Annotated in this window: 54 protein-coding genes (2 of these 54 cut by a window edge); 14 read left to right on the top strand and 40 right to left on the bottom strand. The window is 54.4% G+C overall.

From position 1 onward, the window contains the following. The 3 genes in view from rluD to CC94_RS0103175 are tightly spaced (at most 4 nt apart) and all read left to right on the top strand, a layout consistent with a single transcriptional unit that may run on beyond the window. On the top strand, window positions 1-569 hold the 3' portion of the coding sequence (gene rluD, locus CC94_RS0103185; RefSeq protein ID WP_031429784.1) for a 23S rRNA pseudouridine(1911/1915/1917) synthase RluD. Its footprint begins 376 nt before the window's first position; the window shows 569 of its 945 coding nt (coding positions 377-945); its start codon lies off the left edge, out of view; its stop codon occupies window positions 567-569. Then, on the top strand, window positions 556-1293 hold the full coding sequence (gene pgeF, locus CC94_RS0103180; protein WP_005373873.1) for a peptidoglycan editing factor PgeF: 738 nt from the start codon (window positions 556-558) through the stop codon (window positions 1291-1293). The genes rluD and pgeF overlap by 14 nt, the downstream gene beginning before the upstream one ends. Before the next feature lie 4 nt (window positions 1294-1297). Further along, window positions 1298-2122: a ZIP family metal transporter gene (locus CC94_RS0103175; protein ID WP_005373871.1), complete on the top strand. Its 825-nt coding sequence runs from the start codon at window positions 1298-1300 to the stop codon at window positions 2120-2122. A 60-nt stretch (window positions 2123-2182) separates the two neighbouring features. On the opposite strand, the gene CC94_RS0103170 is transcribed toward CC94_RS0103175, so the two are convergent. Beyond that, on the bottom strand, window positions 2183-3817 hold the full coding sequence (locus CC94_RS0103170) for an alpha-D-glucose phosphate-specific phosphoglucomutase (RefSeq protein WP_031429783.1): 1635 nt from the start codon (window positions 3815-3817) through the stop codon (window positions 2183-2185). Between the two features lie 71 nt (window positions 3818-3888). Between CC94_RS0103170 and CC94_RS0103165 the strand changes: the two genes are divergently transcribed. Then, entirely contained in the window at window positions 3889-4431 is a 543-nt protein-coding gene (locus tag CC94_RS0103165; protein WP_005373867.1) for a L,D-transpeptidase family protein, read from the top strand. An 83-nt stretch (window positions 4432-4514) separates the two neighbouring features. Then, complete coding sequence (locus CC94_RS0103160) at window positions 4515-4793, top strand: Lpp/OprI family alanine-zipper lipoprotein (RefSeq protein ID WP_005373865.1); 279 nt, start codon at window positions 4515-4517, stop codon at window positions 4791-4793. 119 nt (window positions 4794-4912) lie between these two features. Here the strand turns inward: CC94_RS0103160 and rdgC are convergent, their stop codons facing one another. Then, window positions 4913-5821 (bottom strand): recombination-associated protein RdgC, encoded by a 909-nt coding sequence (rdgC, locus tag CC94_RS0103155; protein ID WP_005373863.1) that lies wholly within the window; start codon window positions 5819-5821, stop codon window positions 4913-4915. A gap of 89 nt (window positions 5822-5910) precedes the next feature. Between rdgC and CC94_RS0103150 the strand changes: the two genes are divergently transcribed. Together CC94_RS0103150 and yjgA are read left to right on the top strand one after the other, a co-directional pair. After that, a complete protein-coding gene (locus CC94_RS0103150; protein ID WP_005373861.1) occupies window positions 5911-6441 on the top strand; it encodes a DNA-deoxyinosine glycosylase in 531 nt (176 codons plus the stop codon). A 41-nt stretch (window positions 6442-6482) separates the two neighbouring features. Beyond that, a complete protein-coding gene (yjgA, locus tag CC94_RS0103145; protein ID WP_005373860.1) occupies window positions 6483-7088 on the top strand; it encodes a ribosome biogenesis factor YjgA in 606 nt (201 codons plus the stop codon). A 76-nt stretch (window positions 7089-7164) separates the two neighbouring features. Here yjgA and CC94_RS0103140 read toward each other — a convergent pair whose 3' ends face one another. The 7 genes from CC94_RS0103140 to lptM form a co-directional block, all read right to left on the bottom strand. After that, on the bottom strand, window positions 7165-7464 hold the full coding sequence (locus CC94_RS0103140) for a DUF4389 domain-containing protein (RefSeq protein ID WP_031429781.1): 300 nt from the start codon (window positions 7462-7464) through the stop codon (window positions 7165-7167). 7 nt (window positions 7465-7471) lie between these two features. Continuing rightward, window positions 7472-8503 carry a DUF2333 family protein gene (locus CC94_RS0103135; RefSeq protein WP_005373857.1) on the bottom strand — a complete coding sequence of 344 codons (1032 nt, stop codon included), beginning with the start codon at window positions 8501-8503 and terminating at the stop codon, window positions 7472-7474. Between the two features lie 102 nt (window positions 8504-8605). Next, window positions 8606-9517, bottom strand: coding sequence for a tyrosine recombinase XerC (gene xerC, locus CC94_RS0103130; RefSeq protein WP_005373855.1), 912 nt, complete (start codon window positions 9515-9517; stop codon window positions 8606-8608). Next, a complete protein-coding gene (locus CC94_RS0103125) occupies window positions 9510-10229 on the bottom strand; it encodes a DUF484 family protein (RefSeq protein WP_005373853.1) in 720 nt (239 codons plus the stop codon). The genes xerC and CC94_RS0103125 overlap by 8 nt, the downstream gene beginning before the upstream one ends. After that, window positions 10226-11053, bottom strand: a complete 828-nt coding sequence (dapF, locus tag CC94_RS0103120) for a diaminopimelate epimerase (protein ID WP_005373852.1) — start codon at window positions 11051-11053, stop codon at window positions 10226-10228. The genes CC94_RS0103125 and dapF overlap by 4 nt, the downstream gene beginning before the upstream one ends. Before the next feature lie 53 nt (window positions 11054-11106). Beyond that, window positions 11107-12354 carry a diaminopimelate decarboxylase gene (gene lysA / locus CC94_RS0103115; protein ID WP_005373850.1) on the bottom strand — a complete coding sequence of 416 codons (1248 nt, stop codon included), beginning with the start codon at window positions 12352-12354 and terminating at the stop codon, window positions 11107-11109. A 2-nt stretch (window positions 12355-12356) separates the two neighbouring features. Beyond that, window positions 12357-12611 (bottom strand): LPS translocon maturation chaperone LptM, encoded by a 255-nt coding sequence (lptM, locus tag CC94_RS25430; protein ID WP_005373849.1) that lies wholly within the window; start codon window positions 12609-12611, stop codon window positions 12357-12359. Between the two features lie 161 nt (window positions 12612-12772). Here lptM and CC94_RS0103105 point away from each other — a divergent pair, with 161 nt between their 5' ends. Further along, complete coding sequence (locus tag CC94_RS0103105) at window positions 12773-13582, top strand: sulfite exporter TauE/SafE family protein (RefSeq protein WP_031429780.1); 810 nt, start codon at window positions 12773-12775, stop codon at window positions 13580-13582. 113 nt (window positions 13583-13695) lie between these two features. Here the strand turns inward: CC94_RS0103105 and CC94_RS0103100 are convergent, their stop codons facing one another. After that, window positions 13696-16527: a calcium-translocating P-type ATPase, PMCA-type gene (locus tag CC94_RS0103100; protein WP_005373845.1), complete on the bottom strand. Its 2832-nt coding sequence runs from the start codon at window positions 16525-16527 to the stop codon at window positions 13696-13698. Between the two features lie 206 nt (window positions 16528-16733). Here CC94_RS0103100 and CC94_RS21175 point away from each other — a divergent pair, with 206 nt between their 5' ends. Beyond that, on the top strand, window positions 16734-19319 hold the full coding sequence (locus tag CC94_RS21175; protein WP_005373844.1) for an ATP-binding protein: 2586 nt from the start codon (window positions 16734-16736) through the stop codon (window positions 19317-19319). Between the two features lie 130 nt (window positions 19320-19449). On the opposite strand, the gene CC94_RS0103090 is transcribed toward CC94_RS21175, so the two are convergent. From CC94_RS0103090 to CC94_RS0103060, 7 genes are all read right to left on the bottom strand, one after another. After that, window positions 19450-22185: a phospholipase D-like domain-containing anti-phage protein gene (locus CC94_RS0103090; protein ID WP_005373843.1), complete on the bottom strand. Its 2736-nt coding sequence runs from the start codon at window positions 22183-22185 to the stop codon at window positions 19450-19452. Window positions 22186-22188: 3 nt separating this feature from the next. Continuing rightward, a complete protein-coding gene (locus CC94_RS0103085) occupies window positions 22189-22482 on the bottom strand; it encodes a type II toxin-antitoxin system RelE/ParE family toxin (RefSeq protein WP_005373842.1) in 294 nt (97 codons plus the stop codon). After that, entirely contained in the window at window positions 22479-22691 is a 213-nt protein-coding gene (locus CC94_RS0103080; RefSeq protein WP_005373841.1) for an addiction module protein, read from the bottom strand. Before CC94_RS0103080 ends, CC94_RS0103085 begins: the two co-directional genes overlap by 4 nt. 37 nt (window positions 22692-22728) lie before the next feature. After that, a complete protein-coding gene (locus CC94_RS0103075; RefSeq protein WP_005373840.1) occupies window positions 22729-22947 on the bottom strand; it encodes a hypothetical protein in 219 nt (72 codons plus the stop codon). 87 nt (window positions 22948-23034) lie between these two features. After that, window positions 23035-23574 (bottom strand): REP-associated tyrosine transposase, encoded by a 540-nt coding sequence (locus tag CC94_RS0103070; protein WP_005373838.1) that lies wholly within the window; start codon window positions 23572-23574, stop codon window positions 23035-23037. 193 nt (window positions 23575-23767) lie between these two features. Next, entirely contained in the window at window positions 23768-26260 is a 2493-nt protein-coding gene (locus CC94_RS0103065) for a DEAD/DEAH box helicase (protein ID WP_005373836.1), read from the bottom strand. A gap of 31 nt (window positions 26261-26291) precedes the next feature. Then, the gene (locus CC94_RS0103060) at window positions 26292-27020 is read right to left on the bottom strand and encodes a hypothetical protein (protein ID WP_031429775.1); all 729 of its coding nucleotides are present in this window, start codon (window positions 27018-27020) and stop codon (window positions 26292-26294) included. Window positions 27021-27113: 93 nt separating this feature from the next. On the opposite strand from CC94_RS0103060, the gene CC94_RS0103055 reads away from it, so the two are divergent. Further along, entirely contained in the window at window positions 27114-28070 is a 957-nt protein-coding gene (locus tag CC94_RS0103055) for an IS5 family transposase (RefSeq protein WP_005369238.1), read from the top strand. A 123-nt stretch (window positions 28071-28193) separates the two neighbouring features. Here the strand turns inward: CC94_RS0103055 and CC94_RS0103050 are convergent, their stop codons facing one another. The 14 genes from CC94_RS0103050 to CC94_RS0102985 form a co-directional block, all read right to left on the bottom strand. Further along, window positions 28194-30473, bottom strand: coding sequence for an anti-phage-associated DUF1156 domain-containing protein (locus tag CC94_RS0103050; protein WP_084675285.1), 2280 nt, complete (start codon window positions 30471-30473; stop codon window positions 28194-28196). Window positions 30474-30654: 181 nt separating this feature from the next. Next, the gene (locus CC94_RS0103045; RefSeq protein ID WP_005373830.1) at window positions 30655-30987 is read right to left on the bottom strand and encodes a GIY-YIG nuclease family protein; all 333 of its coding nucleotides are present in this window, start codon (window positions 30985-30987) and stop codon (window positions 30655-30657) included. Continuing rightward, on the bottom strand, window positions 30980-31468 hold the full coding sequence (locus CC94_RS0103040) for a PIN domain-containing protein (protein ID WP_005373829.1): 489 nt from the start codon (window positions 31466-31468) through the stop codon (window positions 30980-30982). Before CC94_RS0103040 ends, CC94_RS0103045 begins: the two co-directional genes overlap by 8 nt. Before the next feature lie 7 nt (window positions 31469-31475). Next, window positions 31476-31820: a UPF0175 family protein gene (locus tag CC94_RS0103035; RefSeq protein WP_005373827.1), complete on the bottom strand. Its 345-nt coding sequence runs from the start codon at window positions 31818-31820 to the stop codon at window positions 31476-31478. 61 nt (window positions 31821-31881) lie between these two features. Continuing rightward, a complete protein-coding gene (locus CC94_RS0103030) occupies window positions 31882-32163 on the bottom strand; it encodes a type II toxin-antitoxin system RelE/ParE family toxin (RefSeq protein WP_005373825.1) in 282 nt (93 codons plus the stop codon). Continuing rightward, window positions 32160-32408: a hypothetical protein gene (locus CC94_RS0103025; RefSeq protein WP_005373823.1), complete on the bottom strand. Its 249-nt coding sequence runs from the start codon at window positions 32406-32408 to the stop codon at window positions 32160-32162. Before CC94_RS0103025 ends, CC94_RS0103030 begins: the two co-directional genes overlap by 4 nt. Window positions 32409-32472: 64 nt before the next feature. Continuing rightward, entirely contained in the window at window positions 32473-33108 is a 636-nt protein-coding gene (locus CC94_RS0103020) for an anti-phage-associated DUF3780 domain-containing protein (RefSeq protein WP_005373821.1), read from the bottom strand. Beyond that, a complete protein-coding gene (locus tag CC94_RS0103015) occupies window positions 33109-36228 on the bottom strand; it encodes an anti-phage-associated DUF499 domain-containing protein (protein ID WP_005373819.1) in 3120 nt (1039 codons plus the stop codon). 151 nt (window positions 36229-36379) lie between these two features. Then, complete coding sequence (locus CC94_RS0103010) at window positions 36380-36565, bottom strand: hypothetical protein (RefSeq protein WP_031429772.1); 186 nt, start codon at window positions 36563-36565, stop codon at window positions 36380-36382. A gap of 304 nt (window positions 36566-36869) precedes the next feature. Then, window positions 36870-37193 (bottom strand): HesB/IscA family protein, encoded by a 324-nt coding sequence (locus tag CC94_RS0103005; RefSeq protein WP_005373818.1) that lies wholly within the window; start codon window positions 37191-37193, stop codon window positions 36870-36872. 6 nt (window positions 37194-37199) lie between these two features. Beyond that, a complete protein-coding gene (locus CC94_RS0103000; RefSeq protein ID WP_031429770.1) occupies window positions 37200-38315 on the bottom strand; it encodes a cysteine desulfurase family protein in 1116 nt (371 codons plus the stop codon). Next, window positions 38312-38803: a Fe-S cluster assembly transcriptional regulator IscR gene (gene iscR / locus CC94_RS0102995; protein ID WP_031429769.1), complete on the bottom strand. Its 492-nt coding sequence runs from the start codon at window positions 38801-38803 to the stop codon at window positions 38312-38314. Before iscR ends, CC94_RS0103000 begins: the two co-directional genes overlap by 4 nt. Before the next feature lie 89 nt (window positions 38804-38892). After that, window positions 38893-39678, bottom strand: a complete 786-nt coding sequence (cysE, locus tag CC94_RS0102990; RefSeq protein WP_031429767.1) for a serine O-acetyltransferase — start codon at window positions 39676-39678, stop codon at window positions 38893-38895. 13 nt (window positions 39679-39691) lie between these two features. Then, window positions 39692-40426 carry an RNA methyltransferase gene (locus CC94_RS0102985; RefSeq protein ID WP_031429766.1) on the bottom strand — a complete coding sequence of 245 codons (735 nt, stop codon included), beginning with the start codon at window positions 40424-40426 and terminating at the stop codon, window positions 39692-39694. A gap of 89 nt (window positions 40427-40515) precedes the next feature. Here CC94_RS0102985 and CC94_RS0102980 point away from each other — a divergent pair, with 89 nt between their 5' ends. Then, window positions 40516-41310 carry an inositol monophosphatase family protein gene (locus CC94_RS0102980; protein WP_031429765.1) on the top strand — a complete coding sequence of 265 codons (795 nt, stop codon included), beginning with the start codon at window positions 40516-40518 and terminating at the stop codon, window positions 41308-41310. A 78-nt stretch (window positions 41311-41388) separates the two neighbouring features. Here CC94_RS0102980 and CC94_RS0102975 read toward each other — a convergent pair whose 3' ends face one another. Next, window positions 41389-41928 carry a hypothetical protein gene (locus CC94_RS0102975; protein WP_005373809.1) on the bottom strand — a complete coding sequence of 180 codons (540 nt, stop codon included), beginning with the start codon at window positions 41926-41928 and terminating at the stop codon, window positions 41389-41391. A gap of 982 nt (window positions 41929-42910) precedes the next feature. Between CC94_RS0102975 and corA the strand changes: the two genes are divergently transcribed. Both corA and CC94_RS0102965 read left to right on the top strand, forming a co-directional pair. After that, window positions 42911-43606, top strand: coding sequence for a copper(I)-binding protein CorA (corA, locus tag CC94_RS0102970; RefSeq protein ID WP_157203360.1), 696 nt, complete (start codon window positions 42911-42913; stop codon window positions 43604-43606). Window positions 43607-43800: 194 nt separating this feature from the next. Then, window positions 43801-45834: a cytochrome-c peroxidase gene (locus CC94_RS0102965; protein WP_342666500.1), complete on the top strand. Its 2034-nt coding sequence runs from the start codon at window positions 43801-43803 to the stop codon at window positions 45832-45834. Between the two features lie 280 nt (window positions 45835-46114). Here CC94_RS0102965 and metG read toward each other — a convergent pair whose 3' ends face one another. Continuing rightward, window positions 46115-48136, bottom strand: a complete 2022-nt coding sequence (gene metG / locus CC94_RS0102960) for a methionine--tRNA ligase (protein WP_031429760.1) — start codon at window positions 48134-48136, stop codon at window positions 46115-46117. 201 nt (window positions 48137-48337) lie between these two features. Beyond that, window positions 48338-49393, bottom strand: coding sequence for a transposase (locus CC94_RS0102955; protein ID WP_005368514.1), 1056 nt, complete (start codon window positions 49391-49393; stop codon window positions 48338-48340). A 167-nt stretch (window positions 49394-49560) separates the two neighbouring features. Here CC94_RS0102955 and apbC point away from each other — a divergent pair, with 167 nt between their 5' ends. Then, on the top strand, window positions 49561-50652 hold the full coding sequence (gene apbC, locus CC94_RS0102950; RefSeq protein WP_031429758.1) for an iron-sulfur cluster carrier protein ApbC: 1092 nt from the start codon (window positions 49561-49563) through the stop codon (window positions 50650-50652). A gap of 454 nt (window positions 50653-51106) precedes the next feature. On the opposite strand, the gene pgi is transcribed toward apbC, so the two are convergent. The 6 genes from pgi to CC94_RS0102920 form a co-directional block, all read right to left on the bottom strand. Beyond that, complete coding sequence (pgi, locus tag CC94_RS0102945) at window positions 51107-52741, bottom strand: glucose-6-phosphate isomerase (RefSeq protein WP_005373804.1); 1635 nt, start codon at window positions 52739-52741, stop codon at window positions 51107-51109. A 543-nt stretch (window positions 52742-53284) separates the two neighbouring features. Then, the gene (gene zwf / locus CC94_RS0102940; RefSeq protein ID WP_005373802.1) at window positions 53285-54769 is read right to left on the bottom strand and encodes a glucose-6-phosphate dehydrogenase; all 1485 of its coding nucleotides are present in this window, start codon (window positions 54767-54769) and stop codon (window positions 53285-53287) included. A 53-nt stretch (window positions 54770-54822) separates the two neighbouring features. Next, entirely contained in the window at window positions 54823-56271 is a 1449-nt protein-coding gene (gene gnd, locus CC94_RS0102935; protein WP_031429756.1) for a decarboxylating NADP(+)-dependent phosphogluconate dehydrogenase, read from the bottom strand. Between the two features lie 177 nt (window positions 56272-56448). Beyond that, window positions 56449-57300, bottom strand: a complete 852-nt coding sequence (fghA, locus tag CC94_RS0102930) for an S-formylglutathione hydrolase (RefSeq protein WP_005373800.1) — start codon at window positions 57298-57300, stop codon at window positions 56449-56451. Then, the gene (locus CC94_RS0102925; protein WP_031429754.1) at window positions 57297-57488 is read right to left on the bottom strand and encodes a hypothetical protein; all 192 of its coding nucleotides are present in this window, start codon (window positions 57486-57488) and stop codon (window positions 57297-57299) included. The genes fghA and CC94_RS0102925 overlap by 4 nt, the downstream gene beginning before the upstream one ends. Window positions 57489-57530: 42 nt before the next feature. After that, window positions 57531-57671: the 3' portion of a VOC family protein gene (locus CC94_RS0102920; RefSeq protein WP_005373799.1), read on the bottom strand. It continues 240 nt past the right edge of the window; the window shows 141 of its 381 coding nt (coding positions 241-381); its start codon lies beyond the right edge, outside the window — the gene reads right to left on this strand; it ends in the stop codon at window positions 57531-57533.

The raw sequence follows: 57671 nt of genomic DNA, 5'->3' as shown, positions 1-57671 counted from the left end.
CGCGCGCGGGCATCGTGCACCGGATCGACAAGGAAACCAGCGGCCTGTTGATGATCGCGAAAACGCTGCAGGCGCATAATAGCCTGACCCAGCAGTTGCAGGAGCGCGAAATTACCCGCGAGTATCTCGCCATCACGCGCGGCCGGATGACCGCCGGCGGCACGGTCGACGAGCCGATCGGCCGCCATCCGACCGACCGCAAGCGCTACGCGGTCAGGGAAGCCGGCAAACATGCGGTGACGCATTATCGGGTGCTGAATCGGTTTGCGCATCATACCTTTATTCAGGTGATGCTCGAAACCGGGCGGACCCACCAGATCCGGGTGCACATGGCGCATATTCGATACCCTTTGCTCGGCGATCCGGTTTACGGCGGCCGTTTTCAGATGCCGCCGGACTGTGGAGAACGGCTCGAAGCGGAACTGCGCAATTTCAAGCGCCAGGCGCTGCATGCGGCCAAACTGGGTTTGTTGCATCCGGTGACCGATGAATACCTGGAGTGGGAGCATCCGTTGCCGGAAGACATGGCGCATTTGCTGGAGGCGCTGGAAGCGAATGAACGTCGCTGAACATTTTTTGTTTCCCGAATGGCCTGCGCCTGCCGGCGTGCATGCCGCGACGACGCTCAGGACCGGCGGACTCAGCATCGGGCCTTATGCGAGCCTGAATCCCGCGCTGCATGTCGGCGACGACCGGGAGGCGGTCCTGCAGAATCGCCGGCTGATCCGCGAAAGGCTGGCGCTGCCGTCCGAGCCGGTCTGGCTGGAGCAGGTCCACGGCAATAAGATTGTGAGGGCAGGGGCCGTGGCAGGCGTGCCGCAGGCCGATGCCGGATATACCGACGAGCCTGGCGTGGTGTGCGCGGTGATGACCGCCGATTGCCTGCCGCTGTTGCTCTGTTCGGCTGACGGCGAGCGTGTCGCCGCGGTGCATGCGGGCTGGCGCGGGCTGGCCGACGGCATTATCGGCAATGCGGTGGCGGCGCTGGGCCGGAAAGACCTACTGATCTGGCTGGGGCCGGCGATCGGTCCCGAACGTTTCGAAGTGGGCGAAGAGGTGCGCGCGGTGTTCGTGCAAAAATCGCCGGCTTTTGCCGAAGCGTTCAAGCCGCATCGACCGGAAGGCAAATGGCTGGCCGATATTTATCGGCTCGCCCGCATCGAGCTGAATGCCCTCGGGGTAACAAGCATTTATGGCGGCCGGTTTTGCACGGTCGCCGAACCGGACCGTTTTTTTTCCTACCGCCGGGATGCGGTCACCGGACGCATGGCGACATTGATCTGGAGAGATTGAACGCGTGAATTTATTGTTGTTGATCATCGTTTTTACGGCCCTCGGCGGTGTATTGAGCGTGCTGGCGGCCGCGTTGTTTCTCTTGCTGCCGGACCGGCTGCGGAACCATGTGCTGCCGCACGGCATCAGCTTCGCGATCGGTGCGTTGCTGGCCGTCTCTTTCTGGGGCCTGATTCCGCATGCTTTCGAAGAGGTCGCGCCGGAGCAGTTCCGCGGATTGTCCGCTACGATTCTGGCCGGGATCCTGATCTTCTTCGTGCTTGAAAAGCTCTTGATCTGGCGCCATTGCCATTTCAATGCGTGCGAGGCGCATGGCGAGGAAACGCAAGATCACGATCACGGCAGTCTCCTGCATAGCCACGGGCACCGGCATTCGGCCGGCGCACTGATCATCGTCGGCGACAGTATCCATAACTTCGTCGACGGAATCCTGATCGCGGCGGCCTTTCTGACCGATCCCAAACTCGGCATGGTGACCAGTCTGGCGGTCGCGGCGCACGAAATTCCGCAGGAAGTCGGGGATTTCGCGATCTTACTGCATAACGGTTATACCAAGCGCAAAGCGCTGGCCTATAACATCCTGTCCAGCCTGGCGACGGTGTTGGGAGGGATGCTGGCTTATTTCAGCCTCGAAGACCTGGATCATATCCTGCCTTATATCCTGGCGTTGGCGGCGTCGAGCTTCATCTATGTCGCGGTGGCGGATCTGATACCGACCCTGCACAGGAAAACCGAACTCAAAGATTCGTTGGAACAGATCGCGCTGATCGCGGCAGGCGTGCTGCTGATTTGCGCGATGCACGGCATTGCGCACAGTTTCGAGGGCTAAAACAAAAGCAAGGCAAGGGGTTTTCGGTTTTGCCCTTTACCTTGCTGCTTTGGCCTGCCTTTAAGTAATCACGTTCGGCGCCGTTCTGCCTGTGCGTTTTTTGACCTCGCAAAACTGTTCCGCCAGTTTGATCAGTTCGGCCAATGCTTCCTGCGCGTCCTGATCGTGTTTGGCGGGATCCGCTTCGAATTTTTCCAGATAGATCCGGAGCGTCGCCCCGACCGTGCCGGTGCCGGACAGACGGAATACGATCCGCGAGCCGTCCGTGAAGCCCACCCGGATGCCCTGGTTCTTGCTGACGCTGTCGTCGACCGGATCGGCATAGCTGAATTCGTCGGCGAACTTGACCGTAAACTCGCCGAAGGTCTGGCCGGGCAGGGTAGGCAATTGATTGCGCAGGTGCTCGACAATCCCGTTTGCGATTTCGGTTTCGACCGCCTCGTAATCGTGCCGGCTGTAAATGTCGCGGCCGAATTTTTGCCAGTGCTCGTGTACGATGTCCGCAACCGGCTGGCGTTTTCTCGCGATCAGGTTCAGCCAGAACAGCACGGCCCAGAGCCCGTCTTTTTCCCTGACATGATCCGAGCCGGTCCCGAAGCTTTCCTCGCCGCACAGCGTGATCTTGCCCGCGTCGAGCAGGTTGCCGAAAAATTTCCAGCCGGTAGGGGTTTCGAAACACGGCAGCTTGTAGGCGGCCGCGACCCGGTCCACCGCCTGACTGGTCGGCATCGACCGCGCGACGCCGCTCAAGCCTTTCGCATAGGCCGGAATCAGCCGTGCATTCGCCGCCATAATGGCCAGGCTATCGCTCGGCGTGACAAAAATCTGACTGCCGGTGATCATGTTGCGGTCGCCGTCGCCGTCCGACGCGGCGCCGAAGATCGGCGCATGCGGGCCGAACATCAGTTCGGCCAGTTCGTGCGCATGCGCGAGGTTCGGGTCGGGATGATGACCGCCGAAATCTTCCAGAGGCGTCGCGTTGATCACCGACTCTTCCGGCGCGCCGAGCATATCGACCAGAATCCGTTTCGCGTAGGGGCCGGTAATCGCATGCATGGCATCGAAGCGCAGGGTGATATAGCCGGAGCCGATGCTTTGCTTGAGCAGATTGAAGTCGAAGATCGACTGCATCAATTCCGCGTAATCGCTGACCGGATCGATAATCGTGATCTTGAGACGGTCGATTTGCGTACTGCCGATCGTGTCGAGATCGACGTCGCCCATTTCGGCGATCCGGTAGCTGTCGATCGTCAGGCTGCGTTGATAAAATGCGTTCGTGTATTTTTCGGGAGCCGGTCCGCCGTTGCCGACATTGTATTTGATTCCGAAATCGTCGTCGGGGCCGCCCGGATTGTGGCTGGCCGATAGGATCAGTCCGCCGTAGGCTTCGCACTTGCGTATGATGTGCGAAGCGGCGGGAGTGGACAACAGGCCGCCTTGCCCTATAATGAGCTCGGAGAAGCCGTTGGCCGCCGCCATCTTGATGATGGTCTGGATCGCTTGCCGGTTAAAATAACGGCCATCGCCGCCAAGCACCAGGGTTTTGCCGGCGGTTTCATCCAGCGAATCGAAAATTGACTGGACGAAATTTTCGAGGTAACCTTTCTCTTGAAAGACTCTAACTTTCTTTCTAAGTCCGGATGTTCCTGGATTTTGATCGGAATAGGGTTGAGTGGTTATTGTATTTATCTGCATGATGAATCCCAAATGCGGCGAGTGACCTGAAGGGTTAAAATACACCAAAATTCCTGTTGAGTGTAGAGAGTATGTTGCGAATTTGTTTATGGCTGCTTAACGTTTTTTTTGCAGGCGCGGCGGTAGCCGGCGAGGATTTTTGGCTGCTGGTCGATACCGAGGCGTTGAAGATCGAAGTCAAGAAAGGTGAGCAGACCGTGGATACGATCGACAATATCGCAATCGGGCGAGGCGGCGCGGGCTATAAAACCCATCGTGGCGACGATATTACCCCTTTTGGCGATTATCGAATCGGCTGGGTCGGGGAGCGAAGCAATTTTCGCCGGTTCTTCGGGTTGACCTATCCGAACATTCAAGATGCTAGAACGGCCTTGATCAAGGGCATCGTCAACAAGGAGACCTATGCGCGGATCGTGGAGGCCAACGAAAGCAGGCGGATTCCGCCGCAGAATACGCCTTTAGGCGGACAAATCGGGATACATGGACTCGGAGCGGCGGATGAGAAAATCCATCGCAGCATGAATTGGACGCATGGCTGCATTGCCATGACCAATACGCAGATCGATCATTTGAGTCGGTACGTGGAACCGGGGATGGTGGTGAAGATAAAATAGATTAACATTAGACTGATTTCATGATACGATGTTCCCGGTTAATTTGTTTTTGTAGTCGTAACTTTTTTTAAAAGGAAAAGAAAATGAAAAAGCTTGTTAAATTATCAATGATCGCATTGGCTGCCAGCTTGGTTGTAGGCTGCGCCACCAACGGAGACATCGAAAATCTGCAAGGCCAAATCGATGGTTTGAAAACAGACGTTGCAAAAGCTTCTTCTGACGCTTCTAGCGCACTGGCTGCGGCTAACGACGCATCTTCACGCGCTGCCGCTGCTGAAGCCGCTGCTAACCGCGCTGCCGACGCTGCTCAAGCAACCAACGACAAGCTGGACAGACTGTTCCATAAAACCATGATGAAATAAGCTCCGGCTTAGATCATATGAAAGCCCGGCCAGCGAAAGCTGCCGGGCTTTTTCATGTCCGCCGTTTTTTGAAGGAAGCCCATCCTGCCCGATCTTGAAGATCGGGCAGGCGATTTGTTTCAGGCCCGGTTTTCGCCGCCGAACCAGGCAATCAGCCTCGGCAGCAGTTCTGCCAGCTCCCCCGTCATGATCGTGAAATCCGCGTCGAAGCGTTCGGCAGCGCTGCCGGTATCGATGTCGGCCGCCTGCTCCTGCACCATGTCCAGAAACCGCAGCCGTTTCAAAGCCAGGTGTTCGTCCAGCACGAAGGCGATCCGTCCGGCCCAGTTTACCGCCAGTTTGATTGCCTGCTTGCCCGTATCCAGGTGGTTTTTGATTTCCGGCGCGCTGAGGTCGTGCTTTTTGCAGCGGATGATGCCGCCTTCTTCTTCCAGCGCGCGTAGCTCGCATTCGTCTTCGACCGTCAGGTCCTCAGGCGCCTCTTGCGTCAGCAGCCACTGCGTCATGTTGACGCTCGGCTTATCTATCGTGTTTAGCGGGATCGCCGGCAACGAGCCCAGACATTTGCGCAGGCTGCTGAGCAAGTCTTCGGCGCTTTTGGCGGAGGCGGAGTCGATCAGTAGCCAGCCGCCTTTGGGATCGATATAGGCATAGGTCTTGCGGGAAAAACGGAAGGCTTTCGGGAGCAGTTCGAAGATCAGTTCGTCTTTCAAGGTGGTGCGTTCTTTTTTGGAGAGTTTGCGTGCTTCGCGGTCTTCGATCTCGCCAATTTTTTCCTGCAGCATCTCGTTGACTACCGCCGTCGGCAGGACTTTTTCTTCTTTTTTGCCGCACAACATCATGAAGCCGTTGGCGGCATGCACCAGTTGATCGGAGGATTTGCCGACCGGTTGCGTCCAGCCGAAACTGAATTCCTCATGCGGTCCGCAAGAGCGGAATTGCAGCGTTTGGAGTTTTTGCTCCAGCTCGCCGGGAGTCAAGGTAAAGGTTTCGGTCAGGCGAAAAATAGTCAGATTCTTGAACCACATGATTTGAAGGGTATCCTATAATGACGATGAGCCGGCTATTATCGCAAATTTGGCCGGCCTGCTTGACAGTAATTTATTGAGGAAATGAAATGCATGAGATAAGCGGATTTGATCCGATAGCCGCGCCCGATGCGCGGGTGTTGATTTTAGGGGCGATGCCCAGCAAGGTCTCGAAAGCAAAAGAGCAATACTACGGTCATGCGAAAAATGCGTTCTGGACCATCATGGGGCGATTGTTCGGCGCCGACCCGGATTTATGTTACGGGCTGCGCAAGGGAATTCTAATAACGCACCGGGTAGCGGTGTGGGATGTCTTGAAAACCTGTCAAAGAGCCAGCAGTCTGGATGGGGATATCGAAATGGACTCGATCGTCGTGAACGATTTTAATGTGTTTTTCAGCCAGCACGGGCAGATCCGGCATGTGTTTTTCAATGGAATGACTCCGGAGAAGATCTACCGGAAATTTATCTTACCCACGTTGCCGGAAAGATTTGCTTATCTGGTGTATCATAGGCTGCCCTCGACCAGTCCCGCCCATGCGGCTCTCGGCCTGAAACAAAAACTGGATGCCTGGCAGGAAATCAAACAGTGCATGACGGCCGAACTTGCGGAAGGCTGACGAGAACTTGAATAACCGCTGGAAAAAACGCTTTAACACGAATGATGATTGAAGAAGATTACGATGAATACGGTGAGGAGGTCGAATATTACGCGGTCCGGCCGAATAAAACCCGAATAAAAAAGGAAATTGCCGCGTTATTCAAATTGGGCGAGGAAATGGCCGGTTTGTCGCCCGATCAGTTGGAGAGGCTGATGTTGCCGGAGAGGATTCTGCAAGCGGTTCGCGAAGTTTCCGGCATGCCTCATACAGGCGCACGCAAGCGCCTGTTGAAATATATTGCGGGTCAACTGCACCAGATCGATGTCGAGCCGTATGCCGAAAAATTGGCGCGCCTCAAGAACAAAAGCGCGCATGCAGTCCGGGAGCATCATCTCGCCGAACAATGGCGCGACCGCTTGATTGCCGAGGGGAATGAAGCCGTGACAGCGTTGCTGGACGATTATCCCGAAGCCGACAGTCAGCAATTGCGGCAGCTGATCCGCAATGCGCAGAAGGAAATCACCGCTGCGAAGCCGCCCAAATCGTCACGGCTGTTATACCGCTACATCAAAGATCTGTTGCAAGACGACGGGCTTCCGGCTGCAGCAGATGAATCGGCGGCCGATGAAGACGAGGCGTTCGGAGAGGATCGGGAAGAGATTTGATCGTGTTTTTCTCGGCGGAGGAAGCGGAGGGATGATGAAAGAAGCCGATCATTCCATCCCGAGCAACGCGTAGAAATTATTTTTCCGGCATCTTCAATTCGGCCGTCTGGTTCCAGTCCGAAAAGGGAAAAGGCAGGGCTTCGGTATTGAAAGTCATGAACAGCAGGATGTGATAAGTATATACCGACAGGCTGCGCCCGAGATTCAGAATATTTTTGTTCGCCTTGCCGGTCAGCAGGGTCGAGGCAACCTGCAGTAGAATGACCGCCCACAGCAGCATCCTGACCAAGCCGCCGATCGCGGCAAAAATCAGCATGAAGAAAATTCTTTTCCAGGTGTCGATATTGGTCAGGTTGTAGTTGATTTGCTCATCCATTCGTTTTTTAACCTCGGTTCATAATGTCGCGCAAGTCCAGGGCGGATGCGTTTGCGCGGGCGATGTAGGTCGCCATCGTTAAAGAGTAGTTCGCGAACAGGCCGTAGCCGCTGCCGTTCAGAATCATCGGGCTCAGGATCGGCGCCATCGCGTTTTCGAGCGATTTGATCATGATGTCGACCGTGTTCATCGCGCGCTTGTCGAGCAGGATGTCGTGAAAATCGTACTTGACCGCTTTTAAAATGTGCAGCAGCGCCCAGCTGGCGCCGCGCGCTTCATAAAACACGTCGTCGATTTGCAGCCACGGAGTCTGCGGCAGGGCCGTGGCTTTCGCGTTGCGGATATTGACGTCGACGTCGGGATCGACCACTGCCAGCGCCGGATTGATTTCGGCGCCGCCAGTACTGGCGCTGAGTCTTGTCGAAAGGTTGCCCAGGCGTTTGATTACCAGCTCGGTATATTGCCACAGGTTGTCTGCACGCGAATAAAATTGCGCGCGTTTGACCTTGCCGCCCCACTTTTGAAGGCGTGACATGTAATTGTGCAAGGCGTCCACGCCTTTTTGGTATTCGGCTTCGGTCGACGGCAAGGCCCAGGAATCGTTCTCGTAATAGAAATACGGTTCGGCGATTTTCAGATCAGGGTCTTCGTCGGATTGCGACTGATCGCGAGCGAAGTGATTCCGGAGCGCGGACGTCGCGTCGCGCAGCATCACCAGCGCGCCGTATTCGAAATTCGAGATGTTGTCCAGAAACAAACCGGGCGGCGCCACGTCGTTGGTGATGTAACCGCCGGATTTATGCAGCAGGACTTCGGCAATGTGGGCCAGCGTGTTGGTGTAGGTATAGCCCAGCGGAATATCGGTCGTATTGGTGATTTTGGCGCGCTCCATCGCTTCTTCCTGGACGTTGAACTGGTCCGGCTCGCTGCCCCACCAGGCACCTAAAATCAAAATGATGACGAGTGTCGCCAGTAGCAGAACGCCAAAGCCCCAGAGCACTCCTCTCGATTTAGTGTCTTCAAATTCGTTTGCCGCCATTACTGGAATCCCGTATCAACTGTGTCTGCTTCAGGTAACTGATTGCTTTGGTTTTAAAATAACCTGCATGGTAGCAGATTTTGGATTTTTTTTCGCCTGCAATTAGGGGCCGCGCATTTTTTTTGCCCGCGGATGGGCCTGGTCGTAAACGTCGGCGAGATGTTGAAAATCCAGATGTGTGTAGATTTGGGTCGTACCGATATTGCTATGGCCGAGCAGCTCCTGCACCGCGCGTAAGTCGCGGCTCGATTCGAGCAGATGGCTCGCGAAGGAGTGCCGGAGCATGTGCGGATGGATGTGTTCGGCGATTCCTTTGGCGAGGCACCAGCGTTCGAGGCGCAGTTGCACACTGCGGACGCCGAGCCGGAATCCTTTCGATGAAGTGAATAACGCCTTTTCCTTCACGTCGGCGGTGCCGTTCCGGAGCGGCAGCCATTTTCGGATCGCCTCGACCGCCTTGCTGCCGATCGGCAGGATTCTGGCTTTGCCGCCCTTGCCCGATTCGATGGTCAGCATTCCATCTTCCAGATTGATATCGCTCAGGTTCAGCGCGGCCAGTTCGCTAAGGCGCAGGCCGCTCGAATAGAACAGTTCGAACATTGCCTGATCGCGGATTTCCAGATCCGAGTGCGCGCCGGCCTCCAGTAACCCCGTTACTTGATCGACGTCGAGCGTTTTCGGGAGTTTACGCGGCTGCTTGGGCGCCTGCACATGTTCGGCCGGATTGATTTCGACGCGTCTTTTTTTCAGCAGAAACTGGTAAAAGCTGCGCATTGCCGACAATTCGCGCTGCAGGCTTTTGCTGCCGATTCCCTGGCGGTGGCGCGCGGCGATATGCGCGCGAATATGCGGTTGGCTAACGCCGGAAAAATGTGGAATCGATTTTTCCTTGCAAAAGTCAGCCAATCGTTCGAGATCGCGGCGATAACTGCTCACCGTGTGCTTCGAGGCGCGCCGTTCGACTTCCAGTTCGCGGAGAAACTCGTCCAGCCATTGTCGTGCCTCGCTATGCATAATTTTTCTGCAAGAGCAGAGGCAGGAGGCGCGCGCCGATGATTTCGCTCATGTGGGTCAAAAAGAAACTGCCCATGCTGTAATGGAAGCGGTCGTTGCTGCGGCTGCCGATCGCGAGTATTCCGCTTGGGTCAGCATCTATCCCGCCCGGGCAGTCATCTCCAAACTTCATTGGAATGATCGCAGCGGACTGGACTTCGAGCGCTGCCGGGCCGAACAGCACTTTGGCCTGGGCCAGGGTAGGGCGGCCGAATTTAAGCTGTCCCGCAGAGAGTATCGGCAGGAAATGTTCCGATTCGGCGCTGCCGGGCGCGAGAAAAAGCTGCGGCAGCGCCGCGTTCGGGGTGTCGGTAATGATCCGGAGCGCGACGAAATCGGTTACGAAATAGCCGGACAGGACTTCTTCCAGGCTTGCGACCGCTTCTTCCAGCGTCGAGGTTTCGAGCAGCGCCAGCGTCAGTTTGTGCATCCGGCTGAACGAGGTATCGTTGTTTTTGGCGATTTCGATCAGGGAAGCCAGTTGGGCTTCCATTTCCTGATTCCGGTTGCGGAGTATTTCGAGCTGCTTCGAAATCAGCGAGATCGCATTGCCGCTGGGATGCGGTATCAGGAGGTCTTCCAGCAGATCCAGATGGTCGTTGAAAAATGCCGGATTGGCGCGCAAATAATCCGCAACCTGTTCCGAAGTCAAAGCGTTTCGCCGTCCGCTCATGGCTCAATCGTCCCCTCGAAAACGGAAATGGCGGGTCCGGTCATCAGCACCGGTTCGCCGCGGCCGGCCCAGCTGATTTTTAACGCTCCGCCCGGCAATTGCACCTGGACGTGACGGTCGACCAGACCGTGCTCGATCGCGATCACCGCCGCCGCGCAGGCGCCGCTGCCGCAAGCCAGCGTTTCGGCAGCGCCGCGTTCGTACACCCGCAATTTGATATGTTCGCGGTCCATGATCTGCATGAAGCCGATATTCGCGCGCGCCGGAAAGAACGGGTGCGATTCCAGCAGGCGCCCGACCGCAGCGACCGGTGCCGCCTCGACATTGTCCACCTGCAGCACCGCATGCGGATTGCCCATCGAGACTGCGCCGAATGCGTAGGTTTCACCGTTGGCGGACGCCTGATAGCTGCTCGCTTCCTGGTCCGCCAGCAGCGGAACTTCGGCAGGATGGTGACGGGGAATGCCCATATTCACGGTAATCTGGCCGTCGGAATCGAATTTCAGCAGCAACTGGCCTGCGTCGGTATCGACGCACACTTCGTCCTTATCGGTCAAACCCTGGTCGCGCACGAAGCGGGCGAAGCAGCGTGCGCCGTTGCCGCATTGACTGACTTCGCTGCCGTCCGCATTGAATATCCGGTACTTGAAATCGGCGTTCGGACTGACCGGTTTTTCGACCAGCAGCAATTGGTCGAAACCGATCCCGAAATGCCGGTCGGCCAGGCGCCTGATCGTTTCGGGTTCCAGGCGCGGTGTTTGGCGGATCGCGTCGATCACGACAAAGTCGTTGCCGAGGCCGTGCATCTTGGTGAAATGAATCATTGAATCAGTAGGTGAGTACGAAAGGTAATCGGATCGACTTTAGCAGCGATTGTTTAAGGAATCAACCGTTCTCCGGTCCATAATTGTTCGATCGATTCCCGTTCCCGAATCAGATGCGCCGCATCGTTGTCGACCAGCACTTCCGCCGCGCGCGGGCGCGAGTTGTAATTCGAGCTCATGGTGAAACCATAGGCGCCCGACGAGCGTATCGCCAGCAAATCGTTTTCGCACAAGCGAAGCGGCCGGCCCTTGCCCAAAAAGTCGCCGGTTTCGCAGACCGGGCCGACGACGTCCCAGGTCCGTTCATCGGCCCGGCTGTTCGTCTGCACCGGGATGATATTCTGCCAGGCGCTGTACAGCGACGGGCGGATCAAATCGTTCATCGCCGCATCGACGATCGCGAAGTTTTTGTGTTCGGTCGTTTTCAGGTACTCGATGCGCGTGACCAGGATACCCGCGTTGCCAACGATCGCGCGGCCCGGTTCGAGTAGGATCTCGAGGTCGGAATTGCCGAGGCGCTGCAGGATGGCATGAATGTAGTCGGCCGGTTCCGGCGGTTGTTCGTCCTTGTAGCGGATGCCGAGACCGCCGCCGAGGTCCAGATGATGCAGTTCGATCCCTTCCGCCTGCAGCGCGGTAACCAGTTCGAGGAGACGGTCCAATGCATCCAGGAACGGCCGGTTGTCGGTCAACTGGGAGCCGATATGGCAATCGATCCCGATGATCCGGATGTTCGGCATCTGTGCCGCGCGGCGGTACTCGCTGAGTGCCTGTTCGAAAGCGATCCCGAATTTGTTTTCTTTCAGGCCGGTCGAGATATAGGGATGCGTGTTCGCATCGACGTTCGGATTGACCCGGAACGATACTGGCGCGATCACACCGAGCTGGCCGGCCAGCCGGTCGATCCGGTCGAGCTCGCCGGCAACCTCGATGTTGAAACAGCGGATGCCGGCCTTCAGCCCGGCAATGATTTCATCCTCGCGCTTGCCGACGCCGGAAAACACGATCTTCTCCGGCGCGCCGCCGGCGGCGATCGCGCGCTGCATTTCGCCGAGCGAGACGATGTCGAAACCGGAGCCGAGGCGCGCCAAGAGATTCAACAGGGCGATGTTCGAATTGGCTTTTACCGCATAGCAGATCAGATGCGGATGATCGCCGAAAGCACCGTCGAACGCGCGCCAGCGCCTTTCGAGCGCGGCACGCGAATAGACATAACAGGGCGTGCCGTACTGTTTGGCGATCTGGGTGACAGGTACCTCTTCGGCGAAGAGTTCATCGTTCCGGTAATTGAAATAATCCATCTTTATTCTGAGTGGTTCTTTGTTGGGGAATCGGTTTCTTTGGATTCTGGCTTGGCCGGTTTCGGCGGCGCGGCGTCGACCGGCGCGGGCGTCTCGTCGATGTCGCGCTCCGGAATCGGCGAGCGCGGCTCTTCATCCTCGGGCGACACCTTGAGTCCGGGTGGCGGATGGCCCGGCAGATACAGCGGCCCGGGCTGGCCGCAGCCGGCAAGTCCGAGTACCGCCGGCAGTAAAAGGCAAGGGAGGCTGATCTTCATAACCGTCTGTAAAAGTGGGCGGCCGAGGCCGGGTAAAACGCACATGATAAGCCGAAACCGGTCCGCTTAGAAAGCCGTTGCCGAGTTCGATCTGTTAAATAAGCAATCATAAACTGGTATAGTGCGCACTTTTTGTAGAATTTTTTAAGGAGCGGGCTTTGTTGAGCACGGCATATATCGTTTCCGGTTTCTCGGTGGGGTTACTGGTCGGAGTGACAGGCGTCGGAGGCGGTTCGCTGATGACGCCCTTACTGGTTTTCCTGTTCGGTTTCAAGCCGGCGGTCGCTGTCGGTACCGACCTCTTGTTCGCGTCCATCACCAAGATCGGCGGCGTGTGGGTGCATCACGGCAAGCATAATTCGGTCGAATGGAAAGTTGTGGGTTTGCTGGCGCTAGGCAGTCTGCCCTGCGCGCTCGGAACGCTCTATGTGCTGCGGCAGTTGCACGTGACCGGCAAGGAGATCGGTCATGTGATCACCTATTCGCTGGGTATTGCGCTGATTCTGACCGCTTGCGCCCTGCTGGTGCGCAGCATCCTGATGAATAAAGCGCAAAAGGTTGCTCAGCTCGACGACGATCACAGCACCGAGTCCAATGCGGCCCGCTTTCGGCGTTTTCACGTTCCGGCCACGGTACTGACCGGCGCGGTGCTCGGCGTGCTGGTCACGCTCTCGTCGGTCGGCGCCGGCGCTTTGGGCACGGTGGCGCTGCTGTTTCTGTATCCGAAGATGACGACGCTGAAAGTGGTCGGCACCGACCTCGCGCATGCGATTCCGTTGACCGCGGTCGCCGGAATCGGGCACTGGAGCATCGGCAATGTCGATTTGGTATTGCTGGGCAGTCTGCTGGTCGGGTCGCTGCCGGGCATCTGGGTCGGCAGCCATTTGAGCGCGAAGATTCCGGAACGGTTCCTGCGTCCAGTGCTGGCGACCTTGCTGTTGCTGATCGGCTTCAAATTCGTTTTTCAATAAAGAAATGCGGGAGCATGTAAAACCCGCCTAAACAGCGAATCCGGACGAAGGGCGCGATTAGGGCGAAGATCGTGCATTCTACGCTCGACCATGATCCGTACAGGACAATACCCTCATTCGGGCGAATCGTCTTTTTCGCAGTTCGGCCTTCCGTTTCGGAGCCATCGGAGGACCACGGTCAACAGTTTGCGCAATTCCTCGAGGATCAGCACCGAGGAGGCAACGGCCGCCGCGATGAGCCAGTCGCCGGCGGACAGCGGCGCGGTATGGAATATCCGCTGCGCCGGCAACCAGTGGATTGACAGAACCTGCAGCAAGAATACGCCGAACAGCGACACCCAGAGCATCTTGTTCGCGAAAAAATGCCTGTGGAAGGCGGTGCCTTTCTCGGAACGGGCATTGAATACGTTGAAAACCTGAAACAGCACGAAAGTCGTGAAAGCCAGGGCCTTCGCATGTTCGGCATCGTTGCCGGGCTGCGCATGGAATAGAACGCCCAGGGTGCCGGCCGCCATGGTCAGGCCGTAGGTGAGCAGGTTGCCGAAGCGGCGCAGCGAGAGAATCCGCGCCGTGGCCAAGCGAGGCGCCTCGGACATGGTATCCGGGCGGCCGGGGTCGACGCTGAGCGACATGGCCGGCGGACCGTCCATGATGATATTGATCCACAACAGCTGTACCGCACTGAAAGGGGAGGGCAGGCCGAGCAGCTGGGCGCCGGTGACGGTCAGGATCGCGCCGATGTTGGTCGACAGTTGGAAACGGATGAATTTGACCATGTTCTCGTAAATGCGGCGGCCCTCCTTGACCGCCTTGACGATCGTCGCGAAATTGTCGTCGGTCAGAATCATCGTCGCGGCTTCTTGCGCGACATGGGTTCCGGTCACTCCCATCGCGATGCCGATGTCGGCGATTTTCAGCGCCGGCGCGTCGTTGACGCCGTCGCCGGTCATCGCCACGACATGGCCTTGCGCCTTCAAGGCCTGAATGATCCGGACTTTCTGCTCCGGGGCGGTGCGGGCGAAAACGCCGATGCCCGCAATATGTTCCGCAAGCCGGCGTTCATCCATAGCGGCCAGTTCCCGCCCCTCCAGCACTTGGCCTTCCAGCCCCAGTTCGCGGGCGATCGCCTCCGCGGTGACCTTCTGGTCGCCGGTGATCATTTTGACCCGGATGCCGGCTTTCCGACACTGCCCGATGGCGGCGCGGGCTTCGGCGCGGGGCGGATCCATCAGGCCGACCAGGCCGATGAACGTCAGTTCATTCAGGTAACCGAACAGATCCCGGTCCGTAGCGAATTCGGCGGCGGGCAGCGTTCCGGACGCCACGCCCAGCACCCGGAGCCCGGCTTCGGCCATGTCGTCGTTCCGCCGCATTACCCGATGGCGCTCAAGCGGCACGGTATCGCCGTTGCCGTCTACCGCGTCGCGGCAACGGTCGAGTAAAACTTCCGGCGCGCCTTTGACGTACAGATGGATCTCATCGTCCTGGCGATGAAAAGTCGCCATGAATTTATGGCCGGCATCGAACGGGATTTCCGCAATGCGCGGCTGCCGGCGCAGGGCCTGGAGCTGATCGATTCCGCCTTTGGCGGCAAGCACCAGCAAGGCGCCTTCCATCGGATCGCCGACCACCCGCCGCTCCCGTAAATGGCTGTTATTGCACAAGGCCACCGGCAGCAGCAGGCGTGTCATATTGACGGGTAGCGCGGCGCCTGAAACCGGAAAAATGCCGCCCTCGATCGCGTAGCCGTTGCCGGTGACGCGGAACAGTTGATCTTTGAAAAACAGCGAGCGGACGGTCATCTGGTTGACGGTCAGCGTGCCGGTCTTATCGCTGCAGATGACGGTGGTGCAGCCCAGGGTTTCGACCGCGGCCAGGCGTTTGACGATGGCATGATTGCGGGCCATCCGGCGCAGCCCGAGCGCCAGGGTGACGGTCACCACAGTCGGCAGGCCTTCCGGAATCGATGCGACCGCCAGCGCGATCGCGGTGAAGACGGTTTGAATTAGCGGTTCGCCGCGCAGCAGGGCGCTGCCGAACAATACGGTGATGATCGTCACCGCGATCAACGCCAGACTCTTGCCCAGGCTGTTCAACTGGGATTGCAGCGGTGTCTCGCCATCTTGCCGTTCCGTGAGCAGGTCTGCCAGACGGCCGATCTCGGTCGCCATGCCGGTGGCAGTCACGACCATTTCGGCATGTCCCCGTGTGACGGTCGTGTTCATGAACAGCAGATTGCTCCGTTCGGCGACCGGCAATTCGGCTTGGGGCAACGCTTCGACTTGTTTGGCCACCGGCGTCGATTCGCCCGTCAAAGGGGATTCATCGACTTCCAGCAGGTTCGCGCTGATCAGCCGGCCGTCGGCAGGGATTTTGTCGCCGGTATGCAGGATCACGATATCGCCCGGTACGATTTCGGTCGACGGTATTTCGAAACTGTAACCTTCGCGGCGGATTTTGGCCTGCAGGGCGAGCATCTTTTTCAGCGCGGCCAGCGATTTTTCGGCCTGAAATTCCTGCGAAAACCCGAGCACCGCATTGATTAGCACGACGATCAGGATCACGATCCCGTCGATCACGTCGCCGATCGCGGCCGCCAGTAGGGCGGCGGCAAACAGTACGATGATCAGCAGGCTCTTAAATTGGGCCAGAAACTTGATCCAGACGGGGCGAGCCGGCGCTTCGGCCAGCCGGTTCGCCCCGAGCTTTTCGATACGGCGCGCCGCTTCCTCCCGGCTCAGGCCGGGGGCCTGCATTACGCCAAGCTTTTCCAGTGCCTGGGCCGGGCTTAAGATATGCCAGGCAACCTCGGGCTCGGCCGGTTTGGAAGGCGGGGAAGATTGAGCAGGGCGGCGGCGAAGGCTTACGGTCAACTGCAGGCACAGCAGGATGCCCGTGACCAGGAAGGTAATGAACAATAGGATCAGCGCTAAATCGGGCCGCATGCAATATTGGAAGATTAAAATGATGAACCTTAAGACAGCTCGGGCACGAAGGCTGCCCGTTTTTACCTGCCGTTGCGAACCGGCCGGTCGCCGGGACGGGTGAAGTTCCGGTCGGCAATAAAAGGGGCGCGGGTTGAAATCGATCGCGTGCAACGATGATAGAATGATACCCGGATTTACGATCTTTTGGGACCGCCCTGTCGATAATGAACGATTTATTCCCGATGCGCGTGTTGAACTATCTTTTTATCGTGATCGTTCTGGCGCTCGTCTATTTCGGCTTCGGCGTCCTGGGCCAGCTGCTGAATGTGGCGTCGAGCCATGCCGGTATGCTGGGGCCTTCGGCCGGCATCGCGCTGGCGGCATTGCTGCTGCTCGGCAAGCGCAAATGGCCGAGCGTGTTTCTCGGCAATTTTGCGGTCAGCGCCTTTGTTTATGACTTCGGCTTCGACGAGCCGCTGCTCACAGTCTGTGCGGCGAATGCCGTCGGCGCCTCGCTCAGCGCGCTGCTGGGCTGTATCCTCATCGAGAAGTTCGTCGGTTTTCCGAATCCTTTGATCGAGGACCGCTGCGTGATGCTGTTCATGCTGCTCGGCGGTCCGGTCGCTTGCATGATTACTCCCACCGTGGGAGTGACGGCGTTGTACCAGGCAGGGATGATCGAGGCCGCGCAGTTGTTCCCGCATTGGTTCTCCTGGTGGATCGGCGACATGATGGGCGTGCTGGTATTTACGCCGATCATCTTGATCGCCTATGGGGAGCCGCGGGCAGTCTGGCGGGAACGCCGCTATTCGGTCGGTCTGCCGTTGATTGCGACTTTCGCGCTGGTGATCGTCCTGTACCTCTATGTCAGGCAGTTGGAGGCGGAGCGGCGGCGTCAGGAATTTCACGATCAAACCGTCACTTTATCCCAGGCGATTGTCAACCGTTTGCAGGGAGCCACCCATGCGGCCGATACGGTGCGCAATTTTTTTTACGGTTCCCGCCGTGTCGAACAAGCGGAATTCCTTTTATTCACTCGGCAAACGCTGGGGCCGTTTCCCGAAATCAAATCGACGAGTTGGGTTAAACTTGTCGGCGGCGGAAGAATCCATCTGGAATTCACGTCGTTGCTGAATCAATACACCGATAATACGGAAGCTGCCCAGCCTCCGTTGCCGCCCGCTCTCAAAAACTTTTTCAAGAACAACCGCCAGATAAAGCAGAAAGACCTCTATCTTACTGCGGAAAACGGGCAGATTACCGTACTTGCCCCGGTTCTTACCCGTGAACCGGCCAATGATAACGGAAGCTTTTTGGGGCTCGTTTCGACCACCTTGTCGATGGCCGATGCCGTGTATTTTTCGACCCGCGTCCTGAAAAAAACGTGCTGTTTTCTTTCGATCGGGGTGGAGGATCGGGAAACCGGAACCTCCAACCTGATTTATTCGAATCTGCCGACCGCTTTCCCTCACGCGAAAGCGTCCGTGCAATTCTCGAAAGATGTTGCGGGGTATCAGTGGCTGCTGTCTTTTTATGACGCCAGAACCGACTATCAGCCCCATTGGCCGATCTGGATCGTGCTGATCAGCGGCCTGCTGTTCACCAGCCTGTTGGGCGCCTGTCTGTTGATGCTGACCGGGCGCTTCTTCCGGACCGAGTCTCTGATCAAGGAGCGCACCGAAGAGCTGCTGAAGGCTAAAATTGCGGCGGAAGCGGCAAACGAATCGAAAAGCCGGTTTTTGGCGAACATCAGCCACGAGCTCCGGACCCCGTTGAATGCGATACTGGGCTTTTCGCAATTGCTGCTGAAGAAGCGCAGATTCCAGAAGGAAGATTACGAGCAGCTCAATACGATCAAGCAATGCAGCAATCATTTGCTGGAACTGATTACCGGGATTCTGGATCTCGCCTCGATCGAGTCGAACAAAATCCGAACCGACATCAAGGTCTTCGACAGCCATAAACTCTTGAAGAATATCGTCGAAATTTGCCGGTTGAGCGCCGAAGCCAAACAGCTCGAGCTCGACGTTAACGGCTTGCCGATTCCGCGCCTGCTGATGGGAGATCAAAAGCGCATTCGCCAGGTGATCGTGAATCTGCTCGATAATGCGATCAAATATACCGAAAAGGGGCGGGTGACCTTGACCTCGAATTATTTCGACGGGTGTTGGCGAATCACGATCGAGGACACCGGCTGCGGGATCGCCGAGCAGGATCTGGAAGCGATCTTTACGCCTTTCAAGCAACTGAACGAGGACGGATTCATGCGGCCCGGCCTCGGGCTGGGCTTGACGATTACCCGCGAATTGATCCACATCATGGGCGGTGCGATCGAGGTAACCAGCAAACCCGGCGTCGGCAGTATTTTTTCGGTGTCGCTGCCCCTGCCGAGCACGCGGGATGAACAATCGGCCGAGCGGATCAATCTGCCTGCCCGGCAGCCGTTTGACGGGCCGCTCCGGGTACTGATCGCGGATGACAGCCAGATCAACCTGATGCTGCTGGCCAATCTGCTGGAGCTCGAAGGCTGCAGCGTCGATGCGGTCGTGAACGGGCGGGAGGCGCTGGCGATGATCCAGCGGAACGACTACCGGCTGGCGCTGGTCGACTTGAACATGCCGGTGATGTCGGGGCTTGAGTTATTGGTGATCGTCAAAAGCCAGGGCAAGCCGCTCAAAATGGTGGCGGTCAGCGCCTATGCGGAAGAAAGCCGGATCAACGATGCGCTGGCGGCCGGCTTCGACGGCTATCTGACCAAGCCGATTCACGATGAAGAACTGACCGCCCTGTTGAATTCGGTGCGGGGGTGACGATTGTCGTTCGGCATTCGATTCACATTTTCAGTCCGTACTGTGGCGCTCCTTGATAAAAACCTGGGTCGGGAAGTCTTTAAATTTAAAAACCATAAAATAGATACAGGTTTGACACAAACGAAAATATTCATTTTTCCCAAGCCTGCCGCATCAAAGTCCCAAAATCCCGTTGCGATAACACGTCGGAGCAATCTCGCCAATCCTTTTCGGAAGGAGATATGTGTGCGTTATAGCGTAAATCAAAGCCGGTGGCCCGTTTTTGCGCATCGATGTACTGATCCATTTTTTCATCCAGAGTCTCGATATCTTCGATCCAATCGTCCTTGATCGTATCCGGTAGCGATCCAAATAAGTTGAATTTATCCCGCATCCGTTCCGATAAGCGCGCATAGACTTTTTCATCGACAGTTTGCTCGTTGACAAGATTCAGCATATCCACATTGTCCCTAACCTGTCCGAAACGTTTGATCCGTCCGATACGCTGTTCCAGCTTGGTTGGGTTCCAGGGTAAATCGACGTTAATCAACGTTCCCAATGTCTGCAAATTCAAACCTTCACAAGCAGCGTCAGTAGCAACCATTACCCGGATTTCATGCTCGGCCACTTTGATTTTTAAAATCTCGCGCGCTATGCCGACGCTATCCCCACCTTGATACAAGCGGCTACGCCCTGCCCCGGCATAGAGGCCTATGGCTTCGTCGGGAAAGCGCGCAGCTAACGAATCGGCTAACCAACGCGCAGTATCGTAATATTGGCTAAAAATAATGCAGCCGTGTGCTAGCCAGCCTTCATTGATCAGATAGTGTAAAACCGCCTCGAATTTGGCATCGGAATCAATCAATTGTAAGCGATGCAATAGCAATTCCAGCGCTGCACGCTCTTCATCGGTCTGTAACGCAACATCTTCCTCTATTTCATCCATTTCCTCATGCAGTGTTCGTCCTTCTAACAAGGCTTTGGCCGTATTGATCCCGGCTATCAAGCTGGAACAAATCCGTTGCTGCATTAGATTTTTCATAAACCCTGCACCTTTACCGCGCTTGCCCAACACTTTACCGAAACGCCTGGCTTCGTTGCATGCTTCCCGGAAATGCTCATCCGTTCGAACCGCCAAGCCTTCGAATAAAGCATTGAAGGCATGGATGTCTTTGACCCGGTTGGCGTCGGGGTGCACATCGACACCCACTCGTTTTAACAATCCTGCATCTTCCAAAGTAGTCCGCTTGCGCAGTACTACATGGCGAACAAATGGATTTTCACGCTGAAAGAAAGGCGCATTGGCCACGCGTCTCTCCAGTTCGAGTTCGAAATCTTCACGGGTTCCCAAATCCAAATCGGCAAGCCGTCCCGCCTCGAATTGCTTGACGGCCATGCCCAAATCCTGCCGAATCGCGCTGTACAACTGACGCACGCGGCTATCCGACGTGGAATTAACGGGCGGTAAAGGCGATCTCAACATTTCCCAAGCGGTTTCTAGTTCAGTGACCTCTTGTTCCCCGGATAAAATAGGCAGTACTTGATCAGGCTTGTGCCAACAAGCGTAATCATTGCCCAGAACAAAATTGCCTTTCCCCTGATGGAGTACACGTACTAAGTCCCATAAATCCTCAGGAGTGGTTTGTATCGGAGTTGCCGTGCCAAGCAAGACATGGTCGGCGCGAGCGGCAATTGCTGTAATAAATGCCAACAATTCGTTGGGTTCCCCTGCATTTTTACCAAACCCCTGACGAGTTCTGGCTTTATGTGCCTCATCCAAAATTGCCAAACCAAAATTTAAATCCAGCAAATGCTGCTTTTCAGTGGAATCACGCATCATCAAACCGGTGGAAACGATGCCGATCCGTAAAGGGCAGGCCGCTATGTGTTCCGGGCCTGCGGGAGAAATCGTGCGCTCGTCGGCATCCAGCCAAAGCTTTTTGGTCGTGTGCCAGCGCGCGGTGGGAATGCCCAACTTGTCCAACAACTCGGTTTGCCATTGTTCGCACAAGGTCGCCGGCGCAAAAATGAGGATGGGTTTACGACGACGCTTTTCTTTTTCCGTGAGCAGGCATAAAGCCAAAGCCGCCGTAGCCAGGGATAACGTTTTACCGAGTCCGACTTCATCGGCCAGCAACAGGCGCACGGCGCCATAATCGCGATAATGCTTGAGGCATTCGGCAACGAAACTCTGTTGCCAAGGCTGCAATGACAAGCCTTCTCGATACAGCGGCGACTCGATCAGTGCCGCTGGCGCAAGGTTGTCATCATCCGCCACGTCGTCCAGCAAAATTTCATGCCGATGGCTGCGACGGCGCACTTCCTTGCAAACGGCTTCCGGCAAGGGCTTCGCCGCATTCCACAGATATTCAAATTCCGCCTCGATCCAGGCTACGCCTTCGGGCGAATCGTCTTCCCAGAGAATTTCATAATGATGTTGCCAGCCGCTACGCGTCTCGTTCATCGAGCCGATAAAGCCGATCTTGCGGCCATCGGCACGTTGAATCACGCCAGCCTTGCCGTGCACAAAGCCGCAAATGTCATCGGGCGCGACTCTTATCGCAGCGCCATGCTGCTGCAGAAACGCATCCAGTCGGCGATAGCGATCGCGATTCAACAAAGCCTCGGCTTCGATGGCATTGGCGTTCCAGCGTCCGAGCATTTTCGTTTCGCGTAATTGCGCGACTTTCAGATCATCGGGGTGAATGTCGACATTACAAACAATTTTGACGTCGGGAATGTGTTCCAGCCATTCGTGCGCCACCTCGAACAGCGAACTGGTGAAATAGCCGGCAATGCGGCGATAACTTAAGGCGCCTTTTAATTGCTCGGCTAAAAAGCTTTGATCCAGACGGTAGGTTCGAGATGAAAATCGGCGTAGGGTCATGGTCTAATCTAATCGGTCCAGCCAGTAATTGGGCTTGCGATGGAGATGGGCGGCGGCGACGATAATAATGCGATCGGCATCGATGCCATACAAAATGCCATAGGGAAATCGCTTGACCAAACAACGTCGGATTTCGTTGCCGAGCAAGGCGTAAGATTTTGGAAAGGCAACGATCCTTCGTATTGCCGCGTCAAATTCCGTTAAAAATTGGACGCCCAAGTTGGGTTGCTGCGTTTCATACCATTGAAAAGCCTCGTCCAATTCCGCTTCAGCAGCCTCAAGAAATTCGACCCTCATTTATATTTCTGCATGACCGCATCATAACTCACCGTCTTTAGCTCGCCTGCCCGGTAAGCCTGCCATCTTCTTTGTGCTTCCTCACGCCAAACCGCGTCTATTTCCGGATTGGGCGTATCCAGATCGGCTAACAATAATTCGACCAATTGCAGTTTTTCCAAGGGGGGCAATGGGTTTGCTTGTTGATAAATCGCTTGATAATTTTTCATGATCTTGCTCCAAGAGGCCAAATATAGACAACAAACTTCATACCGACAGGCTGGCAATAAATGCCTGCTGTTCCTGCTCGCTTAAAAATTCGTTTTCATCCTTTGCTTCTTTACAGTCCAGATAAAAACTCAGGTCTGCCAGCTCCTGATGTTTTTTTTGTATTAACTCCCGTAGAAAAGCTTGTTGCACTTCATTCGGTAACGTTTCGTAAAGTGCATAAAGACTATGGGCGGTGTCGGTGGGTGCTGTGTTCATGAGTCTTTCTCCAAATAATAACTTTTTCGTTTTCTCGTTCCCACGTGCCGCGTGGAAATGCAGTATGAGACGCGCCAGCGTCACGTTTTAGTTAAACCAGTCAGTATCTATTTTTAACACCCCGTCTTCCCCTGCGTAGTTGCGAGCACTGGAATTACGCCAGTGCACAGGGTTATCGACATAGCCGCGTTTTACAGGGTTATGATGAATGTATTCAATTTTTTGCAGCATCATCTCATGATTTTGTATTTGTTGAGGATGCGAGCCTTCCTCCCAAACCTGATATTCACGGTCTTTTTTGTGCGCCTTTTTATAAAAAGTCAATTGCTTGAGTATGCGTTCGGCCTTTTGAGCTTTAAGTACGTTCAGTAAGCATTTGGCAGTCCAGGATTTAAAACTGCTTATTTCCGCTGCTAAAGCTGTCGATTGGGCAATTAAATGCAGGTGGTTTTCCAAAATGACATAGGCGTAAATTTTTAGATTGCGTTGCTCCTGACGATAAGCCAATGCGTCTAAAATAACTTGAACCGTCTCCGGACGGGTAAAAATCGAAATCCAGTTGTTTATCGTGCAGGTCAGAAAATGAGGCGCTTGCTGCTCGTATATTGTGTAGCGAGATCGACCCATAATGCGTTTCCGTTTTTTGGTGATTAAGTTCTGGTTTCTCGTTCCCACGCGCCAGCGTGGGAATGCAGTTTACGACGCGCCAGCGTCATAGTGCAGGACGCTGGCGCGTCCGCACTCGGTTCCCACGCAGCGCGTGGGAACCAGAACCGACGTATAGACATTTGGCTTTAAAGTTAACGCATCTAATATTTCATTATTTCTTTGAATGATTTTTTGTAAAATGTTGCAAAAAGTCAGATGGACGTAATTTGTTAACGATAAGTGATTCTCTTATTTTAGCTATGTCATGTAACTCATCGTTTACACAAATAGACTTAAAAAAATCGATAACAGATCTTTTTAGTTTTTCAAGCCCGTCTACATCAATAATTCTTATGCATGGATTTGGCGATGCTGCATATTCAAAAACCGTTGAGGGATGTATCATTATGGGAGTCCTTTTACATGTAGAATCATATTCACTTTCGAACCATTCAATTGAGCCATTAAGTTGATTGCAATCATATTTGTTTATTGTTTCTGTCGTGGCACCATTTTTGCACTCAATTACAAAGTAAGTTAAGCCGCCGGTTTCCCATAAAACATCCGGCCCTCTCCGAAATTCATCCTCAGGTCTTTGAGCATTAAAACCAAAATATTGAGCCAACATCTTCAGACTTTCTTCAAAAATATTAGATGTCTCCGGCTTGAATATTAAGTTTTCTAGCAGAGAATTTATTTCAATAATAATTTTATTTGGATTATTGTATTTTGTTTTTAAAAATTCACTACATGCTTTTGCCTGCTCCATTTCTAATGACTCTAGCTTATGATATGAAATTCCATCAAGAGGTTTGAGTATTCTAGTATTAAACGAGCTGGCAGATAATAAGGTTTTTTGCGCTTCTACTTTATCGTATAGATTTATATATTCAGATAAGCATTGCATTAAATAACCTTTTAATGGCTTATCAGTGGTTTCATTTATTAAGTCGCTTAATGTGCTAATCGCGTTTGTATAAATCTTTCTATCTGCATAGTCGTATGAATCGCGTAGTGTTAAAGATATTCGATTAAGATCAGTCTTATCATTGTAAGTCAGAGCCGCAACAGCCCCTTTACTGACAGAAACCCAATCTTTGTTTCGATCAAATAAATACGATAACGTTTCCAAAATTTCTTTAATTCCCTTTCCTTTAATCTGTTCCGATATCTTTTCACTAATATCTAACTGTGCTTTTGTAGCAGGGGAAAACTTATTAATCGCCCCTCTAGCATAAAGCTGACTAGTGAGATTTTTCCCCATTAATAAAACAGCACAATAGTCATCACTCGATCTAATACCTCTACCCATTCCTTGCTCAATGCGTTGGATTATTTGAGAAGATAATCGGCCACTACCCATCAGAATTCCTTGATTCACTTTATCAATTAGATGTCTTACATCTGGCAAGCCATCAATAACTAATAAGCGACAGGAATCTTTAGGCAAATCAATGCCATCATAACGATTAATTAATACTACAAGCCCAACCTTTTCATTTTTTAAACGTTCAACCCCGCTATAAATATTGTCCTTGTTAAGTATTAAATCAGCCTCATCTTGCCAAAACTTAGATCGATATTCTGAAGGAACAATGACTACGACATTGATATGTTGTGACGCACATTTACAAAGATCCTTGATTTGTTCATCAGATAATTCTGGATTAATAACTTGAGGTAGCAATATCATCCTATCGCCGACATCCCCAGCAGAATCAGGGATCACCGCACGGCTTATAGATTCTTCTTTTATTCCAAAATGCGTAGATAGTATTCCATCATCAGCAAGAGTGGCAGTCATAAATACCTTTCTTGCTGCATTGGCAATAGACGGTATCATTTGAATAGGTATGCAATGAGGCGATATTTCAATTTCTTTCACACTGACAATGCATCTGCACAAGTGAAGTGATTCTTTCAGTAAAGGCCAAGTAAACTTAATTTCATTTTCTGTATTTTTATGTTTAATTAAAATACTGCTGGTTTCTTTTATTTTATCTTGCCAAGTCCAAAAAGGTATTTGCATATATGCGCTTGGATCACCTAATTCTATTTCACTCGCTTTGGTCTCACATTGAGTATGCAATGATTCTCGGTAGATATTATAAAGATCGTTATAAGCTTTATTTTGACGACTTATAGTTATTATGAATTGATCTTCAATTGTATCCAAACATGCATGAGCATCATCAATCAACAAAGTCCCAATTTCAATTTTGATTCCTTCGTCGCCAACACCAAATACAGACAATCCATTAACGAGTTTATGGATGCTAACTACCAAAATAGCTTTACCAGATAAAAAAAGTGGCGAGCTCGTCTCTTTTGTTACCTCTATGCCAAGGTCATTTGCTTCTGATAAAACCTGCTCAAGTAAATAATTGTCTGGAACAACATAAACAGCAGGTCCTTTTTTTTCATTCAAGCTGCTTTTCAAAATTAGTAAAGCGACAACTGTTTTTCCGCTACCTGTATTCATTTTCAAAACTAGGTCAGATTCATCTCTTCGTTTAAACCAGTGGTCCCATACTTGAGTTTGAACATCTCTTGGATATTCAAATTTTCCTTCTTTTTTATTTGGTAATGCGACGAAAATTTCTCTAGGCTGTAAAGCAGAATCTACAGTTCCACCGCCAGTTAGTTTTCCAAAATCGATCATCATTACTTTATTCCTTTTATAATTTCATTTATTTTTAAGCTAATCGTTGATTACGCAGCCTTGCCGAAAGAATTTCCGCCACATCTTTAATTTTACCGATCTTGGTTTTGGCGGCGATAAAGCCGACCATGTCGATCAACAACGGCCGGGCTTCCAGGAAGTTGGTGACGTCGGTGTTCAGATAGTCTACGACGACTTGCGGTTCTTTGTCTTGCAGCAATTGTTGCAAGGCAATGATCAATTTTCCGAGATAAGTCGAGCCGATTTCGGTGCTGTCGCCGAGGTCGCGGGATGTGAATTCTTCGATGCTTTTCAAGCGGGCTTTGTTGGGGGCCAGGCTGGCCATCACTTTAGCGTAGTCCTCGACGTGGAACGCTTTGGCGAAGTTTTGATAGTTGTCCAGTTTGCTGCTGCCGGTGGTTTCCATGCCCAGCATGCGCAGGTAGAAGCGTTGGATGCCTTTGATCGCGTTCCAGGTATCGGCTTGCAGGCCTTCGGGAACCAAAAGGCTGTTAGCGGCTTCCGAGGCTTGCTGGACGATTTCGTCGACGACGGTGATTTGGCCTTTTTGGCGCGGGCGCAAGGCAAACGTGGTGACCTCTTCGTCGCCGATATGGGTATAGGCGGTCAGCACTTTCAGCGCGGCCGCGTAGCCCGCCATTTGCAGGTCGGAATCGTTGAAGACCGGTTCGCCGTGCTTGTCTTTCACCTCGTCGTTCAGATGCAGCATTTGCTTGATTTGCGCTTCGACTTCGCGGCGCACGGCAGGCAGGATGCGGTTTTTAAGGAAACTCTGAATAAGTCCTACGCCTGGGATAAAATATCCGCAGCTTGCCATTTTCGATAGGTGCCCGCCATGAAGCAACTCGGACTCAGTGCCCCACTGTTTGTGAAGAAACCGAAACAGACTCGGCGGCAGCAATTTCTCCAAGAGATGGAGCAGGTAGTGCCTTGGAGTTTGTGGACGAGCCGGATAGCGCCGCACTACCCGACAGCGGGCCGAGGCCGCCGCCCCTTTCCCTTGGCGACGATGTTGCGCATTCACCTGATGCAGCAGTGGTTCGGCTATTCCGATCCGGCGATGGAGGAAGTATTGCACGACATGCCGCTGCTGCGCGAGTTTGCCGGGCTCGATGCGGGCGAGGACGCCCTGCCGGATGAAACCACGATCCTCAAGTTCCGGCATCTGCTGGAACGCCATCAGTTGGCACAAACCCTATTTGATGAAACGGCGGCGCTGTTGGCCGAAAAAGGCCTGTTGCTACGGCAAGGCACGATCGTCGATGCGACATTAATCGCTGCCCCGCCGTCCACCAAGAACCGGGCGCGCAAACGGGATGCCGAGATGAGTTCGACCAAGAAAGGGAACAATTACCACTTTGGGATGAAGGCGCACATTGGGGTCGATGCCGAGTCGGGGTTAGTGCATACTGTGGAGATGACCACCGCCAAGGTGGCGGATGGGGTCATGACGGAGGCGTTGCTGCACGGCGAGGAACGGGTCGTGCTGGGCGATCGGGCCTATACCCGCAAGGACCGGAATCTGGCGGCGGATCGCCTGGAAGGTGAGCCGGTTTGGGCCTTTCCGTTCAAGCGGGGGAAGGGTGAGGAGTTGCCGGTAGAGCAAGCCCTTCACAACCACATGCTGGCGCCGTTACGCGCCATGGTCGAACATCCGTTCCGGATCGTCAAGCGCCAGTTCGGCTATACCAAAGTGCGTTACCGGGGGCTGTTCAAGAATGCCCAACAACTCTACTTGCTGTTTGCCCTGGGCAATCTTTATCACGTTCGGCAGGCGCTGCAGCCGACCTAGGGAGACCTTTGTCCTTCGCCCTGGAAAACCGAGAACACTGAGTGAAATCACCCCGATAGCGGGCGCTGCCGGGAAGGATTTGCCCATTTTCGGCGAGGTGCCACGGATGTCGCACGGTGTCGCTTATAAAAACCACTTATTCAGAGCTTCCTTAAAGTTACGGTTCTCGCCGGCAGGACGTTTGCGCAACATTAGAATCACCGTGCCTTGCACGTAACCGCCTTTTTTGAGTTCCGAGGTGGTTTCGGTGGCGATATACCAGGCACCGACGACCTGCAAACCCGCCGCCCAAAAAATGCCGATCATGTCGGACCAGACGGAGGTCGACTGATGGGTGAACATCACGCATTGCATGCCGTTGTTCGGCATGTGTTTCGCCATCGCCGAATAAGCCTCGACCATGCCTCGACGAAAATCGTCGCCGCTGCCTTTGATCGCCAAGGCGCGGCGGGAATCCCAGACCCATTCGTCGAAGGGGGCGGGTGGGTTTTTGCGCAGCCAGGCGATGAAGAATTCGGTGATTTCGTGGTAGTGGACTGCGTCAGCATACGGTGGATCAGTAATCCAAATATCGTTCTCAGATGAAACTTTTTCTACAGCACATGAAATAACATTATTACTACCAATCTTATATTGATATTCTGGGATCTCTATCAAATTACTAGCGTACAGCCAACCTCTTGCTGGATAATTCAAGAACGTATTAAGTGCTTGGCTTTGAAATACCGCTTCCGCGCTCTCTCTTGATGCATTCCAATGTGTGTTTCTTGAACTTCTATTAAATAACGCTGGTAGAAACACAGTACTTTCAGGAAACTTCTTGGATAGGTTGGCGACGATTACATTTAGGAGGATATGTCTTGCATTAAACAAATGATGCCAATAAGTCCAGCCTCGCGTCCGTATCAGTTCGTCCGTCTTGTCGCCCGGCTCGATCACCATATCCGGCACTAAACCCGCAGCCTGCCATTGCGCCAAATTTTCGGCAACGATTGCTTCGACTTGCCGCTCGCAGGCTAAATCTTCTTCAGTGACCGCCGCAAAAAACGTTTCTTTCTGTTTTTTATCCAGACTGTCGGGGGTGATCCATTGAATGCAATACAGGCGTTCTTGAAAAATATCGTCGGGGCGGGGTTTGAAATCGTGCTTTTCCCAGCGCCGAAGTCTATTTTGCGTATTTCCTTCAGAATCGCGGTAATCACCTCGCAGTGTTTTTATGGGTGATTTGTAAGTCTTACCATTCAATGAGTAAATCAGAAAACCGTCTTGAACTGTTCCCCGTTCAGCTAAATCCATTTCTACTTCGGACACACCTGATCTAATTTCAATGTTAAATCGTTTATTTTCATAGTCAGGAATTAAATATGCGCGACAGTCATACCGACGTTTTGAAATTGCGAGAGACGGTAACATTGGAATCATCCAACCTGTCTGAGGGCAACGAGTTTCCAAGCAATATAAATACGCATAAGCGCGATTACCTTTACTATCATGCTCGATGCCCAATTCGGTGATTTCGCTGTCGACCGCTTCGGCAACTTGGCGTTGGGCTTTTTCTATCTCAGCACGTTTTTCCGGCGCCGTGCCGATGATGTTCAACGCGCCCCAGGTCAACATGCAGGCAATCGGATTCAAGTCCGATGCGTAGACGTCGCAGCCGAGCCGCGCCGCCTCGAACGGAATCGAACCGCCCCCGCAGAAGGTATCGCCTACTTTGGGCCGGTGGCCGAAACGCAGCTTGCCGAGCTGTTCAACCAATTCTTGATGCGAATTTGCGTTAATGCCCCATTGCCGGTAATGGGCGTTGACTAAAGGCCAGATGTCGGCAAACAATTCGGTTTGATCGAGTTCTTCCGGGCGTTTACAGAGTACCGCTCGATCTTCATAACTGGATAACGTGCGCAGCATCGCAGTGTACAGTTTCAGTTTTCGCCCTTCAGCCAAATCGCTTTGCCAACGAACGGTAATGCCTTCCTCATCGGAGTCAAAGGGGGCTGTCCACAACTCGACTTGTTCTTCAGTCAGGATGGGCGATTTGATTTTATAGGCGAAATATTCCCATGGGTCGGTTAAATCCAGGGTTTTCAATATCTCCTTGGGCTTAAAGGCATTATTGGCTAAAGCCCGTTTGGCCAAGCCCTCTTCATCGAAAGCCAACAATTTTTCGTAGATTTCGAGGTCTTTTTCGGCATCATCGGTAGGTGGCAACAGACAGCCCAACACAATCGCACGCACCAGAATTAAGGGCTTGCGACCTTTCCAATACGATCCAAGCGCCGTCAATGTTTGTCCCGCACCGGCTTTGCGTTCCCGTTGCGCTTCAAAAGAAACCTTTTGTGCCGGGAATACCGATTCAATCAAAGCTGGGGTACTTTGCAGGGCGAAGGGGATAAGTTGAGTCATAAGTATTTCTGAATTATAAAGAGACTTTCATTTAGCCGTCATTCCGGCAGAGCCTGCCCCGGTCAGGGATTGCCGGAATCCAGTCTACAGGGATGTATTAAGGCTTGCCATCCCTGGCACTGGATGCCCGCTTCCCGGCGGGCATGACGGCGTAACTTGATGACATTGCCATGAATGTTCGTCATTCCGGCATGGACTGCCGGAATCCAGAAGCCAAGGACGGCGAGGCCAGCTCCAGCCACAAGTCGTGCCAAATTGGGTTACTTTGCTCAATCAAACGAATTTTTGCAATACGTGGCCATTTCTTAAGCTGTTTTTCTCTCAAAATGGCGCTTTCCATCTTTTCGTGCACTTCGTACCAAACCAGATCATGAATTCCATAGCGCTTGGTGAAACCCTCAGCCTGTTCATTACGGTGCTGATAAACCCGTCGAATCAGATCAGAAGTCACTCCAATATAAAGTGTGCCGTTACATTGGCTTGCAAGCATATAAACACAAGGCTGTTTATTCATTGACGCTAATCAATACCTGTTTGATGACAGCCGCCGAAACGCGAAAATCCGAATTATGCAGCACTTCAAACACTGCTCGCGCGGATGGAATCAGGCCTTGTTTTTTGGCCAAGCCGATGATGGCCGCCGTGCCGATAACACGCAGCCCTTTCTCCTTGGCCACGGCACGGCCCGCGCGTTCATCCATGACCAATAAAATCTGATCGGGATCACTCAAACCGATATTGATGCAATCGGTTTCACCGGTATCCAGGTCGATGTCCAATTGCGGAGAGATGGGATGCGGCCATACGATTATCCAGCCCTCGGCCATCGCGTGAGCGATCGCTTGTTCTCCCGGTGCGGATTTATCAGGTAGGACTTCCTGTTTAACCGATTCAGGCAATAAAACCTGGCCAAACAGGGTTGGCAGCCAGGCTAAGCCGTCGACTAACGCCAGTCCAATCAAGGGACTGGCGTCTATGATAGCTTTATGCGCCACGAGCTTATTAGACTTGTTTGAGCCATTGCTCAAGGGTGTCTAAATCTTCTTGCACTTCTTCAGCAGTTTGATCGATGACGGGGATGCCTAAACGCGAGAGATGGGCGATAAAGCTGGCCAATGGCATATCTGCCAATTTCGCTGAACGGGCCAGCGATAAATTGCCGTCTTTAAATAAAGCGGTTGCCAGGGCTTTGCGTACTCCCGGCATTCCGATGATTTTGGCAGATTTGAGCCCCACCATGATTGCATCGGGTTCGTTTCTGTTCATGACCAACACCAACTCCTCGTGCGCCATGCGTAACGCTTCGCTGGGGTTATTTTTTAAACCGCTGACATTGACGGTTTTCATAGGTAAGTCTCATAGGAAGATAAGATGGGATCATTATAAGCCTAATTGCCATCTATGGACATCATGTCTGATAAACTTCGTCATGACTGCCGACATTAATCAAAACAATCTCTTTTTCGGTGATGATCATTTCCAGGGTGATCCGATAGCTCAGATTGATCGATACCGAATGCAAGGCGGCCAATTTGCCTTTGAGGGGATGCAAGCGCAGCGACGGATGGAAAGGATTTTGTGACAGCAAACGCAGGGTTTTTCTGTACTGTTCTTTTAACTCCGGGTGTTGCCTGGCAAAGCGCCGAGCGCGCTTTTTGTAGCTATCGGTAAAAATGAGGCTGTAGCTCATTCCGCGAATAGATCGTCTACATGCCGATCGATGTCGTCTTTTGTAAACCGGCCTGACGAAAGATCCTGTTGCGCTTCGTAAAATGCGGCTTCCAGTTCCATTTCGCGCAAATAGTGATAGTGCTCGATTTTCATCACGACAAACGATTCTTTGCCGCGAACGGTAATGACGGCTTCAGGCTGATGAGCAAGGCTTTCTTCCAAACAGGCGATGCCTTTGGTTTTTAAATCATTGGCTGTAATCATCGGAGTCACTCTAAAGATAGTGCGATTAACTATATGATTAAGCGTGCTATCGCGTCAAGTATTCTTACTCAAGATCAAACACACTGAGCATGTCGGGCAGCGTATCCTTTTCCGTTGACTTGACTTTGGATTGCGGCGGCCGGTGCTGGAAAAGCTCGTGCTGTGCAACATCGCCCAAAGCATGCCGCAATGCCAGCCGCCAGCCTTTGTTGCCGTCGTTGATGCCGCCGGTACTGAGTGCCGTCATGCCGAACAGCCACCAGCGTTCTTCCGGCCGCAACGCGAGCCAGTTACGCACGGCAATCGGAATATGGTCGAACTCCATGCCTTCCACCGCCCAAGCTAAAACGCACAACTCTTTACCCAGCAAACGGTCAACGGGATTGGCGCCGACTTTCCAGGTTGATGTTTTGAGATTGCGTTCTTTCAGACGCGCATTAAACGCGCGTTGCACTTCGCCTCGGATGGCTGTCCAGCGCGGGCGTTCCAATAGGACGCGAACGATCAGACTCTGCGACTGATCGTGAGTTTGCATGCCCAAATTTTCGACGATGCCGACACTGCCGGTATTGGTGCGCGGAATCTCCACGATAAAATGATGAGGATTGCTGGTTGCCGGCACGCCGAAACCCAGCGTTTGGTGAACAATGGTCTGCGTCGTGTCTTTCTTGTGCCCTTGAGGGTATTTACTTGTAGTCATTTAGCTATCTTGGATCACGTCGCCCGGCTTAAGTTGCAAACCGCTGAGCTCGGCGAATTCTTTCAAGGCAAAGCCGTCGCCAAATTCGATGCCGCCCACGATATCTATGCTGACTTGAGCCTGATCGTCATTAAGTACCTTGCGTAAGCTGTTGACCGTTTCTTCGATCATTTGCGCGGTGATGCGCCGCTCGTGGAAACGAATTTGCACCGTATTTTCGCCTTCGCCGATTTGGATACGGACGCCTTTCAACAAGGTGGTGTCGCGGTCTCGAAAACGGTTAATCACGCCAAATACTTTTTCAGTGTTGTCGAGATTGACGCGCTTATTCTCCGGGAGTTTAGCCGGTTTGGACTCATCGATTTGGACCCGTTTATCACCGCTCGCCGGAATGCTGAACTCGGCATTTTTGGCGGCTTCTCCGGCTTTGGCATAGACCAGTAGACGATAAGCCTCACTGCCTATTTCAAACGGCGATTCGTAACGGGTGCCTTCTTTGGGATTGCTGCCGTTCAGCGTGTAGTAAAGTTCGGCCGTCGGCACACATTTGAGTTCGATTCGCCGTTTATCGGCCACGACATGCAGTTGATGACGAATCATTAAATCAGCCGTCCAGCGCTTGGGTTCTCCAATTTCATACTGGCCCTCTCTATCAACCGCAAGGAAATATAAAGTCGCCGCATGGGTATTGAAGTTATCCAGGTCGTCAACGACCGGATCAGCCGTTGATACGCTGGAACTCATCGAATAATGCACGACAGGGCTGGCTCCGCAGTTGCGCGGAGTCAGAGTGAGTATGGACTCGCCAGTGTCTTTGTTGGCATTTTGCGGGGTGACGTTGAGGGTGGTTTTTTCCTTCGGGAAGGGGCCTTTTTCAATATAGCCGTCTTCGCCTTGACGCCAGCGGCCTTGTTTGAGCGCTTCGGCTTTGAGCATGTCCATGCCGCCAGTGCCGGGCATCCAGGGCCATTCCGGGTTGTTTTTGGCGCGCATGATCACGTCTTTCCAAGGGGTGCGGCGATCGCGCTCCGGCCACAAATAAACCTCGGCTTGCGCCAAATAATTGTTGATGTCGTTTTTGACATCCAACGCCAATTTGTAATTGGCTCTGGGGCTTGCCAGCAATTCTTCGATTTGTTTTTCCGCCGACTGATCTCCAGTGCCGACTTTGAGACCGTTATCGATCGTGACCATCAACAGCACTTCTTCGCCGGTCATCTCATCGACTCCGGGGAAGTAGAGACGGTTGTATGCTGCGGATAGCGCTTTCATAAAACGCTGCTCACCATCTTCAAAACGATCGCGTGCTTCTTCGAACAGCGTGTCGCCGTCTCTCAAGTGTTTGACGATTTGTTCAATGGCGTAGAGTTCGCGTAAACGTTCTTCGACGATATCGGCAAAATGGCTATCTTGCCCTGACAGTACCAAAAGATTGTTTTTTTCCTGTTGGAACAAGAAAAAATGATTGAGCTGTTGCGGCGGCAATTTGCCGTCCGGCCTTACCACAATCAGTACTCTGGGTCCGGTGAGGCGGATTTCATCCAGCATCGGCAGCACTTTGAGTTCTTGATAGGCGGCTTTTGAGACCGGTTGCAAGATGCCGGTCAAACGGTTGATCAAGGCTTGATCGATTTTAGGCTGGGGAATGTCGCGGGCATTACGCTCGATTTTGCGCGAGAGGTTTTCGGTATCCTTGATGAAGTAACGTTGCTCCTCTCGGTGCAGGTACCAGGCATGTTCTTTGAGCTTTTCCAATGCGGTCACGAATTCATCGGGCTTACGGTTAGGTGCAGCCAAAAACTCAATGATTTCACCTTCGCTTAAACCAATGCGGCCACCGACCGCGCGGGACAGCGAAGCCGCCAGAAGCAGCGTGCCGACTTGACTGGCGGCATCACTGGACATCTGGTCATCGATCGATTCGGCAATCGCGCTGCCACTGTCGGCAATGTCATGACTCAAAGCGGGTTGCAACGATGGGGCAATACGGTTGATTTCATCTTTAACGTCGATGTCGTTCAAATTAAGATGTTGCGAACCAATCAAGAAGACATCGTCCAATGTTCTCTCTTCGACGCTCTTCAGTAGCCGCGCGGCAAACTGCATCAAACCGCGTGTTTGGCGGAAGCCTTCGTTTTCCTTGAACAAGGCCACGAGATGCTTAAAAGCCGGGTGAAAGGGATAGGTTTCACGCACCTGGTCGGCAATTTGTTCGATGCTGGTTGCCGTGATATAGCCACCGTCGGTCGCTGACTTGATACGCAGCGCATATTCCTCGGCCACGTCATTAATCACGCTCTCATCCGGTAAAGTCAGGATCAGGCGTTTCTTCAGGATTTCATAGATTTCATTACCAGCCAATTGGACCGGTGTAATCGTCTTGGCCTGACGACGGGTTTCTTGTTGCAGGTTAGCAATGATCTGGGTCAGGGTTTTAGTTTGAGATGTATAACTTCCGGAAAGATTGGCAATAACGATACAGCAGTTATCCAATTCCAGGGCCGCACTCATCAAGCAGCTGATCGAATATGTCACCATATTGGCTAAAGTCCCTTGGCCGATGACTTGCGTGCTGGCGTTGTCCAAGTACGGCGGCAACTCGTCAATCATGATCAACGTCGGTTCGTTACCGATAATTTCCTTCCATTTCGCTTGGTCGACGCTTTTGGGACCGTTAATCCAGTGCGGTTTGATGGCTTCTTCTTGGCCTAACTGACGAGCAATTTCTCCCCAGATGAAATTGTCCGGATTATTCCGGCCGTTAAAAGCGGCAATCCGGGCTTTGCCAAAGTTGAGACGCGAAGCTAACTCCGTTGGGAGAATTCGTTGGCGTAATTCGGGGTGCTTCGCCAGCAAGCCGAAGGCGATCATCATGTGGGTTTTACCCCCACCCATCGCCTGTGTCAGTTCAAACACGGCCTGATCGGATTGCGCAGACAAACGCAGCATGCCTTCCCTGAACAATTGCTCCATGCCTTGGGTAATGTAATTGCGGGCAAAGAATTCCTGGCCATTGCCTTCGTCGTTGATGAGGTCGGCCAAGTTTTCGATAGCTTGGCTCATGCGATAATCACGAATGATCGGATTGAATGTGCAAGCCTGTTTAACGGTTTTAATCATTGTCCAAGTCCTTGAAGGGCGGATTGCGCAAATTTGGCGAATAGTTCAGAAAGAGGTTGGGCGCGTAGTTTAACGGCTCGGGCAAAAATGCGGTAGTTTTGAAGATATCCCTCGGGCTGTCGCCGGGCCAAGTCTGTTTCTACCACAATGCCTATCTGACGGCAGTGTATCTTCCGGTGTATGTGGCGGTAAGTTGGAAAAAGGGGAGAGCAAAGAACTCTGGATCATTGTCAGCGATCAACCGACCGATGCCGAAACCTTGTGCGAGCATGGCCGCCGGTTCAGCATCGAAGAAACTTTTTGGATCATAAATCCAATGGTTTTCAACGAGAATCATCGAAGCCGCGTGAGACCGCCGTGTCGCAGCGGTTGTGCTTTATATCATGGCGGTGGCCCACGCGGGTGCTGATATGCTGAGGCGTCGCAGCGACCGCCGAAGGCAATCGGAGCTACGTTGATTCACACTGGTTTCAGAGGCAAAGTTACGCGCGCACTTGTGCTCTTAGGGTATCGGTTGAAACTGGATACGACGGACCTTGGCATGCGGCCAAGTGTTGCTTGACGAGCATCAGTTCACGAATTGTTTTTACCGCCCACTCCTTAGCAGGTTTATGGTGAACAATGGCTATATCCGCAGAAGCTCAAACGCTAAAGCTTTCCCCGCAGCCGCAGGTCGCTTTCACATTGGGGTTGTCGAACCGGAACGCTTCATTGATGCCTTCGCGGCGGTAATCGAGTTCCATGCCGTCGATATAGGGCAAGTCGTCCTGCTTTACGATCAGTTTGACCCCGTGTTCCTCGAAGACCGTTTCATTGTCCTGGAGTTGGTCGGCGTATTCGAGGGTATAGGCATAGCCGGAGCAGCCGGATTTTTTGATGCCGAGCTTCAGGCCGACGCCCGTGCCGCGTTTTTCGAGCTGTTTTTTGATCTGCTGAGCCGCTTTTTCGGTGAGTATGATTGCCATGCGTTTTTATCCTTCCTGGTTGACCAGGGTTTGCAATATTTCGATAAACCGGGTGATTTGCTCCGGCGTATTGGAGATGCCCAAGCTGATCCGGATCGCGCTGCGCGCCAGTACCGGGTCGACGCCCATCGCGGTCAGAACGTAGCTGGGCTCCTTGCCGCCGCTCGCGCAGGCGGAACCGCTGGATACCGCGATGCCTTGCCGGTCGAGTTTCATCAGCAGCATTTCGCCGTCGACATTCGGCAGCCCGAACTGGACCGTGTTCGGCAGGCGGGGCGCGTTTTGGGAAAAAATATGAAGCCCCGGAATCGACCGAAGTCCGGTTTCCAGTCGGGTTTTCAAACCGGCTAACTGTTCGCTGCGTTGGGCAAGTTCGGCCTTCGCAAGTTCCGCCGCCTTCCCGAAGCCGACGATCGCGGCGACGTTTTCGGTTCCGGAGCGGTAGTTCTGTTCCTGTCCGCCGCCGAGCAGCAGGGGCGAGAGTTTGACGCCTTTCTCGAAAATCAGCGCGCCAGCGCCTTTCGGTCCGTAAAGCTTGTGGCTGGACAGGGACAGCATTTGAACGCCCAGTGCCTTGAAATCGACCGGAATCTTGCCGGCCGCCTGTACTGCGTCGGTATGCAGCAATATGTTTTGCGTCCGCAAGCGTTCGGCATGGCGGGCGATATCTTGAACTATGCCGGTTTCGTTATTCGCGAGCATGATCGACACCAGTGCCGGTTTTTGAGTATGGATGGCTTCGTCGAGGCTATCCTGCCGAATCAGGCCGTCAGAATCGACGCCCAGGATGGACAAGGGATGGCCTTGCCGATGCAGGCACTCGGCCGGTTCGAGAATGGAGGGGTGCTCGATCGCCGAAACGGCGAGGCCGGCGGCAGGGCCGAGGCTGGCCAAGGCCAGATTGTTCGCTTCGGTGCCGCCGCTGGTGAAAATGACCTGATTTGCCGCAACCCCGACCAGTTCGGCGACCTGCTGACGGGCCGTATCGACCGCGGTACGCGAGAGGCGGCCGAGCTTGTACAGGCCCGAAGCATTGCCGTAAAAGTTTTTCAGGTAAGGCAGCATCGTTTCCAGCACCCGGGGATCGACCGGGGTGGTTGCGTTATGATCCAGATAGATCATTTAGGGTAGGCGCTGATTCCCGTTTGCAGATGAAGTTCGATGACGCGTTGGGCGTCTTGTTCCTGGCGTCTTGCGATTTCCTGTACTGGATGTTTTTCCAGCAGGTCGGCCAGGGTAATCCCTTTCAGATAGCCGCGAATCTGTTCGCTGAGCCCCATCCACAGGTCGTGCGTCAGGCAGGCTTTGTGGTTCTGGCAATTGCCTTCGCCGCCGCATTTGGTCGTATCGATCTGTTCGTCGACCGCCGCGATGATGTCGGCGATATTGATGGTATTTGCTTTGTTCGCTAGGGTATAGCCGCCGCCCGGGCCGCGCACGCCTTTGACCATGCCGGCGCGGCGCAGGCGGGCGAACAACTGTTCGAGATAGGAGAGGGAAATGGTTTGTCGAGTCGCGATGTCGGTCAGCGTCACAGGCGCTTTCTGGCTGTGAAAAGCCAGATCGAGCATCGCGGTTACCGCATAGCGGCCTTTGGTAGTCAAGCGCACAACATCATCCTTCAGAAAGATTAACGTGAACCCGATTTTAATCTTAACCGATTAAATTAGTCAACATTTAAACCTTAGCATTTTTGTCGTTAATCGTGCTTGGGTTCGTTCTGGTAGCCGTCCTCGATTTCGCATCCCTCCAGCCTTGGAATCGGCGGCGGTTCGGGGTAGTGGATGCCGGCTTCGTCGAGCGCCTTTTTCATGGTTTCGAGCTGTTGGTCCATCGCATGGATATGGTCGAGCATCCGGTTGATTGCGTTCGCGACCGGGTCGGGCATGTCGGCCTTCGCGCCGTAGGGGTCGAAGCCCATCCGGTAGGCGATCGCTTCCCGCTCCGCTTTTTCTTTTTTGATGTTCGGATCGATCAGATGGCCCGGAATGCCGACCACGGTCGCACCGGCCGGCACCGGCTTCAGGACGACCGAATTCGAGCCGACCCGGGCGCCTTCGCCGATGTCGATCGGGCCCAGGATTTTCGCGCCGGCGCCGACCACGACGCCGTCGTGCAGGGTGGGGTGGCGCTTGCCTTTCTTCCACGAGGTACCGCCGAGCGTGACGCCGTGATAGAGCGTGCAGTCGTCGCCGATCACAGCCGTTTCGCCGATCACCACGCCCATCCCGTGATCGATGAAAAAACGCCGGCCGATCCGGGCGCCCGGGTGAATTTCGATCCCGGTCAGCCAGCGCGCGATATGCGAAATGAAACGCGCCAGCCAGCGGTAGCCGGCTGTCCAGCAACGATGGCTGAGACGGTGAATCAGTACCGCATGAAAGCCGGGGTAAGCGGTGATCACTTCCCAGACCGACTGCGCGGCCGGGTCGCGTTCGAAAACGCAGGCGATGTCTTCTTTGACTCTGTCGATGATGGCGTTCATGTGCTCTGGTGATTTATTGTTTCCGGCTTTTTTTATGACCTTGCGACATTCTCAGAATGCCCCGCAAGATATCGACTTCCTTGGTGTCGAGTTCGATCCGGTTATAAATCCTGCGCAGTCGTCGCATGATCGATTCGGATTTGCCGGGCTGGGCGAAATCGATGTCGACCAGCGTTTCGTGAAGATGATCGTAAAAGGATTCCATCTGTTCCGCGGTTGCCAAGGGACATTCGCCCCGGTCGCCGATCGCCTTGCGTTCGCCGCCGCCGGCCGCCACGAACAGTTCGTAGCAGATGACTTGCACCGCGGCGGCCAGATTCAGCGAACTGAAGTGGGGATTGCAGGGAATGTGCAACAGATATCGGCACATGTCGAGTTCTTCGTTGGTCAGACCCGAGTGTTCGCGGCCGAATACGATCGCGATCTGCTCGTCCGGATGCTTGGCGAAGATTTCCTCCGCGCACTGCCGGGGCGTCAGTTCCGGCCAACTGATCGTGCGTGAGCGCGCGCTGGCGCCGAACACGACCTGACAGTCCGCGATCGCTTCGCGCAGGGTGTCGCAGACCCTTGCCCGGGACAGGAGGTCGTCCGCCCCCGAGGCGCGCGAGGTCGCGTCCGCGCTCGGGAAAATTTTCGGCGCGACCAGCCTGAGGCTGGTCATCCGCATGTTTTTCATCGCCCGTGCAACTGCGCCGATATTGCCGGGGTGTGTGGTTCCGACCAGAACGATATGGATATGGGACAGCAACGCGGTGCCTCGTCATTCAAAAAACGCTCAAGTTTATCAAAAGTTTTGGTATCCTATAACGATTTATCCGCTCATTTTCAATTCCGCTTATGCAACCGATGCTCAACATTGCCGTCCGCGCCGCCCGAAGCGCGGGCGACCTGATTTTGCGCTCGACCGACGCCATCGGTCATCTTCAAGTCGATCAAAAAGGTAGAAACGACTACGCCAGCGAAGTCGACCGCAAGGCGGAACGCGAAATCATCAACATTATCCGCACGGCCTATCCCGATCATGCGATCCTGGCCGAAGAAAGCGGCGCGCACCAGGGCAACGAGTTCGCCTGGGTGATCGATCCGCTGGACGGCACGACCAATTTTCTGCACGGTTTTCCGCAGTTTGCGGTTTCGATTGCGTTGAAACACAAAGGCCGGCTCGAAGTGGCGGTGATCTACGATCCGCTGCGCGACGAACTGTTTACCGCCAAACGCGGCGGCGGCGCGATGCTGAACAACCGGCGGATTCGCGTGACCAAACAAAGCGCGATGAAAGGCGCGCTGATCGGCACCGGTTTTCCGTTCAAGACCGAGCGGCATCTGGACGCCTACGTAGGGATGTTCAAAGCGATGACGACCGATTCCGCCGGCATTCGCCGGGCCGGTTCCGCGGCACTCGACCTGGCCTATGTCGCCGCGGGACGCCTGGACGGCTTCTGGGAAATCGGATTGATGGAATGGGATATGGCGGCGGGGGTCCTGCTGATCAAGGAAGCCGGTGGCGTCGTGACCGATTTTTCGTTCAACGACGGCTATCTCGAAAACGGCAACCTGATCGCCGGCAATCCGAAAATGCATCAGGTCATGTACAAGCTGATCGAGCCTCATGTGACCGACAGCTTGCGATAAAAAGCAGTATTTGGCGGTTTTTTCAAATTAAAGGGCGGAAAGATTCCGCCCTTTTTCGTTTTAGGGATTGTGGACGCGCTACAGCGGCGGGCAGCTTGCAGGAATGCCGGGATCGGCGGTATCGGCCAACCTGAAAATCCATCGGCAGCGCGTGACTTCGGGTCTGTCGTTGGGATTGTTGGGGTCGTCGGTCTGATCGGTGTAGATGGACAGGCCGGTCAATGAACCGGTGCCTCTGTTTGGGTTTACGACCGCGTTCAGGTCGGTAATCTCGGAAACGCCGGACGTAATATCCGCCTTGGTTGCGCAGTCGGCGATCGCGGCATGGCCCCGGGTGGTCGGCCGGGTAATACTGTCGATGGTGAAACCGGTGAAAGTGGCCGCCAGCTCTTCACCATCGAGCCATTGAACGGATAAGCGGCTGCCATCCGGTGGCTGGCTGATTCTCAGGCTTTGGGGCGGCTGGCTTCTGTTCGGCTGTACAAAAGAAAAGTTTATTCCGTCGAATCCGGAGCATCTGAACCTGCCTGTCCATGTTCCCGTCAGGTTGACCGCCCCGGCGGAAAAGGAAAAAGACAGCAAAAGGATCGGTAAAACCATAAAGCGCAGTGATTTCATAACTTCCTCCCTAAATCAATCGTCTAACTTCTTTGTCAGAGTCGGCCATATTACTCGTGCGGTTTTGGGGAGTCAACTGACAGCGCAAAGCTGACAGGGCAATCGCGCTGTGTCTTGTTTTCCGAAGACCCGTGTTGCGGGGCAGCGCTCCAAACGCCGGGCGGGATATTTATCCCGTCCGTACCGTTCGGCGCTGTCCCCAAAGGCCGGTTTGCCAGTGATTTCGAACCATTCAAACCGACTGCCCCGCTTCGCTAAAATACGGATTAAGAGTTAAAGGCTGTTTACGCTGTGAAAGCCCCCTATAAAAATCCCCCCTGCCCCCCTTTTTCAAAGGGGGAAGCGGCATTCCTTTTAAGTACGTATGCAAAATAAACCCGGTATTTTTTCAGGGAGCTTTGTGAATGTTACTTATAAAATCAATGAGTTATCTTGAGTGCGTTAGCCGGATAAATATGCATAGGTACTTATAAGGAGGGAAAGCGGCATTGTCAAAGGGGACAGGCGTGGCCTAGCGCTTCACTCATTCTCAAACGGGAAGACGACATCCCTCTCCTTTGAAAAAAGGGGGGGATTTGCTCTGCAAACAGTGGATGGAGCAACGCTGTTACAACGCTCAATTCGCATTAAAACGTGCGGACGGGTTAAAAACCCGTCCGGCGGATTTCACCATAGCGCGATTGCCCTGGCAAAACTGAGTATTGAAATTCTCCGGACGTTCCGGGATCGGCGCTGCCAGCTCATGCTCAAAGTGAGCCATTTCACACAGTAGCCTATGGGAAATAACACACTTTTAATATTCCTTATAGTTTATATGGTTGAAAACATTAGAAAATTATAATGGCATAATATCTGCTTAATGTATCCCTGCATGGCACTGTTTAAGTGTCGTGACCGACTTCGGCTTTCGCAATTCCCGGATCAGGCGACAGCGCATCCGGGAGCTACGCGATAACGGTTTAATTTATTTTTAGGGATACCCATGAAATACAACAATAAATTTAAAAGTTTGGCATTGATTTCAGTAGCTGCTGGCCTGTTTTTCGCCAACCCCCTCCAAGCTGCTACAGCTATATCTGGCACTTTTTTTGACAAAAACAATACGTCAGCGGACATGACTGTTCGCGCCTATTCCTGGTACAACCTCAGTATGGGCTATCTGGGCTGGACGCATCACTCGAACTGGGGATTCGTCAAGCTGAAGAAAGGCAAGCCGATCACCATTGAGCTGACTACGGAAGTCAGCGGTTTGCACCCGTCAATCACGGTATGGTACCGGGCGGGAGCCAAAAATCCAAAGACGCTTCCTTATATGAACGGCCACGCCTACAAGCAGTTCGGCGATATTTACGAGCCGAACGCCGAAGCCACCGATGCCGAGAACAACCCGGTCAAGGTCGGCAATATCATCATGAAGTTTATTACCAACGGGTTTGACCGCGACGGAATGGGCGACGCCTTACCGGCTGAGTACGACCAGTCTCAGTTGTACCGGGTGATGGACGGTGTGCCAGGAAAGCTGGCGATTACCTTTACCCCGCCTGAAAACGGCTGGTATCAATTCGTCGTTGGGGCGATCAATCCGGATATCGATTCGACGGCTTACGGTTCCGGCCCAGGTTCCGGCGCCGGTCCCGCGACTGCGCATACTGTCCATATAGAAGTCAGTATCCCGTAATCGAGATCGTAAAAAGGGATTACCTCGCCACAGGGAGGAGGCCGGGAGGCCTCCTCCTTTTTTATTTTGGAATCATCATGTTCTGCTTTATCCAAAAAGTTTTATCCGGTATTGCCCCATGTGTTTATGCGTTAATTTTGTTATGTGCCTTAGCCGATGCCGTATTTGCCCACGGCGCACTGTCCGATCAAGTCATGAAAGGCTTTAAGGTTCCGGCGACGCCCAAGTTGATCGGGAAGTCGGCAATCGTCGTCGATCAACAGGCCGCCGTCCAGCTCGGCAAGGCCCTGTTTTGGGACGAAAACGTCGGCAGCAACGGAACCGCATGCGCTTCATGCCATTTTCATGCCGGATCGGATATTCGCCATATTAACCAGCTGAATCCCGGTCAAGCGCACACCGCCAATGCCGGCGGCACCGCGAAAACTTTCGAATTGCCATCGGGCAATGAGGGCAATGACGCCGGGCCGGACTATGAATTGAAAGCCGGCGATTTTCCGTTTTTCCGCTTTGCCGATGTGGACGACATCGCCACCTTGACGGCATCGACCGACGACGTGGCCGGTTCTTCCGGAGAGCCACAGCAGCAATTTGTGGCGGTCAATGCGACGGGCATTAATGCGGGCATTAATAACGATCAATGCGATTCCGAGTTGAGCGAGATTTTCCATACGGATGGTCTGAATACTCGCCAGGTCACCAAGCGCAATGCGCCGACGGTAATCAATGCCGCATTCAACTTCCGCAATTTTTGGGACGGCCGCGCAAACAACGTATTCAACGGCCAATCGCCGTTCGGATTGCGCGATACAGGCGCCAAAATCTGGCTTGCGAAAGGCACGAAAAAGGTTAAGGCCGCGCGGTTGGTGCTGGAAAACGCCTCGCTGGCATCCCAGGCCGTCGGTCCTCCTCTAGATATGGTGGAAATGTCCTGCAAGGGGCGCAGTTTCGCCGACATCGGCCGAAAATTGCTGCGGCGCAGGGCGCTGGAGTCGCAGGCGGTGCATCCCGAAGACAGCGTGCTTGCCGGTCTGCGCGACCCGTCCGGCACCGGTTTGACGTTAACCTACGACGAATTGATCAAAAAGGCGTTTAACAAGAAATATTGGAGGAGTGCCGCTGCCATCGAGCTGGTGAAGGATTCGGGGCAATTCTATTCGCAAATGGAAGCTAATTTTGCGATGTTCTTTGGCCTGGCTATCCAACAATACGAGAATACTTTGATTTCCGACGATGCGTTGTTCGACCGGGAGGTCGACGACGACACCGGTTTCCCGGCCGGATTTACGGAGGCGCAGCAACGGGGCTTTCAAGTGTTCAACGATGCCCATTGCAACAATTGTCATTCCGGCCCGACGTTTTCGTCGGCGGCAAGCCAGCAGATTTTCTTGAACACCACCAAGAAACCCAAATATCTCAAGCTGGTGAACCGCGATGTGCTGGGCGAGCAGGTCAGTGGTTTCGGTACCGATAGCAGTTTGTTCGATATCGGTTTCGCCATTACCAGCGTTGCGCCGACTGCTTACGACGTTGGGCTGGGCGGGACTGACCCGTTCGGCAATCCGCTCTCGTTCACTAAACAATACATCGACGTTCTCGCCGGCAATGCCAAAAAAATGCTCGATCCGGTTATTGTAGCCAGTTGCGACATGGTTGATCCGTTTACGGAGGATTATCTAGCCGGCCAGCTGATCAATGATAAAGCGGGTAAAAAAGTTTGCAAGGGCGCTGGAAAAAAACAAGCCAAAATTCCTACCCCTGAAATCGTTGCCGCGGAGCTGGCAAAAGCCGGTCAAGGCCGGCTTTCCGACGGAATCAACGCCGCGTTTAAAATCCCGACGCTGCGTAATGTCGAACTGACTGGGCCGTACATGCACAACGGAGGAATGAAGTCGCTGGAAGAGGTCGTCGAATTTTATAATCGCGGGGGAAATCTGACTAATCCGCGCCATTCGACGACACTGGTGTTTTTCCAGGGCATGTCGGAGCAGGACAAGTCCGATCTGGTGGCCTTTCTGAAGACGCTGACCGACGAACGTGTGCGCTGGGAGCGCGCCCCGTTCGATCATCCCGCGCTTCAGGTTCCGCACGGGCATGAAGGCGGGGAGAATCCGCTGGGCTCAGGGCTGGCCGGGGATCGTTTTCTCGAGGTGCCGGCGGTTGGCCGGAATGGGCGTACGCCAGAAATGGGACCTTTAAAGGCGTTCGACAGTTACCTTGAGCCCTGAGGGCTGAGCCGGGGCAAGCCTTCTCTCCGACCATTGGGTAGGTCGGGTTAGCGAAGCGTAACCCGACATTTCGAAGCCGTGGTTGCGGGGTTTTCTCGTTCCCACGCGCCAGTTCCATAGGTCGGGTTGGCGAGGTGTAACCCAACAGGATTCGGCTTCGAATGTTGGGTTACGGCTGGCGCCTAACCCAACCTACGGGGCTTAAAGGCTGCACCGGGTCAAGCCCTCATATCGTCCATCGGCTTTTCCCCTCGGGCCGCCGGTATGACGGGCTTTTTTATTATTTAACCCGCATGCCGGGCTGCGCGCCCGCATCCGGGCTCAACACCCACAAATCCTGGCCGCCCGGCCCGGCGGCCAGGACCATCCCTTCCGACACGCCGAAGCGCATCTTCCGGGGAGCGAGGTTCGCGACCACGACGGTCAGCTTGCCTTCCAGGTCCGCCGGCGCATAGGCCGATTTGATGCCGGCGAAGATGTTGCGGGTCTCGTCGCCGATGTCGACGGTCAACTGCAGCAGTTTGTCCGAGCCTTCGACAGGCTCGGCTTTAACGATTTTCGCGATGCGCAAGTCGATTTTCGCGAAGTCGTCGTAGGCGATGGTTTCCGCGGTCGGTTCGCAGGTTTTGGCTTTTGGCTGGCTGGGGGTTTTTTCGAGATTTTCTTTCGAGGCCTCGACGATGGCGGCGATTTTGTCCGCTTCGACGCGGGTCATCAGCGGTTTGAACGGATTGATCGCGTGGTCGAGCAGCGGACCTGCCAGATTTGGCCAGGGCTGCGGGCCGATGTTCAGGAAGTCCTCGGCGTCGGCCGCCAGCTTGGGCAGCACCGGGCGCAGATAGGCCGCAAGCAGGCGGAATAGATTCACGCCCATCGAGCAAACCCTATGCAATTCATCGTCTTTACCTGCTTCCTTCGCGATCACCCAGGGCTTTTTTTCGTCGATATACTGGTTGGCCTTGTCCGCGAGCGCCATGATTTCGCGCATCGCCTTGCCGAATTCGCGCGTTTCGTAATGCTGGGCGATCGTCTCGTTCGCGTCGATGAAGTCTTGCCACAAGCCGGGCTCCGCGCATTGCGCAGCCAGCTTGCCGTCGAAGCGTTTGGCGATGAAGCCGGCGCAGCGGCTGGCGATATTGACGACCTTGCCGACCAGGTCTGAATTGACGCGCTGGGTGAAATCATCGAAGTTCAGATCGATGTCGTCGACGCCGGCACCGAGCTTTGCGGCGAAATAATAGCGCAGGTATTCCGGATTCAGGTGATCCAGGTAAGTGCGCGCGGTGATGAAGGTGCCGCGCGATTTGGACATCTTTTCGCCGTTCACGGTCAAAAAGCCGTGCGCGAAGATCGCGCTGGGCGTTCTGAACTTCGCGCCGTGCAGCATCGCCGGCCAGAACAGGGCGTGGAAATAGATGATGTCCTTGCCGATGAAATGGTACAGTTCGGCATCGCTGTCTTCGGCCCAGAATTCGTCGAAATTGATGCCCCGGTTGTCGCACAGGTGCTTGAAGCTGGCCATGTAGCCGATCGGCGCATCGAGCCAGACATAGAAATATTTGCCGGGCGCATCCGGAATTTCGAAGCCGAAATACGGCGCATCGCGCGAAATGTCCCATTGCTGCAGGCCGCCTTCGATCCATTCGGCCATCTTGTTGCGGACTTCCGGCTGCAAGTGGTCGCCGTCGTTGACCCAGTCGCTCAGCATCCCTTCGAAATCGTTCAGATTGAAGAAGTAGTGGACCGAATCCTTCTCGACCGGCTTGGCGCCGGAAATAGCCGACACCGCGTTTTTCAACTCGGTCGGCGAATAGGTCGCGCCGCAGGCCTCGCAGTTGTCGCCGTACTGGTCGGGCGTGCCGCATTTCGGACAGTCGCCCTTGATGAAGCGGTCCGGCAGAAACATGTTTTTGACCGGATCGTAAGCCTGGGTGATCGTGCGCGAGCTGATATGGCCGGCTTCCTTCAGGCGCCGATAAATCAATGAGGAAAACGTCCGGTTTTCCTCGGAGTGGGTGCTGTGGTAGCTGTCGAAAGCGACGCCGAATTCGGTGAAATCGGCCAGATGTTCCTTGCCGACCCGCGCGATCAGGTCTTCCGGCGTGATGCCTTCCTTGTCCGCGCGCAGCATGATCGGCGTGCCGTGCGTGTCGTCCGCGCAGACGTAATAGCATTGCCGGCCGCGCTGTTTCTGGAACCGCACCCAGATGTCGGTTTGAATGTATTCGACCAGATGCCCGAGATGGATCGGGCCGTTGGCGTAGGGCAGGGCGCTGGTGACTAATATTTTTCTCTCGGACATGATCGATACGTAAGCGTAGGTTGGGTTGTCTTCGCCAACCCAACCTCTATTCGCGATGAGGCGGATACGAAGACAAACAAGTTTGGTATTATCGCATAACTTACGCGCATCTTTCGAATATGGCAGCGGATGCTCATCACCTATCACTTTACCCCGTTCCATAAAAGGCGGGCAAAGGGATGCCGTTTTGCAGGCAGCGCTTCAGTCGGCGCAGACCGCGGATGAACCAGGAGACCAGGCTGCGGCGGAGTTTCCTGAAGCTCCAATGGTCGGGGTCACTTTGTTCCCCGGTTTTTTTTCGAGCGGCGTCGGACGCGCCAGGGCGTCGTCCTGGCCGACGCGGACGCACCAGTACATCGCCAGCGCCATGATCAGGACCAGTCGCTCCAGGCGGTCCGCGTGCCAAAGCTGTGAGCTCCCCAGGTCGAAGCCCCGGCCCTTGAAGTCGGAGAACATCGGCTCGATGGCCCAGCGCGCGGCATAGTCCAGCACCGACGCCCGCGACGGAGGGCAGTCCATCGCGATGATCCAAGGGTCTGGATGCCCGGCTTCGTGGAGGATGCCCAGGTTCGTCATGAGCCCCTGTGTGAACAGCCTCACCCCCGACAGATAACGTTCCGCCACGCCTTGTGCCAACTGACCGGTGATGGTCTCGTCGCCATGTCCGGTGTCCGCCAGCACGTTGCCTTTCAGCCGCAGCCGGTAACCCCAACCGTGGGTCTGGACCCAGCCGAACAGAGCGGCTGAGGGGTAGAACCGGTCCGCCGAGAGCAGCACCTGCGCCCCCGCAGGCAGCCAGGCCCGCACCTGCTCCAGCAGCCTTTGCTGACTCTCGAAGCCGATGTTGGCCGGCCCCGCCTCCGCCCGCCAAACTAAGGGCAGCGCCCGGTCGCCGACCCTCAGGGCCACCACCAGCAACGCCATCCGGTCGCCCAAGTCAGTCTGGTCCATAGCCAGCAGCACGGTCTGGCCGTTCCGCGCGGCCTTAGCCAGCGCCTCCCGTGTGAACGGCTCCATCACCCTCGGGGCGAGCAGCAAGGGATTCTTCAGCAAGCGCCTCAGCCATTGTTCGCGCATGTCCTGCCGCTCGGTCTCCAAAGGCAGCAGATTGGCCAGTTCCACGGTGTTCGGCGTCTGGCCTTCGATCATCGCACCCACGGCCAGCGCCAATTTCCCTACCACCGTCTTGCGCAGCCTCGGAAGTGCCCCCGCAAGCCCGTGCTCCACTTCATTCGCCAGTTTTCTTACAGTTCCCAAGCTTACCTTGAATCAAAAGTTGCAGAGGGGGATAGTTTATCTGAAACTGATAGGTGATGAGCAGCGGATGTCGGAAGTATTGTAAAATGGGCTATATTCCGAGTAAATTGATAGGTTTTTTCCTGAAAATTATCTCGATTTCTTCATTCATTATCCGGAACGAAAAAATGGCTAGCATCGAAAAGGTTGATGTCGAAAACCGCTTGAGAAGTGTTATTGATCCGAATCACGGGCTGGATCTGGTTACCGCCAAGTCGGTCAAATCGATCGCGGTCGACGGGGCGGACGTCGGAGTCAAACTGGAGCTCGGCTATCCGGCCAAAACCTATCTACCGGAACTGAAAGCGGCGGTCGAAGCGCATCTGAAGGCGCTGCCCGGCATCGGCAAGATCACAGTCGATGCCGGCGTGAAGATCATCGCGCACCAGGTGCAGCAGACTCTGAAGCCGCACAGCCAGGTTAAAAACATCATCGCGGTCGCCTCGGGCAAGGGCGGGGTCGGCAAATCGACGACCGCGGTCAATCTGGCGCTGGCGCTGGCCGCGGAAGGCGCGAATGTCGGGATTCTCGATGCGGACATTTACGGCCCCAGCATTCCAACCATGCTGGGCGTATCCGGCTACCCGGTCAGCCACGACAACAAGACGATGCAGCCGAAGATTTCCTTCGGGATTCAAACGATGTCGATCGGCTATCTGATCGATGCGGGCCAGCCGATGATCTGGCGCGGGCCGATGGCGACGAATGCGCTGCAGCAATTATTGCGCGATACCGCCTGGGACAAGCTGGATTATCTGATCGTCGACCTGCCGCCCGGCACCGGCGACATTCAACTGACCCTGGCGCAGCAGATTCCGGTCAGCGGCGCGATCATCGTGACCACGCCGCAAGATATTGCGCTGATAGACGCGCAGCGCGGTCTCGGCATGTTCGAGAAGGTCAACGTGCCGGTACTCGGCATCGTCGAGAATATGAGCGTGCACATTTGCAGCCAGTGTGGGCATGCGGAGGCGATTTTCGGCGAAGGCGGCGGCGCGCTGATGGCCGAAACCAACCATGTCGATTTTCTGGGCGCTTTGCCGCTGGATATCCATATCCGCCAGTTCGCCGATTCGGGCAGGCCGACCGTGGTGGCCGAACCGGATAGCCGCGCGGCCGCGATTTACCGGGAAATCGCGCGCAAGATGGCGGCGAAGCTGGCGTTGAAGGCGAAGGATTTCAGCGCGCGGTTTCCGAATATCGTGATTCAGAACACCTGAGCGGCTATTTGGATGCCGGTTTACGAACCCACCCTCTAGGGAGGGCTGATGATGCATCCAAATAGCGGAAGAAGCGTTATCCACCCGAGTTCGGGATAAGCCATGGGGTCTGAGGCAGCAGATTGACTTTGATAAATGAGAGCATGGGGTTGTTGTTTCTTATCCCGAATTCAGGTTTCAAGTAGGGTACGCTGTGCGTACCGTTTGCCGCCGAAAAATGTACGCACTCGGCAATTGCTCTGTCCCTAGACCACCCTTGTGGTGGCATTGCTCTCGATCGCGTGTTCCTGACGCGATCTATCTCCCCCATCCATGGGGTCGTACCTCCTGCTCCCTGCAGTCGAGCGTACCCTACGAAGCGCTCCCTCAGCGTCTGCCGATTCCCTTCAGATTAGGTTGGCTAAAACAGATTTTTTTACGCGAAAAGGGGCGCTCTGGATTTCTTATCCCGAACTCAGGTTTTATATTGTTTGTAGGCGTTGATCAGTCCGTTCGTGGAACTGTCATGGCTGGTGATGATCCGGTCGTTTTTCAGTTCGGGCAGGATCACCTTGGCCATCACCTTGCCGAGTTCGACGCCCATCTGGTCGAACGAGTTGATATTCCAGATCACGCCTTGCGTGAAAATCTTGTGCTCGTAAAACGCGATCAGAGACCCCAATGTTTTCGGAGTCATTTTTTTATATAGGAAGGAATTGGAGGGTTTATTGCCGTCGAACACTTTCGAGGCGACCAGCACCCGGTCTTCCCGTTCTTCCGGCGACAGCCGGGCTTTGACTTCTTCCTCGGTCAGGCCGTTCATTAGCGCTTCCGGCTGGGCGAGGAAATTGGAGATCAGAATATCATGGTGCTCGGGCAGAGGATAATGGCTGTTCGCGGCGGCCATGAAATCGCACGGGATCAGCTTGGTGCCCTGATGGATCAACTGGAAAAAGGCGTGCTGGCCGTTGGTGCCAGGCTGGCCCCAGATGATCGGGCCGGTGCTGTAATCGACCCGATTGCCGTCCAGATCGACGCTTTTGCCGTTGCTTTCCATGTCGCCCTGCTGCAGGTAATCCGCGAAATAGCGCATCGACTGGTCGTAAGGAATCACCGCGTGCGAATCGGCGCCGAAAAAATTGTTATACCAGACGCCGAGCACGGCCATGATGACCGGAATGTTCTGGTTGAACGGCGTATGGCGAAAGTGCAGGTCGGCCTCATGGGCGCCTTGCAGCAATTCTTCGAAGTTGTCCATGCCAATGTACAGTGCGGTGGACAGGCCGACCGACGACCACAGCGAATAGCGGCCGCCGACCCAGTCCCAGAATTCGAACATGTTATTGGTATCGATGCCGAACCGGGCGACATTTTCCGCGTGCGTCGAGATCGCGACGAAATGTTTCGGAATCGATCCTTCGGATCCGGATCGCTCGATAAACCAGTTTCTGGCCGATCGGGCGTTCATCATGGTTTCCGGGGTGCTGAACGTTTTCGAGGTGACCACGAATAAAGTCGTCTCTGCGGACAAAGGCTTCAGTGTTTCGACCAGATTGGTCTGGTCTACATTCGAAACGTAGTGGACTTTGAGCTGATCCGAACCGTAAGGGGACAGTGCCGCGGATACCATTTTGGGACCCAGGCCGGAGCCGCCGATGCCGATGCTGACGATATCGGTGATGGCCCGGCCGCTGTAGCCTGTCCAGGCGCCCGATCTGACCGTTTCGCAAAAGGTGCGCATTTGGGCCAGTACGCGGTTGATGTCCGGCATTACATCCTTGCCGTCGACATACACGGGGGTGTTGCTGCGGTTACGAAGGGCCGTATGCAGAACGGCGCGGTGTTCAGTGATATTGATGATTTCACCGGTGAACATCGCCTCGATTTTCTGCCTGAGCCCTTGCGACTCGGCCAGGCCGACAAGGAGGGCGAGGGTTTCTTCGTGGATGCGGTTTTTGGAGTAATCGAAAATGATATCGTTGAATTGGAGAGAAAACTTTTTGAAGCGGTCCGGGTCTTTCCTGAAAACTTCCCGCATCGATTCGTTTTGAATGTGTTGAAAGTGGGTTTTGAGTGCGGTCCACGCTTTGGAATGAGTCAATGTCGACATTTTTAGGGACTCCAAATCTAAATAATCCGAATTATGGTGTAAGTCTAATTGGTACACTGCTGAAAAGCTGATTTAAAATTATAATCCATTGAAATTTAATGATTTCCAAAATTTACGGGGTTTGGGCTTACACCTCTCATAATCGAAATGGCGGCTGGTAACATGACTGCTTGTTTTAGCGCCGCTCACTTTATGGCCTTGCAAGCTCCTTGCTCCCCAACCACGGCCTCTCTGGCAACCCCGTTATTCAACTGCCTTTAATCGGCAAACCCTACCCTAATCCGAGTTCGGGATAAGCCATGCTGTCTGAGGTAACAGATTGACTTTGATAAGAGAGAGCTTGGTTTTGTTGTTTCTTATCCCGCACTCAGGTTTCAAGTAGGGTACGCTGTGCGTACCTTTTTCGGCGTTAACGGTACGCACAGCGTACCCTACGCAGTGATCCATCAGCCCCTGTCGATTCCCTTCAGATAGGTTGGCTAAAACAGATTTTTTTACGCGAAAAGGTGCGGGCTGGATTTCTTATCCCGAACTCAAGTTACCCTAACAGCACTCAGGTTCGAGCGAGCAGCGCCAGTACTGATCTTCCTTTTCGAATATGCGGCGACTTTCCTCCGGACCCCAGGAGCCTGCCGGGTAGGTGGCGATAGTGTCGCTCTCTACCGCCCAGGTTTGCAGGATGGGTTCGACAATGCGCCAGGCGTTTTCCACTTCGTCGAAGCGTAAAAACAGCGAACGGTCGCCAATCATCACATCGTGCAGCAAGTCCACATAAGCATCGATCGCTTTTTCATCGGGACTGCAGTAGCTGGCATCCAGGCTGGCGGTTCGGGTACGCATTTCCAGCCCCGGCTCTTTGATCGTCATTTCAATTTTGATGCATTCATCCGGCTGTATACCTAACAATACCCAATTGGGATTCATGCATTGAATGTGGGTGTTGCGGAAAAAGTTCATCGGCGGATGACGAAAGCTGATGGCAATGGTCGACCGGCTTTCGGCCATGCGCTTGCCGGTCCGCAGATAAAACGGTACCCCACGCCAGCGCCAGTTGTCCACATACAGTTTCATGGCGGCATAGGTCTCGGTTATGCTGCCAGCCGGAATATTGTCTTCTTCACGGTAGCTTTTGACCGGCTGGCTGTTGATGGTGCCCCGAGCATACTGGGCGCGAAAAGTATAGGCATGTACGGCGGATTTGGGGATTGGCCGCACCGACTTCAGCACCTTGACCTTTTCATCGCGCAGGGCTTCGGCGTCCATGGTGGCGGGTGGCTCCATGGCTACCATGGTCATTAATTGCAACAAATGACTTTGCAACATGTCGCGCATGGCACCGGCCTCGTCGTAATAGCCGCCGCGCGACTCGATACCAAATGCCTCGGAATGGGTAATCTGCACATGGTCGATATAATTACGGTTCCACAACGGCTCCAGCATGGCGTTGGCGAACCGGAATACCAGCAGGTTCTGCACCATGCCTTTGCCCAAATAATGATCGATGCGGTAGATCTGCTCTTCCGACAGGTACTGGCCGATACGGCTTTGCAAAACTTGGGCGCTTTCCAGATCGTAACCGAACGGTTTTTCGATGATTACCCGTCGCCAGCCCTCTTCCTGCTTCAACGCGTTGACCTGGCTCAACTGCTGGATGACGTTACCGAACTCGTTGGGGCTGATCGACAGATAAAAGGCGCAGTTTCTGGGAAACGTCGGCTGGCTCAGCAAAGTAGCCAGTCCCCTGTAGCATTCGGCATCGTCGATATCGCCTCTGTGGTATTCCAGCCGCGCGCAAAAGCGTTGAAAATGAGTTGCGTCCGGTTTGTCCCAGGCTTTGGCCTCGATCATTTGCCTGACCTCTGCCAGCCATTGCGCACGATCCCAGGGCCGCCGTCCGATGGCAACAATTTTGGTGGAGGCGGGCAGTTTGTCCTCCATTTCCAGGTGATACAGCGCCGGTATCAGTTTGATGCGGGATAAGTTGCCGGTTGCGCCAAAAATGACATAAGTGCAAGAATCGTCGGTCATGATCGTTGGTGGGTTTGAAACTGGAAAAACCGGAGCTGCCCCGTTGCTATCGTTTATACCGTGTAGGTGGAGGAAGCGGTCTTGCCGCCGCGCCCGGTCCAGTCGGTATGGAAAAACCGGCCGCGCGGCTGGTCAATGCGCTCGTAGCTGTGGGCGCCAAAATAGTCGCGCTGGGCTTGCAGCAGATTGGCGGGCAGACGGGCGCTGCGGTAACCATCGTAATAAGCCAGTGCGCTGGAAAACGCCGGGGTGGGGACGCCCAGTTCGATGGCGGTCATCACCGCCTTGCGCCAACCCGCCTCGGCCGTTTGCATGGCGTTGGCGAAAAAGTCGGCCAGTAGCAGGTTTTCCAGTTGCGGATTGTCGGTGTAAGCCTGTTTGATGTCACCCAGAAACGCGCTGCGGATGATACAACCCCCACGCCACATCAGAGCAATATCACCATAGTTAAGTGTCCACCGGTATTCGCTGGCCGCTTCGCGCATCAGGCGGAAACCCTGGGCGTAGGAAATGATCTTGGACGCATACAGGGCCTGACGGATGGCTGCGATCATTTCCGCCTTATCGCCGTCGAAACGTTTGAGCGTGCGCGGCAGACGCTCGGCAGCACGGACCCGCTCGTCTTTCATGGCCGACAAGCAGCGGGCGAACACGGCTTCTCCAATCAGCGTCAGCGGAATCCCCAGTTCCAGCGCGTTGATGCCTGTCCATTTGCCGGTGCCTTTCTGACCGGCGCTATCCAGTATCTTGTCCAGCAACGGCTGCCCGTCGCTGTCCTGATAGGCGAGAATATTGGCGGTAATTTCAATCAGGTAAGAACTGAGTTCGGCCTTATTCCACTCGGCAAACACGCCGGCACATTCCTCAGCCGTCAGTCCAAGCCCATCGGTCAATAACTGATAGGCTTCGCAGATCAGCTGCATATCGCCGTATTCAATACCGTTGTGCACCATTTTCACATAATGTCCGGCGCCCTGATCGCCTACCCACTGACAACAAGGTTCGTCATTCACCTTGGCGCTGATGGCCTGCAAAATGGGTTTGACCCGCTCCCAGGCCTGTGGATTGCCGCCCGGCATGATCGATGGTCCGTGGCGCGCGCCTTCTTCGCCACCAGAAACCCCGGTGCCGATATACAAAATACCCTGTTGTTTCAACGCATCGGTACGGCGATTGGTATCGGTATAGAGCGAATTACCGCCGTCGACAATCATGTCGCCGGGTACCAGCAAGGGAACCAGTTGTTCAATGTATTGATCCACCACCGCCCCGGCCTTGACCATCAGCATCACAATGCGCGGCGCAGCCAGTTGGTCCACCAGTTCCGGCAACGAATAGGCGGCAACCACCTGAGTGCCGGCAGCCTGCCCCTTGATGAATTCATCGGTTTTGTCGGCACTGCGGTTATGCACAGTCACCTTGAAGCCGTGATCGTTCATGTTCAAAACCAGGTTTTGCCCCATTACCGCCAGGCCAATCAGGCCAATATCCGCCTTGGTCATCGGAAATCCTCCTTAATGTGTCATAGAAAAAATATTGCAAACTGTTGACGCCGGTTGAGAAGCCGGCGACATTTCTTCAATAGTGTGCCCCAACTGCTCCTCGGCCAGTTTCTCGGTAAGGAACAGGGTATGTTCGGCCATGTATCAACAAGCATGCCCGAAAGGAAAAATACTGATTCAATCCGCCAAAAGAGCGGCTGCGTGATGCCGAAGGTGATCCTCGATGAAGCTGGCGATGAAGTAATAGCTGTGGTCGTAGCCGGGTTGGCGCCGGAGGGTCAGGGGGTAGCCGGCTTCGGTGCAGGCCGCTTCCAAGGCCTCGGGCTTGAGCTGTTCGACAAGGAAATTGTCGTCCTGCCCTTGGTCCACCAGCAGGAGCAGGCGCTCGCGGGCGGTGGCGATCAACTCGCAGGCATCCCAGGCGCGCCAAAGGGTTTCGTCCGTTCCCAGGTAATGGGTAAAAGCCTTGCGCCCCCAAGGACAGTCCCCGGGATGGGTGATCGGGGAAAAAGCCGACACCGAGCGGTAGCGTCCCGGGTTGCGCAGAGCACAGACCAGTGCCCCGTGTCCCCCCATGGAGTGGCCGCTGATTGCCCGGTTCTTGGTAACCGGAAAATGAGCCTCGATCAAGCCCGGCAATTCGTTCACCACGTAGTCGTGCATGCGGTAGTTGCGATTCCAGGGCTCTTCCGTCGCATCGACATAGAAGCCGGCGCCAAGGCCGAAGTCCCAGGCGCCTTCGGGATCACCGGGCACCTGCTCGCCGCGGGGACTGGTATCGGGAGTCACGATGGCGATGCCCAGGGCCGCCGCTACCCGCTGGGCTCCTGCTTTCTGCACGAAGTTTTCATCGGTACAGGTGAGGCCCGAGAGCCAGTATAGAACCGGCACCGGGCTCTGCTCCGCCGCGGGCGGAAGATAGATGGAGAAAGTCATCTCGCAGCCCACGGATAGAGCATGATGGCTATAGCGTTGCTGCCAGCCGCCAAAAGATTTACTGGAGGCGACGAGGTTGAGTGTTTCTTTCATGAGTTATCCGTAATTTGTTCCATTTCGATAGGCTGAATGCCCGAGCGTTGAAGTAATAATTCAACTGTTTTTGTTTTGCCCCGTTGAATCTGTTTAATCTGCCGATTCAAAAGTGCTATAGCGCTGTGGTGCTTCGCGGCCTGTTTTTTGTGCCACGCCATGTGCTCGCGTAGTTGGTCAATAGTCATTCGGGTTCACCATCGAAAATCAGACTGGCATTGTGCGCATCGTCACGCAGGCTGCAGGCAAACAGCAACGATCTTGTGGCCGTCCAGGTCGCGTGCGTAAGTCGCGTAGGCATTGGGGGCGAAGCTGCGGGGGCCGGGAGCGCCGGCGTCCTGCCCACCAGCGGCCAGGGCGCGCTTGTGGAA

The sequence above is a fragment of the Methylomicrobium agile genome (assembly GCF_000733855.1).
In the GTDB taxonomy this organism is placed as follows: domain Bacteria; phylum Pseudomonadota; class Gammaproteobacteria; order Methylococcales; family Methylomonadaceae; genus Methylomicrobium; species Methylomicrobium agile.
This window is presented reverse-complemented; position numbering and strand designations above follow the sequence as displayed.

What these genes read in the sequence shown, in the direction of transcription:
- CC94_RS0102925 (WP_031429754.1), bottom strand. Translation starts at nt 57,488, where the DNA reads ATGACTATTGACCAACTACGCGAGCACATGGCGTGGCACAAAAAACAG.
- CC94_RS0103065 (WP_005373836.1), bottom strand. Translation starts at nt 26,260, where the DNA reads ATGATGATCGATTTTGGAAAACTAACTGGCGGTGGAACTGTAGATTCT.
- gnd (WP_031429756.1), bottom strand. Translation starts at nt 56,271, where the DNA reads ATGACCAAGGCGGATATTGGCCTGATTGGCCTGGCGGTAATGGGGCAA.
- CC94_RS0103100 (WP_005373845.1), bottom strand. Translation starts at nt 16,527, where the DNA reads ATGCGGCCCGATTTAGCGCTGATCCTATTGTTCATTACCTTCCTGGTC.
- CC94_RS0103045 (WP_005373830.1), bottom strand. Translation starts at nt 30,987, where the DNA reads ATGAATAAACAGCCTTGTGTTTATATGCTTGCAAGCCAATGTAACGGC.
- CC94_RS0102980 (WP_031429765.1), top strand. Translation starts at nt 40,516, where the DNA reads ATGCAACCGATGCTCAACATTGCCGTCCGCGCCGCCCGAAGCGCGGGC.
- CC94_RS0103135 (WP_005373857.1), bottom strand. Translation starts at nt 8,503, where the DNA reads ATGGCGGCAAACGAATTTGAAGACACTAAATCGAGAGGAGTGCTCTGG.
- CC94_RS0103010 (WP_031429772.1), bottom strand. Translation starts at nt 36,565, where the DNA reads ATGATTCTCGTTGAAAACCATTGGATTTATGATCCAAAAAGTTTCTTC.
- CC94_RS0103055 (WP_005369238.1), top strand. Translation starts at nt 27,114, where the DNA reads ATGAAGCAACTCGGACTCAGTGCCCCACTGTTTGTGAAGAAACCGAAA.
- CC94_RS0103015 (WP_005373819.1), bottom strand. Translation starts at nt 36,228, where the DNA reads ATGATTAAAACCGTTAAACAGGCTTGCACATTCAATCCGATCATTCGT.
- CC94_RS0103170 (WP_031429783.1), bottom strand. Translation starts at nt 3,817, where the DNA reads ATGCAGATAAATACAATAACCACTCAACCCTATTCCGATCAAAATCCA.
- CC94_RS0103090 (WP_005373843.1), bottom strand. Translation starts at nt 22,185, where the DNA reads ATGACCCTACGCCGATTTTCATCTCGAACCTACCGTCTGGATCAAAGC.
- dapF (WP_005373852.1), bottom strand. Translation starts at nt 11,053, where the DNA reads ATGATTCATTTCACCAAGATGCACGGCCTCGGCAACGACTTTGTCGTG.
- CC94_RS0103165 (WP_005373867.1), top strand. Translation starts at nt 3,889, where the DNA reads ATGTTGCGAATTTGTTTATGGCTGCTTAACGTTTTTTTTGCAGGCGCG.
- CC94_RS0103085 (WP_005373842.1), bottom strand. Translation starts at nt 22,482, where the DNA reads ATGAGGGTCGAATTTCTTGAGGCTGCTGAAGCGGAATTGGACGAGGCT.
- corA (WP_157203360.1), top strand. Translation starts at nt 42,911, where the DNA reads ATGAAATACAACAATAAATTTAAAAGTTTGGCATTGATTTCAGTAGCT.
- CC94_RS0103150 (WP_005373861.1), top strand. Translation starts at nt 5,911, where the DNA reads ATGCATGAGATAAGCGGATTTGATCCGATAGCCGCGCCCGATGCGCGG.
- metG (WP_031429760.1), bottom strand. Translation starts at nt 48,136, where the DNA reads ATGTCCGAGAGAAAAATATTAGTCACCAGCGCCCTGCCCTACGCCAAC.
- CC94_RS0102965 (WP_342666500.1), top strand. Translation starts at nt 43,801, where the DNA reads ATGAAAGGCTTTAAGGTTCCGGCGACGCCCAAGTTGATCGGGAAGTCG.
- CC94_RS0103035 (WP_005373827.1), bottom strand. Translation starts at nt 31,820, where the DNA reads ATGAAAACCGTCAATGTCAGCGGTTTAAAAAATAACCCCAGCGAAGCG.
- apbC (WP_031429758.1), top strand. Translation starts at nt 49,561, where the DNA reads ATGGCTAGCATCGAAAAGGTTGATGTCGAAAACCGCTTGAGAAGTGTT.
- CC94_RS0103070 (WP_005373838.1), bottom strand. Translation starts at nt 23,574, where the DNA reads ATGGGTCGATCTCGCTACACAATATACGAGCAGCAAGCGCCTCATTTT.
- CC94_RS0103140 (WP_031429781.1), bottom strand. Translation starts at nt 7,464, where the DNA reads ATGGATGAGCAAATCAACTACAACCTGACCAATATCGACACCTGGAAA.
- CC94_RS21175 (WP_005373844.1), top strand. Translation starts at nt 16,734, where the DNA reads ATGAACGATTTATTCCCGATGCGCGTGTTGAACTATCTTTTTATCGTG.
- CC94_RS0103025 (WP_005373823.1), bottom strand. Translation starts at nt 32,408, where the DNA reads ATGATTACAGCCAATGATTTAAAAACCAAAGGCATCGCCTGTTTGGAA.
- CC94_RS0103050 (WP_084675285.1), bottom strand. Translation starts at nt 30,473, where the DNA reads ATGACTCAACTTATCCCCTTCGCCCTGCAAAGTACCCCAGCTTTGATT.
- xerC (WP_005373855.1), bottom strand. Translation starts at nt 9,517, where the DNA reads ATGCATAGCGAGGCACGACAATGGCTGGACGAGTTTCTCCGCGAACTG.
- zwf (WP_005373802.1), bottom strand. Translation starts at nt 54,769, where the DNA reads ATGACCGACGATTCTTGCACTTATGTCATTTTTGGCGCAACCGGCAAC.
- CC94_RS0102975 (WP_005373809.1), bottom strand. Translation starts at nt 41,928, where the DNA reads ATGAAATCACTGCGCTTTATGGTTTTACCGATCCTTTTGCTGTCTTTT.
- rdgC (WP_005373863.1), bottom strand. Translation starts at nt 5,821, where the DNA reads ATGTGGTTCAAGAATCTGACTATTTTTCGCCTGACCGAAACCTTTACC.
- CC94_RS0103005 (WP_005373818.1), bottom strand. Translation starts at nt 37,193, where the DNA reads ATGGCAATCATACTCACCGAAAAAGCGGCTCAGCAGATCAAAAAACAG.
- lptM (WP_005373849.1), bottom strand. Translation starts at nt 12,611, where the DNA reads ATGAAGATCAGCCTCCCTTGCCTTTTACTGCCGGCGGTACTCGGACTT.
- CC94_RS0103000 (WP_031429770.1), bottom strand. Translation starts at nt 38,315, where the DNA reads ATGATCTATCTGGATCATAACGCAACCACCCCGGTCGATCCCCGGGTG.
- CC94_RS0103075 (WP_005373840.1), bottom strand. Translation starts at nt 22,947, where the DNA reads ATGAACACAGCACCCACCGACACCGCCCATAGTCTTTATGCACTTTAC.
- CC94_RS0103160 (WP_005373865.1), top strand. Translation starts at nt 4,515, where the DNA reads ATGAAAAAGCTTGTTAAATTATCAATGATCGCATTGGCTGCCAGCTTG.
- cysE (WP_031429767.1), bottom strand. Translation starts at nt 39,678, where the DNA reads ATGAACGCCATCATCGACAGAGTCAAAGAAGACATCGCCTGCGTTTTC.
- lysA (WP_005373850.1), bottom strand. Translation starts at nt 12,354, where the DNA reads ATGGATTATTTCAATTACCGGAACGATGAACTCTTCGCCGAAGAGGTA.
- CC94_RS0103030 (WP_005373825.1), bottom strand. Translation starts at nt 32,163, where the DNA reads ATGAGCTACAGCCTCATTTTTACCGATAGCTACAAAAAGCGCGCTCGG.
- fghA (WP_005373800.1), bottom strand. Translation starts at nt 57,300, where the DNA reads ATGAAAGAAACACTCAACCTCGTCGCCTCCAGTAAATCTTTTGGCGGC.
- CC94_RS0103020 (WP_005373821.1), bottom strand. Translation starts at nt 33,108, where the DNA reads ATGACTACAAGTAAATACCCTCAAGGGCACAAGAAAGACACGACGCAG.
- pgeF (WP_005373873.1), top strand. Translation starts at nt 556, where the DNA reads ATGAACGTCGCTGAACATTTTTTGTTTCCCGAATGGCCTGCGCCTGCC.
- yjgA (WP_005373860.1), top strand. Translation starts at nt 6,483, where the DNA reads ATGATGATTGAAGAAGATTACGATGAATACGGTGAGGAGGTCGAATAT.
- CC94_RS0103125 (WP_005373853.1), bottom strand. Translation starts at nt 10,229, where the DNA reads ATGAGCGGACGGCGAAACGCTTTGACTTCGGAACAGGTTGCGGATTAT.
- pgi (WP_005373804.1), bottom strand. Translation starts at nt 52,741, where the DNA reads ATGTCGACATTGACTCATTCCAAAGCGTGGACCGCACTCAAAACCCAC.
- CC94_RS0103080 (WP_005373841.1), bottom strand. Translation starts at nt 22,691, where the DNA reads ATGAAAAATTATCAAGCGATTTATCAACAAGCAAACCCATTGCCCCCC.